Below are 54,254 nucleotides of genomic sequence, written 5' to 3'. Positions count from 1 at the left end.
CGGCCGACAGCAGGCCGAAGCCGTCCAGCCGCGGCATCATCACGTCGGCCAGCAGCAGGTCCGGCCTGCGCGCCCGCAGCGCGGCGATGGCCTCGGTCCCGTCGGCGACCTGCTCGACGCTGTAGTGCGGTTCGAGCAGGTCGCGCAGGTAGTCGCGCAGGTCGCGGTTGTCCTCGGCGATGAGCAGCCGGGGCCGGTCGGGCTCGGCCCCGGCCTCGGGTCTGTCCGCGCGCACCGACCAGGACAGCGCCTCCTCGACGTACGGGGTGAGGCTCTCGTGGTTGGGGCGCGCCTCGTGCGGCGCGGCGGCCGCCTTCGGCCGCCCGTAGGGCACCCGGACGGTGAAGGTCGTGCCCACCCCGACGGTCGACTCGACCTCGACGGTGCCGTCGAGCAGGCGCAGCAGCTCGGCCACCATCGCCAGCCCGATGCCGCTGCCCTCGTGGGTGCGCCCCTCGACCCCGCGCACGCGGTGGAACCGGTCGAACAGCCGCGGCAGCTCCTCCTCGGGGACGCCGACCCCGGTGTCGCGCACCCGCAGCTCCGCGGCCTCGCCCGCGTCCCGCAGCTCGACGCGGATCTCGCCGTCGATGGTGAACTTCACCGCGTTGGACAGCAGGTTGACCACGATCCGGTCCCACAGCTCCGGGTCGAGGTGGGCGGGCCGGGGCAGCTCGGGGATGTCGAGGACCAGGGCGAGCCCGGCGCGCTCGATGGCCGGGGTGAAGTTGTGGACCAGCTCGGCGGTGGCGCGGGCGAGGTCGACCGGGGCGGGCTCGGGCACCAGCCTGCCCGCCTCGATCCTGGCGAAGTCGAGCATGCCGTTGACCAGCTTGCGCAGCCTGCGCGCGTTGCGGGCGACCAGCTCGACCCGGGCCCGCTGGCGCGGCGGGAGTGGCTCGTCGCGGTCGTCGAGCGCGTCGGCGGCGGGGCCGAGGATCAGCGTCAGCGGGGTGCGCAGCTCGTGGCTCATGTTGGCGAAGAACGTGCTCTTGGCCGCGTCGAGCTCGGCGAGGGCCTGGGCGCGGCGCTGCTGGGCCAGCGCGGCCCGGGCGCCGCTGATGGCGGTGGCCAGGTGCCCGGCGCCGAGGTCGAGGAAGGAGCGGTAGCCCTCGTCGAACGGGCGGCGCTCGCTGAGCCCGAAGACCACCACGGCGCTGGGCTCGGCCGCCCCCGGCTCGACCACGGGCGCGGCGTAGAACCCGGGCGCGACGACCCGGCCGGTGCGGCCGACGGTGACGTCGAGGTCGTCGGTGTCGCGCCCGACGCCCGCCCTGAACCGCTGCTCACCCAGCCTGACCTCGGCGAAGGGCACGTCATCGGAGTTGGCGGCGAGCAGGTCGGCGGCCTTGGCGCACGCCTGCTCGGGGGTGGCGGCATCGACCAGCCCGGCGACCAGGCTGCCTAAAGTCGCCAGCCTGCGGGTGCCCACGATCTTGCCCGTGGTCTCGGTGACCGCGCAGAACACCCCGCCCGTCGCGCCGGACTCCTCCACGATGGGGCTGTAGGAGAAGGTGAAGTAGCACTCCTCCAGGTAGCCGTTGCGGTCCAGCAGCAGGAGCTGGTCGTCGGACCAGGTCGCGCCCCGACCGGCCATGACCCCGTTCAGCATCGGCCCGATGACGTCCCACACCTCCGGCCAGATGGTGCGCCCGGGCGCGCCGAGGCCGACGGGGTGCTTGGACGCGCCGAGGATGGGCCGGTAGGCGTCGTTGTAGATCATCACCAGGTCCGGGCCCCACCACAGCAGGATGGGGAACCGGGAGGTCAGGCACACGCTGACCGCGGTGCGCAGGCTCTGCGGCCAGTCGTCCATCGGCCCCAGCGGGGTGGCCGCCCAGTCGAAGGCGCCCACCAATGCGCCCATCTCGCCGCCCTGGTCCAGGACACCGGCTGCCCACCGTGCCGCAGTCATGCCCGCATTCTCGACCACGGCGGACCCGGATCGCCCCTCAGGCGGGAACCATCCCGCGGCGCGACCACCAGTTCCGGTAGGCGGGAATCCGGTCGACCATCGTCCGGTAGGACTCGACCACGACCCGGCGCAGGATCGGGACCGGCACCGGGCACTGGTCGGTCCACGCCAGGTCGATGCGCCCGCGCACCGGGTCGCCCACCAGCGGCCGGAAGACCACGCCCCGGTTCTCCACCGACAGCGGGTCGGCGATGGCGACGCACTTGCCCGTGCCGACGAACTCGCGCGCACCAGCCATGTGGGTGGACTGGTAGGCGATGCGCGGCTCGAACCCGAGGTCGCGGCAGGCGGCGCGCAGGGCGGCCAGCCAGCCGGGGTTCTCGTGCGGGTTGACGATCCACGACTCGGCGGCCAGGTCGGCCAGGTCGATGGCCTCCCGGTCGGCCAGCGGGTGGCGGTCCCAGATCGCGACGAAGGCGGGCTCCAGCGGCACGACCGTCTCCAGCCGCAGGTTGTGCACCTCGACGCTCTCGAAGCCGATCACATCGCTGATGAGCGCGGCGTCGAGCCTGCCCGAGCGCAGCATGCCGACCAGGGCGTCGGCGGCGGTGTCGATGTGGGCGCGGACGGTGTAGCCGCGGTCGGCGGCGTAGGCCTCCTCCAGCCGGGGCACGATCTCGGAGAGCATCAGGCCGACGTCGCCGAGGACGATCTCGCGGCGGGTGGTGCGGGTGGAGATGACCATCAGGTCGTCCATCTCGCGCAGCACGGCCCGCGCCCTGGCCAGCAGGCCGCGGCCGAACGACGTGGTCACCACACCGGTCCGGCCGCGTTCGAACACCTTCTCGCCGATCGCGCGCTCGATGCGCTGCACCTGCGCGGTCAGCGACGGCTGGGCGAGGCCGAGCACAGCAGCCGCCTTGGTGATGCTGCCCTCGTCGGCCACCGTCACCAGCGCGCGGAGGTGCCGCACCTCTAGTTCCACGCGCTCATGCTACGCACCCGGGCAAGCACCGCCGATCACCTCGGCGATCGAGAATCTCGACCGGTCCTCAAAGGACGCCCGCGCTACCCGGGCCACCACGGGAGGAACCTTCCCGTCCGGGTGATTGAGCGCGCTCCCGCCGGGGCACTCACCTGCTGCGGACTACGGCAAAGGAGTGGTTGTGACCCAGTTCCAATCGGAGAAAGCCCAGCTCGTCGTGGGTTCGTACAGCAACTACGCCGACGCGGAGCGGGCCGTGGACTACCTGTCCGACCACCGCTTCCCGGTCGAGCACGCCGCGATCGTCGGTCGCGGGCTCAGCTCCTTCGAGCAGGTCACCGGCCGGATGACGCTGTGGAAGTCGGCCGGGCAGTCGGCCATCTCCGGCGCCGTGCTCGGCGCGGTGTTCGGGTGGCTGTTCGGGCTGTTCAACTGGATCAACCCGCTGATCTCCGGGCTGCTGCTGGCCCTGTACGGGGCGATCCTCGGCGCGATCATCGGCGCGGCGTTCGGCCTGCTCGCGCACGCGATGACCGGCGGCAACCGGGACTTCTCGTCGGTGTCGGGCATGCGCGCGGACAGCTACGACGTCCTGGTCGACGCGCCCTACGCCGAGCAGGCGGGTCAGGTGCTGGCGGGCATGGGCCGATAGCCGCCCATGCCTGACGCGGTGGTGGTCGGCAGCGGGCCCAACGGGCTCGTCGCCGCGAACCTGCTGGCCGACGCCGGGTGGGACGTCCTGGTCCTGGAGGGCCAGGACGCGCCCGGCGGCGCCGTGCGCACGGCGGAGCTGACCGCCCCGGGCTTCCGGCACGACCTCTACAGCGCGTTCTACCCCCTCGGCGTGGCCTCGCCGGTGTTCGCGGACCTGCGGCTGGCCGAGCACGGGCTGCGGTGGCGGCACGCGCCCGCCGTGCTGGCCCACCTGTTCCCCGACGACCGGGTGGCCCTGCTCTCGCGCGACCTGGACGTCACCGCCGAGTCGCTGTCGGCCTTCGCCCGGTCGGACGGCGCGGCGTGGCGTCGGCAGTACGCGGTGTACCAGGAGATCCGCGAGGACCTGCTGGCCGCGCTGCTGCGCCCGTTCCCGCCGGTCCGCGCGGGCCTGCGGCTGCTGCGGCGCGCGGGCCTCGGCGACGCGCTGCGCGCCGCGCGGGTGGCGACCCAGCCGGTGCGCCGCTTCGGCGAGGAGCGCTTCGCTGGCGAGGGCGCGCGGGCGCTGCTGGCGGGCAACGCCCTGCACACCGACCTGGGGCCGGGCCAGGCGGGCAGCGCGGTGTTCGGGTGGCTGCTGGCGATGCTGGGGCAGGACGTCGGCTTCCCGGTGCCGGAGGGCGGGGCCGGGGCCATCACCGACGCGCTCGTGGCGCGGCTGCGGTCGCGTGGCGGGCGGGTGGAGTGCAACCGGCCGGTGTCGGAGATCGTGGTGCACGACGGGCGCGCGCTGGGCGTCATCGCGGGGGAACCGGTCCGCGCGACCCGCGCGGTGCTGGCGGACGTCCCGGCCCCGACGCTGTACCTGGATCTCGTCGGCGCGCACCACCTGCCCCCGCGGTTGCGCGACGACTTGCGCCGCTTCCACTGGGACGACGCCACGATCAAGATCGACTGGGCGCTGTCGGGCCCGATCCCGTGGAAGGCGGCGGAGGTGTCCCGGGCGGGCACCGTGCACCTCGGGGTGGACATGGACGGCTTCACCGCGGTCAACGCCGCCCTCGCCACCGGCCGCGTCCCGAGTGAGCCTTTCCTCCTGCTGGGGCAGATGACCACCGCCGACCCGACCCGCTCCCCCGCGGGCACGGAGTCGGCCTGGCTCTACAGCCACGTCCCCCGCGGCGACTCCTGGCCCACGTCCCGCCTCAACGCCTGGGCCGCGGATGTCGAGGCCACGCTGGAGCGCCACGCGCCCGGCTTCGCGGACCTGGTCGTGGGCCGGGTCATCGCGGGCCCGGCCGACCTGCAGCACGGCAACCCTTCCCTGGTGGAGGGTGCCATCAACGCGGGGACGGCGAGCATCCACCAGCAGTTGGTGTTCCGCCCAACCCCAGGCCTGAGCCGCGCCGACACGGTGATCGACGGTCTGTACCTGGCCAGCGCCTCGGCCCACCCCGGCGGCGGCGTCCACGGCGCCCCCGGCGCCAACGCCGCCCGAGCCGCCCTGACGGCCAACTCCTGGTACGGTCCCACCTACCGAACCCTGATCCGCCGAGCGCACCGAGCCTTGACCTGAGTCCGCACCGCCCCCTGACCCGTGCTGGCTCAGCGCCCATCCACGGCAGGGTTGGCCTCACCCGCCTCCCGCTCTCACCTCCCGGCTGCCCGGGTTCCCTCCGACCGCGCTCTGCCGTTGGCTAGGCGGTGCCGGGCTTGGAGAGGCGGCTGTGGACGGCGGCGAGCACGCGGTCGGGGAGGAGGCGGCTGCCTGCGGTCATGAGGCGGTTGGCGATGGAGCCGGGGATGACGCTGCTGCGGCCCTTCATCATCGCCGCGTAGCCGTCGTGGGCGACGGTGGCGGCGGAGTCCTTGCGGGGGTTGGCGCCGAGCTTGGTGTCGAGCATCCCGGCGCGCTCGAAGAAGCGGGTCTCGGTGGGGCCGGGCATCAGGGTCGTCACGGTGACGCCGGTGCTCTTCAGCTCCTCCCGCAGCCCCTGCGCAAACGACCGCAGGAACGCATTGGAGGCGTTGTAGACGGCCTGGTAGGGGCCGGGCATCGCCGAGGCGACCGACGAGGTGAACATGACCCGGCCGCTCCTGCGGTCGACCATGCCGGGCAGGACGCGCTTGGCCAGGTGGACGGCCGACCGGACGTTGAGGTCGACGGTGGCCAGCTGCTCCTCCAGCGTCGTCTCGTGGATGAAGGCGCCAGCGGGACCGATGCCCGCGTTGATGGCCACCGCTTCGGGGACGCCGATCTGGTCGACCAGCTCCTCCACCGCCTGCGGGTCGATCAGGTCGAGCTGGAGCGCGCGGGCCAGCGGCCCGACCTCCGCCGCGGCGGCGTGGATGCGGTCCTCCTCGGCGACCATCACCACCTCGAAGCCGTGCTCGGCGAACTCCCGGGCCAGCGCGCGGCCGATCCCGGAGGACGCGCCCGTCACCAGTGCCGAAGGCATGATCCTCCCTCACGCGGTCGCTCGGGTGGCCAAGGCGCTCAGCCGCTCCAGCGACTCCTTGTTGCGGGGCACGAGCAGCAGGTCCTGCAGCTTGTCCGGCAGAGCCGCAGCAGGCCCGGTCCGCGCGTTCTCGCTCATCACGACTCGGGTGCCGGTCGCAGTGGGGAACAGCTCCAACCGCACGGTAGCCGTGCCGACGGGCCACAGCCGCGCGTCCAACTCCAGCATCTCCCCCACCCGCACGGCCCGCACCCGCGTGACATCGTTGATCACCAACGGCCACGCCCCGACGCTGTGGTGCACCGCGGCCCCCACCTCCGGCCACCCCGCATCCACCTGCCGAATGTGCGACGCCCCCACCACCCAGCTCGCATACGTCCACCCATCCGCCAACACGCCCCACACGCGCTCGACGGGCACCGGTATCTCCCTGCTCACAGCCGCCATGCCGGAGGAGTACCCCAACCGCGCCCACTTACCCCCGCCGCCTCCGAAGTCCAATGTAGACACCAGCGCCCGAGGGAGGCTTCCTCAGCCGGTGGACAACTCGGCAGGCACCATCTCGCCCGGTCGAGCGAAGAGGCGGGATTCGATGCGGTCGACGTCGTGGCGCTCCCCCGCGGGCAGCGGCGCGCCTGCCGAGGCGCGCAGGGTCGCGGCGTCGTCCAGCAGGCAAGCCGAACGGGTGAACTCGCCGATGAGGGCGTGGGCTCCCGCCAAACCCTCCAGCGCCAGCGCCATCGCCCGCGGGTCGCCTGCGGAACGCGCCGAGGCCAGGGCGGCCTCGTGCCAGCGGAACGCGGTCGCGGCGTCGCCGCGCTGCTCGGCGATGAAGCCGAGTTCGGAGTGCAGCAGCGACAGGCAGTAGTCCGAGCCGATCGCGCGGTTCCAGTCCAGCCAGCGGTTGAGGTGCCGCTCGGCGGCGTCGAGGTCGCCGGTGCGGCGGGCGATGATGGCCAGGCCGAGCTCGGCGAACTCCTCGCCGAAGGGGTTGGACTGCTCGGCGCTGAGCCGCAGCGCGCGGTGGTGGAGTTCGGCCGCCCGAGCGGGGTCGCCCGCCAGCAGCGCGACGCGCCCCTCCCCCGCCAGGTGGTGGGCGACGTCGTTCCACAGCCGCAGGTCTTCGGCGATCGCCGCCGCCTCCCGGTGGATCCGCGTCGCCTGCGCGTAGTCGCCGCGGATCTGGGCGAGGGCGGCCAGGCTCTCCATCGCCCGCAGCCGCCCCCAGCGGTCGCCGTGCGCGGCGAAGAGGTCGTGCGCGGCCGTCGCGTCGCGCTCGACGGCGGTCAGCTCGCTGCGCAGCAGGGCGACCGACGCCCTGGCCGACAGCAGGAACGCCCGGTTCCAGTCGTCGTCCGCGGTCACCTCCGCCAGCAGGCCCTCCCCGGTCGTCGCATCCCCCAGGAACAGGTGCACGTACGCCAGGAACAGCGCGATCTCGCCGCGGTCGGCCGGGCCGAGGTCGGCCAGCGCCCCGGGGACGTCGCGGTCGGCGCCGATCAGCAGCGCGAAGCCCGTCAGCCACCCGCGGACCCTGGCCCGGGCGCGCGGCGACCCGCCGGGTCGGGCCAACGCCGCGGAGAGGAAGCGGTGCGCGAGCCGGTGGCGGCCCCGCAGGAACCACGACCACGCCAGCGCGTCGGCCATGCCCAACGCCGTGTCGGTGTCGGCGGCGTCGAAGGCGCGGGCGAGGTTGGCCGACTCGGCCTCCAGGCGCAGCAGCCACTCGCGCTGCTGCGGGCCGCAGACCTCGGCGGTCCTGGCCAGCTCCGCGTAGTGCGCGACGTGCCGGGCGCGCACCTCGTCCTCCTCGCCCGCCGCGCGCAGCCGCTCGACCCCGTAGGCCGCGACCGACTCCAGCAGCCGGTAGCGGGTGCCCTCCGGGTCGTCCACGACGACCAGGAAGGACCGGTCGACCAGCCGCACGATGACGTCGAGCACGTCCGGCACCCCGGTGACGGCCGCCGCGCTGGCCAGCGTGCAGCCGTCGGCGTGCCAGGCGATGCGGCGCAGCACGACGCGCTCGACCTCGGTGAGCAGGTCCCAGCTCCAGTCGATCACCGCGCGCAGCGTCCGCTGCCGGGCGGGGGCGTCGCGGCCGCCGCCGACGAGCACCGCGAACCGGTCGCCGAGCGCGCGGGCCAGGCCGTGCACGCCGAACGCCCGGACCCGGGCCGCGGCCAGCTCGATGGCCAGCGGGATGCCGTCGAGGCCGCGGCAGATCGCGGCGATGGCCGCGGCGTTGCCCTCGTCCCGCCGCAGCCCGGACCGGGCGAGGAACAGCTGCACCGCGTCGTCGTCGACCGACAGCGGGGCCACGGCGTAGGCCAGCTCGCCGGACACCGCGAGCGGCTCGCGGCTCGTGGCGAGCACGCGCAGGCCGGGCACCTCGCGCAGCAGCACCGCGGCCAGCTTGGCCACCGCGTCGACGACGTGCTCGCAGTTGTCCAGCACCAGCAGCAGGTCCCGGCCGCGCAGCGCCTCGACCAGGTGCTCGACGGGATCGCGCGCCTGCCGGGTCTCGTCGCGCACGCCGAACACCGCGGCGACGGCCTCCTCGGGCGCGTCGGTCGGCCGCAGCCCGGCCAGCTCGACCAGCCACACGCCATCGGGGTGGGTCTGGGCGTGGGCGACGGCGAGCGCGAGCCGGGTCTTGCCGACGCCGCCGGGGCCGGTGAGGGTGACCAGCCGGTCCCTGGCCAGCGCCGCCTGCACCGCACGCACATCCCCGTCGCGGCCGATCAGCCCGCCGACGGGCGCGGGCAGGTTCGGCCGCTGGCGCGGGGCCAGCGCGGGGTCGTGGGTGAGGATGGCCCGGTGCACGGCGACCAGCTCCGGCCCCGGGTCGGCGCCCAGCTCGTCGGCCAGGCGCCTGCGGAGGTCTTCGTAGCTGTCGAGCGCCTCGCCCTGCCTGCCGCAGCGGTACAGCGCCCGCAGGTGGGCGGCGCGCAGGCGTTCCCGCAGCGGATGGCGGGTGACCAGGTCGGCCAGCTCGGCGGCGACCTCGGCGTGCTCGCCCAGCTCGATGCGGGCCAGCGCGCGCTCCTCCAGCGCGCTGAGCCGGGCCTCGGTGAGCCTTGTGATGTCGGCGCGGGCGAACTCGGCGTCGGCGACGTCGGCGTAGGCCGGGCCGCGCCACAGCGCCAGGGCCGCGTCGAGCTGGGCGACCCGCTCCCTGAGATCGCCGCCTGCCTGAGCGACCAGCTCGGTGAAGCGGGTCGCGTCGAGGTCGTCGGCGGCCAGCCGGTAGCCGGCGGGACCGTGGGTCAGCAGGGCGCGCGACCCCGGTTCGGCCCGTTCCAGCGTGCGGCGCAGCTGCGACACCTTCGTCTGGAGGGCGTTGACGGGGTTGCCCGGGGGCGCGCCGCCCCACAGGTCTTCGACCAGCCGGTCCACGGAGACGGCCGCGCCCGCGCGGGCGAGCAGGGCGCCCAGCAGCAGGCGCACCTTCGCCTCGGGGATCGGCACGGCCCGCCCGTCGGCGGTCCAGACGGCCAGCGGGCCGAGCACCCCGAAACGCATGCCCCCACGGTAGCCGCGACCACCGACACCCTAGGGCTCGGCGGGCGCCTCGGGCTCGGCAGGCGGCTGGACGCGCGCGTCGATCTGCTCGTTGAGGTAGCGCAGGACCACCGCAGCGGTCGCCGCGACCGGCACCGCGAGGAAGGCCCCGGCGATGCCGAAGATGCTCCCGCCAACGGTCACCGCGAGCAGGACGACGGCCGCGTGCAGCCGCAGGCTGCGCGATTGCAGCACCGGTTGCAGCACGTTGCCCTCGATCTGCTGCACGGCCACGACGATGCCCAGCACGATCAGCGCCACCGTCAGCCCGTTGCTGACCAGGGCGACCAGCACCGCGAGCGCGCCCGCGACGAACGCGCCGACGATCGGGATGAAGCCGCCGAGGAAGGTCAGGGCGGCCAGCGGCACGGCCAGCGGGATGCCCAGGACCAGCAGACCGAGGCCGATGAACACCGCGTCGATGAGGCTGACGATCGCCTGCGTGCGGATGAAGCCGCCCAGGGTCTCCCAGATGCGGCCGAGCACGACGGCCAGGTGGTCGCCCGCCCGGTCCCCGGACACGCCGCGCAGCCAGGGCAGGAACCGCGGCCCGTCCTTGACGAACAGGAACGCCAGGACGAGCGCGAGCACCGCGGTGACGACGCCGGAGGTGACCGTGCCCAGGCCGGTGATCAGGCCGTCGGCGATCGCGCCGAAGCTGCGCTGCACCTGCTGGACGCCCTTCTGGATCCACCGGTCGAGCTCGCTGTCGGCGAGGTTGAACGGCGGGCCAGCCAGCCAGTCGCGCATGTCCGCGATCGCCTCGCCTGCGCTGTCGGCGATCTCCGGCGCGCCGGAGGCGATGGAGACCGCGATCAGGGTGATGAAGCCGCCCAGCGTGGCCAGGCCCGCCAGCAGCGCGATCGAGGCCGCCAGCCCGGCCTTGACCCCCTTGGACCGCAGCCACCGCACCGGCGGCCACAGGACGGTGGCGATGACCAGCGCCAGCAGGACGGGGAACACGGCGACCCAGAGCCGGGCGACCAGCATCCAGAGCAGGACGCAGCCCGCCGCGATGAGGACCAGCCGCAGGCTCCACCGGGCCAGCCAGGCGACCCCGTGGCCGATGACGTGGGCGCGGTCGGGCATGGCAGCACCTCCTGGGGGATCATGCTGCCGCCAATCCGGCGATCCCGCCGGACGTCCTACCCGGCGATCCCGCGCAGGACCGCGGTGACGATCTGGTCCACGGGCACCTCGGCCGCGCTGGCGTGCGGGAACATCGCCGAGAGCACGGCCTCGTGGCAGACGCCGACCAGCAGCGCGGCCGCGGCGTCCACAGTGGCGGGTCCGGGCAGCCTGCCCAGCTCCCGCTCCGCGCGCAGGTAGTCCACCAGCCGGGTCCGCCAGTCCGCGCCCTGCCCGCCGTCGGCGGCGAAGCGGGCGACGACGGCGGGCTGGTTGAGCAGGCCGGTGAAGGCGGGCAGGATCGCCCGGTGCAGCGCGAGGCCGTGCTCCAGGTGCGCGCGCAGGTTGGCCTCGACGTCGTCGGTGCCCGGCTCCGGCAGCGGCGGCAAATTGGCCTCGACGCTGCCCACGTGCGCGCGCAGCGCGGCGGCCAGCAGCTCTTCCTTGTCGGCGAAGTGGTTGTAGAGCAGCCCGTCGGCCACGCCCGCCGCCTTGGCGATGGCCCGCACGGTGAGCCCGGAGCCGCCCTGCTCGGCGATCATCCGCTCGGCGGTGGCGATCAGGTGCTCGCGCAGGCTCCGCTCGTCGTGGCGCAGGGCGGCGGCTTTTCTGGGTGCCATCGCGGCTGATGCTATCGCTTCGCGGTCACCAGCCACGCCGTTCCGCGCGTGCGCACGCCGTCGGGCGTCGTGAAGGCGGTCAGCGCGTCGGCCAGCGCGGCCCGGGCGCGGGCCGCCGCCTCGGGTCCGGCGAGGTCCATGTGGTGCTTGACCGGCCCCCAGCCAGCCAGGAACTCCGCCGCGTCGGGCACGTCGGCTCCCCAGAGCTGGTCGGCCTCGACGCGCTGGCAGGTGATCTCGGAGAAGCCCGCCGCGGTGAGCACCGCGCGGACGTGGTCGGGGTCGGCGAAGGAGGTCGGGCCGGTCCCGTCCGCGCCGGTCGGGGGCGGCAGGTGCGGGGCGAGCGCGGCGAACACCGCGCCCAGGTCGGTGCCCGCGAGCGCGGTCATGCACAGGAACGCCAGCCTGCCGCCGTCGGCCAGCGCCCGCCGGACGTTGGCGAAGGCCGCGACGGGATCGGCGTAGAACATCACGCCGAACCGGCTGACGGCCAGGTCGAAGCCGCCCTCGGCGAAGGGGTGGACCTGGACGTCGCCCTGGATGAACCCGGCGTCCGACGGCACCGACCTGGCCGTGGCCAGCATCGGCTCGGACAGGTCGACGCCGACGGCGTGCGCGGCCTTCTCGGCGGCCAAGCGGGTGAGCTGGCCGGTGCCGCAGCCGAGGTCGAGCACGCGGTCCCCGGCGCCGATCTCGTCGAGCAGGTAGCGGTTGAAGCCGCTGTTCACGGCGTTGTAGCGGTCGGCGTGCTCGGCCCAATGCCTGCCTTCGTACCCGTTCCACGCCTGCGCCTGCGCGGTGTTGACGACCGGTGAACGCTCGTTCATGAACATGCGTTCATGATGGCGGCGGGCGGGTGGGCCGTCAAGGCCAGGTGGAGGGGCGCAGCGGCGGGCTGGCGGGCACGCCCTCGCCGTCGGCCAGGCCGGCGAGCAGGTCCCCGAGGGTCTCGGTCGCGTTCCACCGGGGCGCCCACCCCAGCTCGGTCCGCGCGCGCTCGGCGGACATGATCGGCACCTCCAGCGCCAGGTCGAGCCAGGATTCGGGCATCGGCAGCAGGCGGGCGCGCCACGCACCGGCCATCAGCGCCCGCACCACGCGAGGCGGCACGGACAGCGGTCGCGCGCCGACGGCCGCGGCCAGGGCGCCGAGGTCCATGATCGGGTCGGCCGCCAGGTTCAGCGCGCCCCGGTGCTGCCGGTCGATGGCGGCGAGCGCGGCGGTGGCCACGTCCGCGGCGTGCACGAACTGCAGGGCCAGCCCGGACGGCAGCGGCAGCGCGGGCAGCCTGCCCGAGCGCACCAGCTTCCACATCGCGCGCGGGATCAGCCTGCCGGTGAAGTAGCGGCGGACCTCCGACGCCGAGCGCCGCTGGAGCACCAGCGCGGGCCGCAGCCGGGTCACCGCGATGCCCGGCCGGGCGGCCTCGAAGCGGTCCAGCATGGCTTCGACGTCGGCCTTGTCCCGGCTGTAGTCGGAGGTGGGGACGCCGGTGGTGGGCCAGGACTCGCTGACCGGACCACCGCGATCCTTGGGCGCGTACGTCCCGACCGAGGACAGGTAGACCAGGTGCGGCACGCCCGCGACGGCGAGCGCGTCCAGCAGCACCGCCGTGCCCTCGACGTTGACCTTGCGCAGGTTCATCCGGTCCCGGCTCGGCTGGATCAGCCACGCGGCGTGCACCACCGCGTCGGCGCCGTCGAACACCTCCACCAGCCGGGTGAACGCCGAACGCTCGGCGATGTCGATGGCGTGCCACTCCACGTCGGCGTAGGGCGGCCCGGGGGCGGGCTCGCGCCGGGACACCCCCACCAGCTTGTGCCCGCGCACGGCCGCGACGTCCAGCAGCGCGGTGCCGATGCTCCCCGTCCCACCCACCACCACGATCCGCATGGCAGCGCGATACCCGCGCCCGGGTCGGGCGAAACGCGGGTTCACCCGGCCAGCCCCGGGTACCCACGCCGGACCCGACCGCGAAGGAGGACGGCCACATGGCCCCCAACCCGATCCAGATGCAGAAGTACCTCTCCGGGGTGGACTACCCGTGCTCGAAGTCCGACCTGGTGGAGCACGCCCGGTCCAGCGGCGCCGACGACGAGGTCGTCAAGGGCCTGGAAGCCATGCCCGACCGCGAGTACGACGGGCCGAACGCGGTCAGCGAGGCGTTCACCTCGGCGACGCGGTAGCCGGGCATGCGCGTGCTGACCCGCGTGCTCGGGGCGGCGACCACCGCCTACGGCGCCGCCCTCATCGCCAAGCCCGCGCTGCTGGCCGGGCCCGCCGGGCTGGCCAACGCCACCGGCGAGGTGCCCGGCGGCAGCCGGATCCTGGTCCGCGCGATCGGCGCCCGCGACGCGGCCATCGGCGTGGGCATGCTCTGCGCCCCACCGGGTGCGGCGCTGCGCACGGCGGTGGCCGCCAGGGTCGCCTCCGACCTGGCCGACGCGGCCGTCTTCAGCGCTCTGCCCGAACCGGACAAACGACGCAAGGTCGTGGGGTTCGCGCTCGCGTTCGGCGTGCTGTGCGCGGTCGCGGGCTTCTCCGCAGCGTAGTTTGCCCTACGTCAAGTGGGGGAATGTGTCCGCCAGTCCCGGCGAAAGGCGGACACATGAGGCACCACGACACCGATGACCTCGCCCGGGTCGGCAAACCCGGCCAGGGGGTCGAGCCCTTCGGCAAGCCCCGGTTCGCCAAGGCGTACTCCTTCGCCCTGGTGACCGGGGTCTTCTTCCTGCTGTCCTGGATCGGCCAGTTCATCTTCCAGTACATGGCCTTCCGCCAGGAGCAGCAGACCCACGGGGAGGAGGCGGCGTTCTCCGACTACTTCCCGCAGTTCGCCGCCTCCACCCTGGAGAACTGGCAGTCCGAGTTCCTGCAGCTGATCTGGCAGGCCGCCGGGCTGGCGCTGTTCTACTACTGGGGGTCCAGCCAGTCGCGGGAGTCCGACGAGCGCATGGAGGCCAAGCTGGACGCCCTGCTGGCCGAGCGCGGGATCGACCCGGGCGGCTCACCGAAGGGATGACCGCCCGGCCGTCCACGCCGACATCAGGTGCTCGCCCATCATGGCGTCCATCAGCCCGGTGGCCTGGATGCCGAGCACGACGTTGGCGGCCTGGTCCGGCTCGGTGGCGACCAGGTCGCCGACGACGTCGTGGCGCATGATCTGCTCGTGCACGGCGTCGGCCTCGACGTGCTCGGCGAAGAACCGCCGCGCCGCCGGTCCGGCACCGAGCCGGTCGAGCGCCACGAGCACCCGGGCCGCGCTGGGCGGGGTGCCGATCTCGGCGGCGGCGAAGTGCCCGCAGAGCGCCGCGCGCAGCGACCGGTGCAGCCCGAACAGCGACATCATGTTGACCTTGGCGATGGCCGGGGCTGGCACGTCGTCGAGGTAGTGCAGGTACTCAGTGGACAGTCCGCACTCGGCGAGCAGGTCGGCGTAGAGGCGCGAGTGCATGTCCTCGGCCCGGCCGCCGCCGTACTCGTCGAACTCCACGGCGACCAGCGCGGCCTTGGCCTTGCCGCGCAGGCGCGGGATCACCCAGGCGTGCGGGTCGGCTTCCTTGAGGTGGTAGATCGAGCGGTGGATGAAGTACTCGCGGATGTGGTCCCAGGTGCCCTGCTCGGCGAGGAAGTGCGAGACGCCGCGGCCGGGGACCTCCTCGACCAGCAGCTCGGCCAGCACCTCCTCGACGTCGCCGCCGTCGGTGCGCTGCTTGAGCGCGTCGAGGAAGACCGCCTCCATCGCCCCGCGCAGCCGCAGCAGGTCCGGCTGCCACTCCCACTCGGGGGCGACGCCGGGGAAGCCGCGGTAGTGCAGCTCGTAGCACAGGTGCAGGGCCAGGGACAGGTCCTCGCCGAAGGGGTCGGCGTCGACCGCGGGCGGGGTCAGGGCGCGCACGGGACCGGGGAGCACGTCGCAGACGTACTCCGACAGCGGACCACGGGGCGCTGGCAGGCCGGTGGCCACCGCGTTGGGCATGGGGGCTCCTCTCGTCGGCGGCGGAATACCCGATTGGGCGGTGCTCAACCGAGGTACTCCCGGGCATGGCTGAACGACCCACGCGCGTGCGGATCCTCCCGCGCGGTCCGATCCTGGTGGACGGCCCGGTCGAGGTGACCGGCGCCGACGGGACGACCGTGCGGTCGTCCCGCGTGGTCACCGCGCTGTGCGCGTGCCGCCGCAGCGCGCTGTACCCGTTGTGCGACACCAGCCACCGGCGCTGCAAGCGCACCTGACCTCCCCCGACTGGCGCGCCACCGCCCGGGCAAGTAGAGACGAGGTGGAGCGGTCGGGCGGAGGAGGCGTGGATGTGGGCTGGGGTGGCGGTGGCCGTCGTGGTCACCCTGGTCGGCTATCCGGACCCCCTTCCGGTGACGGGGGATGTGCGGGTGCACGACCCGACGATGGTGAAGACGGCCTCGGGGTACCTGATGGCGCACACGGGGCAGAACATCGCCCTGAAGACGTCCACTGATCGGGTCACGTTCACCAACGCGGGACAGGTGTTTCCGGATGGTGCGCCATGGACGTTGGAGTACACGGGTGGGGGCGCGACTCTGTGGGCGCCGCACCTGTCGTACCTGAATGATCGTTATTACCTGTACTACGCGGCGTCCACTCTGGGGTCGCGGAAGTCGGCGATCTTCCTGGCGACCAGCCCGACCGGCGCGGCGGGGAGCTGGACGAACGAGGGCCTGGTCGTGGCGACTTCGGCGGAGAACGACTACAACGCCATCGACCCTGATCTCTACGTGGAGGACGGCCGGTGGTGGCTCACGTTCGGCTCCTACTGGTCAGGGATCAAGCAGATCGAGATCGACCCTTTGACGGGCAAGCCGCTCGGCACGGCGATCGGGTCGCTGGCTGGCCGGGGCGGTGGCGCGATCGAGGCGGCGACGATCGCCAAGCACGGGGAGTACTACTACCTCTATGTGTCGTTCGACCGGTGCTGTCAGGGGGCGGATAGCACTTATCGGGTGATGGTGGGGCGGTCGACGGCGCTGGGCGGGCCTTATGTGGATCGGGCTGGGGTGGCGATGATGTCGGGGGGTGGGACGGAGATCCTTGCGGGGCACGGGGGTGTGCATGGGCCTGGGCATCAGGACGTGCTGAGTGATGCGGAGGGGGATGTGCTCGTGTATCACTACTACGCCGACAACGGGACTCCGCTACTGGGCCTCAACGATCTGACGTACGACTCGTCGGGGTGGCCTGCGCTGCGTACGTAGATTGACGTACGCGAAGATACGTCGCCCACCTGACGCCTTCGCCGCGCCGCTCGCGGATCGTTGGCCCCATGCCGACCACCCGCTTCCGCCTGACCGCCAACGCCCGCAAGACCTGGCTCCTCACCCACATCGTCTTCGCTGGCGTCTGGCTGGGCATCGATATCGTCCTGGCCATCCTCGTGCTGACCGCGGTGACGACGCCGAGCGCGGTGTCGGCCGAAACCGCCTTCCGCGCGTTGGCGATGTTCGCCATCGCGCCGCTGATCGTGACGTCGCTGGTCACCCTCGGGACGGGGGTGGTCTTAGGCCTGGGCACGAAGTACGGCTTGATCCGCTATTGGTGGGTGGCCACCAAACTGGCCCTCAACGCAATCCTCACCCTGCTCATCGTCTTCGCCCTCACCCCCACCCTCCGCGAAACCGCCACCCAAGCCCCCACCTACGCCACCACCGGCGTCCCAGACCTCTCCTCCCTCCTAATGCCCCCCATCGTCTCCACCACCGCCGTCCTCCTCGCCACCACCCTCTCCGTCTTCAAACCCTGGGGCCGAACCCGCAAACCGGCGTAACCAACCGGCCCACCGCCACCGGCCACACCCCACTCACCCACCTCCCTATCGCCCACCTCCCTCTCTCGCCCTCCTCCTCTCCCCGTCCCGGCGCTCCCCTCCCGCTCTCTCCTCCTCCCCACGCTCCCCTCTCACTCCCTCCCCTCCTCCCCACGCTCCCCTCCCGCTCCCACTGCCCTCCTCCCGGCGCTCCCTTCCCACTCCCACTAGCCCTCTGTCGACGCACCCCTCCCACTCCCACCGCCCTCCTCTGCCCTTCCCTCTGCCTTCTCTCGTCTCTTCCCAACTCCACCCGCCTTTCCCGCTCCACCCACTCTTTCCCTGTCCACTCCGCTTCTCCCCTTCTCGCGCTCTCCCCCGTTCTCCCGCCTCCCGTCCGCCGTCTCCCCCTCCTGCCTCCCAGCCCGTTGTCTCCCCTACCTGCCACTCTCACTCCCGCTCCCTTCCTCGTGCCCCTCTCCTACCCCACTACTTTCTCGTGCTCCTCTCCTGCCCCCGCTCCATTCCTCGTGCTCCTCTCCTGTCCCTGCTTCCCTCCACATCCAGCTTCCACCCGCTTCTCCCACTCCTCCCACCATCCGTCCTGCCTCCCGCTCACTGCTCTTGCCCTCGATCCCACCCCTCCAGCACCCCTCGCTCCGTCCACCCCCTCTCCTCCGCGCTCCCACTCATCTCCTCCCGTTCAGCTCCCCCACTTCCTTCCCTCCGCACTCCCCTCCCCACTCCGCCCTTTCACTCCCCCGATCCCGCTCTCCCCGCACCTCTCCCTTCCTGTCCTCTCCCCGGCCCATAGCCCCTCTACTCCGCTGCCCGCCCGGCCACTTGGCCCTCCACCTGGTCCCATCCGCACTTATCCACAGGCCCGAAGCAAGGGGTCGCCCGGTCTGGGGCTGGACCGGCAAGCTGGACAGCAGGAACCCCGATGCCCTCGAAAGGAGGCACCATGCGAACCCGAGTGGCTGACGCCCTGCTCGCGCTGCTGATGACCGCGATCGCGGTCGTTGGCACAGTGGGGGCTGGGGCGGTGTCCACGCTGGACCGGCCGGTGGACGGGCTTGCGCTCGGGCTGGCCGGGGGCGCTGGGCTCCTGCTCGCACTCCGGCGGGCAGCTCCCGTGGTGACGGTGCTCGCGTCCGCCGTGGTGACCTCCGTCTACCTCAGTCTCGGCTACCCCTACGGCCCAATCCTCATCGCCTTCCTGATCGCCGTCTACACGATGGCGCGGCATGTGCGGGTCAAGGTCGCGGTGCCGGTCGGGGTGGTTGCGTTGGGCATCCTCGTGGTCCACGTCTTCATCGGGCCTGCGCCGCTGCAGGGGTTGGTGCCGGCGTCGGCGTGGGTGGTGGTGCCGTTCGCGGTGGGGGTGAGTGTTCGGCAGTACCGGGAGGGGGTCGAGCGGGCTCGGGCGGAGGCTGTGCGGCAGCGGGTGGATGCCGAGCGGTTGCGGCTGGCTCAGGAGGTGCACGACGTGGTCGGGCACGGGTTGGCGGCGATCAAGATGCAGGCGGAGGTGGCCCTGCACGTGCTCGGCAGCAAGCCCGCTCAAGCCGAGATCGCGCTCACCGCCATCAGTCGCACCGCCACCGAAGCCCTCGATGAGGTGCGGGCGATGGTGCGGTCGAGCGGTGAGGCCGAGCGCGGGCCGGTGGCGGGCCTGGCCAGGCTCGGCGATCTGCGGGACCGGATGGTCGACGCCGGGATGCAGGTCGACCTCGATGTCGAGCCGGTGCCGGGTGGGGTGTCGGCGGCGGCTGATCTGGCCGGGTATCGGGTCGTGCAGGAGTCGTTGACCAATGCCTTGCGGCACGGGGTGGCGAAGCAGGCCAGTGTGCAGGTGCGGTTCGAGGTGGATGTCGTGGTCATCAACGTCCGCAGTCCGATCGACCGAAGACCGGGGCCTGATGGGATGGGCATCCCCGGCATGCGGGAGCGGGTCACCGCGTTGGGTGGGGAGTTCTCCGCAGGGCCCGAGGACGGCAGTTTCCACGTGCACGCGCGCATACCCCGGGAAGGCGTCTCATGATCAGCGTCGTGGTGGTCGACGACCAGGACCTCGTGCGGATCGGGCTGCGCACCCTCATCGAGAGCGAGGATGGGATGGCGGTGGTCGGCGAGGCGGGTGACGGGCTGTCGGCGGTGCAGGCCGTTCGGGCGGCGCGGCCGGATGTGGTGCTGATGGACATCCGGATGCCCGGGGTCGACGGGCTGGAGGCGACCCGGCGGATCACCACCGACCCCGGGCTGGCCGACGTCCGCGTCATCGTCCTGACCACCTTCGAGCTGGACGAGTACGTCTTCGACGCGCTGCGGCACGGGGCGAGCGGGTTCCTGCTCAAGGACACCCTGCCCGCCGAGATCCTGCGGGCGATCCGGGTGGTGGCCAGCGGGGAGGCATTACTCTCCCCGTCGGTCACCCGCCGCGTAATCAGGATGTTCGCCGACGGGGGCAGACGCCGAGCCGACCCGCACCCGCGGCTCGGCGACCTGACCGAGCGCGAGCGGGAGGTCGTCGGGCTGGTCGGGCAGGGGTTGACCAACGACGAGATCGCCAGCCAGCTCGTGGTCAGCCCGGCGACCGTCCGCACGCACGTCGGCCGGTCGATGTCCAAGGTCGGGGCTCGGGACCGCGCCCAGCTCGTCGTGTTCGCCTTCCAGTCCGGCTTAGCCGGCTAAGGGCGGACCTCGAAGGTGAAGCAGCCCGCGGTGGCGCTGCGCACGTGCAGGTGCGACACCTCGGGCTGGGCGAGCACGATGCGCACGGCGGCGAGGTGGTCGTCCTCCGGCTGAAGGAAGGTGATGTGGTCGTAGGCCCGCTCGCCGTCGTGGCGGAACGGGTTGAGCATGCTCGCGCTGGCCAGGAACTCCGACGGGTAGTCCGCGGGTGTGCGGTAGCCCGCGCACTGGTCGAAGTGGACGTAGACCGGGCCGGTCTCCGCCCACGGGCTCGGCTCGGTCCACGGGGTGTAGCTGATCAGCGCAATGGCCTCGCCGGGGGTGGCGCGGCCGAGGCAGCAGCGCAGCGGCTCGCCGCCGCCTGCGGGGCGCAGCGTCCACGGGTTGCCGGACTCGTCCGCGCCCTGGTCGCGCATGCTCTGGAGGCGGGCGGGGTCGATTGCGAGGTACTGGGTCACGGGTACGACTCTGCCGGGGTCCGGACGTCGGTTCTGGCGGGAATCGGCCGTGTCGCTCGCGCGGCAGAGTCCGAAGTGGAGCGCGGGGACAAGCGCACGGCCAGTCCGACCGCGAGGCCCAGCGCCGCAGCCGCCGTCCGGTCGAGGGTGACCTGGACGAGCTGCTCCCCGCACTCAACCTCAACCCGCACCTCAAACCCAACCCGACTCACCCGCACCACCCGCCCCGGAACACCCGCGGGATCGAGGGGCGAGGACGAAGAGGACGAAGGCGAGGAGGAAGGAGGCGAGGAGGCGGCGGAGGTGGGAGAAGGAAAAGTGGAAGCGGCGGCGGAGGAAGAAGGAGAGGTGGAGGCGACGGGGGTGGGTGGGCGGCGGTTGGTGGGGGTTTCAGGGATGGGTGGGTGGGTGGTGGGGATTGGAGGGGTGGCGGGGTGAGGGGAGGAGGGGGTGGGTGGGGGTTGGGGGTCTAGGTGGATTTGGATGTCGTGGGGGCGGATCAGGGTGGGGCCTAGGTGGGTGGTGGGGCCTAGGAAGTGCATGACGAAGTCGGTGGCTGGGTGGTCGTAGAGGTCTTCGGGGTGGCCGGTTTGTTCTACGCGGCCCTGGTTGACTACGACGATTTCGTCGGCGACTTCCATTGCCTCCTCGCGGTCGTGGGTGACGAAGACGGTGGTTACGCGGACTTCGTCGTGGAGGCGGCGGAGCCAGTCGCGGAGTTCGGTGCGGACTTGGGCGTCGAGGGCGCCGAAGGGTTCGTCCAGGAGGAGGACTCGGGGTTCTACGGCCAGGGCTCGGGCCAGGGCCATGCGTTGGCGTTGGCCGCCGGAGAGCTGGGCGGGCAGGCGGTCGGCGAACTGCTCCAGGCGGACCAGGCGGAGGAGTTCGTGGACGCGGTCGCGGACCTCGGCGGCCGGGCGGCGGCGGATCTCCAGGCCGAAGGCGATGTTGCGGAACACCGTGAGGTGCTTGAACGCCGCGTAGTGCTGGAAGACGAAGCCGACGTCGCGCTTGCGCACCGGTAGGTGCGTGGCTGGCTCGCCGTCGATGAGGACTTCGCCGCTGTCGGGGGTCTCCAGGCCCGCGATGACGCGCAGCAGGGTCGACTTGCCGCCGCCGCTGGGGCCGAGGAGGGCGGTCAGGCCGCCGGTGGGCACCTCGACCGACACGTCGTCCAAGGCGGTGAAGGTGCCGAAGCGCTTGTGGACGTTGCGGACCTGGATGCTCACTTGCCCTCCTTCGGGCGGATGACGGACACCACGACCAGGCACAGCACCGCGGCGAAGGCGAGCAGGAACGCCGTGGCGTAGGCGGTGCTCTGCTCGAAGTCCTGGTACTTCTGCTCGACCACGAGGGTCGCGGTCTGGGTGCGGTTGATGAGGTTGCCGGAGACGATCTTGACCGCGCCGAACTCGCCCAGCGAGCGGGCCAGGCTCAGCACGACGCCGTAGACGACGGCCCAGCGGATGGCGGGCAGGGTGATGCGGGCGAAGACCTGCCAGCCGGTCGCGCCGAGGGTGCGGGCGGCCTGCTCCTGCTCGTCGCCGATCTCCCGCAGCACCGGCACGACCTCGCGGATGACCAGCGGCAGGGCGACGAACACCGTGGCCATCACCATGCCGGGCATGGCGAAGACCACCTGGAACCCGGCCGACTCCAGCGCGGGCCCGAACCAGCCGTCGACCCCGCCGTAGACGAGCACGATGGCCAGGCCGACCACGACCGGGGACACCGACAGCGGCAGGTCGAGCAGCACCGACAGCAACCGCCGCCCGGGGAAGTGGTAGCGCACCAGCAGGATGGCGATGCCCACCCCGAAGACGGTGTTGATGACCACCGACACGACCGCCACCTGCACGGTCAGCCACAGCGCGTTGACCACGACCGGGTCGGACAGCGCGGTGGTCAGCGCCCCGGTCCCGTCGGCGAAGGTGTTCACCGCCACCAGGCCCACCGGCCAGAGCACCAGCATCCCCAGGTACACCACGACGATCGCGCGCTTAACCACGGCGGCCCACCAGCTCCAGCGCGGAGACGACGACCAGCGCCACCACCAGCAGCACGGCGGCGACCGCCGAGGCCGCGGCGAGGTCGCCGTTCTCGATGTGGCTGAGGATGCGCACCGACGCCACCTCCGTGCGCAGCGGCAGGTTGCCCGACAGCAGCACCAGCGAGCCGTACTCGCTGATGCCCCGGGCGAAGGACATGGCCGCGCCCGCGGCGATGGCCGGGGTGAGGGCGGGCAGCACGATCCGGCGGAAGGTGGTGCCCCGGCTCGCGCCGAGGGTGGCGGCGGCCTCCTCCACCTCCCGGTCGAGCTCGGCCAGCACCGGCTGCACGGTCCGCACGACGAAGGGCAGGGTGACGAACAGCAGCGCCAGGAACACCGCGGTCTCGGTGTTGGCGATGTCGACGCCGATCGGGCTGCGCGGGCCGTAGAGGGCCAGCAGCACCAGCCCGGCGACGATCGTGGGCAGCGCGAACGGCACGTCGATCACCACGTCGAGCACCCGCTTGCCCGGGAAGTCGTCGCGCACGAGGACCCAGGCGATGAGCGTGCCCGCGACGGCGTTGACCAGCGTGACCAGCACCGACTGGACGACGGTCAGCCGGATGGCGGCGAAGGTCTGCTCGTCGGTGACCGCCCGCCAGAACGCGCCCCAGCCGCCCGCCGCGGTCTCCACCAGCACCGCGGTCAGCGGGATCAGCACCAGCAGGCTGAACCAGATGGTGGCCAGGCCGAGCCCCAGGGCGGGGGCCCGACCGAGCACGCGGGTGGTCATGACTTGCCGGTTTCCCGCTGGATCTTGGTGATCACGCCGGTCTCGGCGTCGAAGAACTCCTTGTTCGCCGCGGGCCAGCCGCCGAAGTCGGTGGCGATGGTCTGCAGCTTCTTGGGCGCGGGGAAGGGGTTGGCCGGGTCGTTGGCGCCGGGCACCTCGACGCTGATGCCGTCGATGACCGGCCGGAAGCCCGCGCGGGCGAACTCGGTCTGCCCTGTCGGCCCCAGGACGAACTCCAGCCACTTGGCTGCCTTGGGGTTGGCATTCTTGAGCACCGCGCCCGGGTTCTCGATCAGCAGCGTGGTGTCGGGGACGATGTAGTCGAAGTCGGTGCCGTTCTGCCGGGCGAGGATGGCCTCGTTCTCGTAGGTGAGCAGGACGTCGCCGGTGCCGCCGGTGAAGGCGGTGGTCGCGTCGCGGCCGCTGCCGGGCAGGGCGACGACGTTGCGGAAGAACCGGGTGGTGAACTCCTCGGCGTCCAGGCCTGCGGCCTCGGCGTGGCCGTAGGCGGCGAGGATGTTCCAGCGGGCGGAACCGGAGGAGCCGGGGTTCGGGGTGACGATGCCGATGCCCGGCTTGACGATGTCGTCCCAGCCGGTGATGCCCTTCGGGTTGCCCTTGCGCACCGCGATGACCACGACCGAGGTGGACACGATGCCCTTGGTCGGCCCGGCGTTCCACTCGGGCGCGACCAGCCCGGCGTCGACCAGCCGGGTGACGTCGCCCTCCAGGGAGAAGTGCACGTAGTCGGCGGGCAGGCCGCCCGCGACGGCGCGGCTCTGGTCGCCGGAGGCGCCGTAGGACTCCTGCCAGGTGACGCCCGCCCCGTCCGGGGTCTTGGCGAACTCGCGCTGGATGGCGTTGTTGGCCGCCTTGGGGACGGCGAAGCCGACCAGCGACAGCGTGGTGCCGGTCCCGTCGCCGGTCCCGGTGCCGCAGGCGGATAAGGCGGTCAGGGCCAGCGCGACCGCTGCTGCCGTTCTCTTGCGCACGTTGTGCCTCCCGTGTCTCGGTGTCGGGAGGGGAACGTAGTGATCGTCGAACCACTTTGGGAAGCTATCCCACATAGTGGATGTGTCAGGATGCCAGCGTGTCTGACGTGCGGGAATCCCGATCCGGAGCGCAAGCGATCGAGCGGGCGCTGGCGGTGCTGCGCTGCTTCGAGAGCGGCGAGCGCACCCACGGGGTCAGCGAGCTGGCCCGGCGCACGGGGCTGACGGTGAGCACCACTCACCGCGTGACCAGGGCATTGGCCGACGGCGGCCTGCTCATGCAGGTCCCCCGGGGCGACCGGTACCAGCTGGGCCCCACGCTGGCGGTGCTCGGCGCGCGGGCGGCCGACCAGCTGGGCTACGACCAGGCGCTGCCGCTGCTGGCCGAGCTGGCCGAGGTGACCGGCGAGTCGGTCAACCTGGGCATCCGCACCGGCAGCGACGTGCAGGTCGTGCTCGACGTGCCGTCCAGCCAGCCGCTGCGGTTCGACCAGGTGGCGGGCACCCGGGTGCCGCTGTACGCCTCGGCGATGGGCAAGTGCCTGCTGGCCGCGGCCGACGACCTGGAGGCCGAGGCGGCCGCGCTGGGCGAGCTGACCGCGCACACGGACCAGACGCTCACCGACGCCGACGCCCTGCTGGCCGACCTGCGCGCCGTGCGCGAGCGCGGCTGGGCGCTCAACGACGAGGAGCGCAACCCCGGGGTGCGCGCCGTGGCCGTGGGGGTCCGCACCGAGGCGGGCACGGTCGCCGCGATCGCCGTGCAGGGGCCCGCGGTCCGCATCACCGAGGACCGCTACCCCACCCTGGCCAACGAGCTGCTGCACACCGCCCGCCGCATCGCCCCGCTGCTGGTCGCCGCCGCCCGGTGACCCGGGCAGGCGGCTAGGTGACGGCGGGCGAGCCACCGTCGACCACCGGCAGGCCCTCCGCCTCCCAGGCGCGGAACCCGCCGATCAGGTCGGTCGCCTTGCGCAGCCCGATGCGCCGCAGGTCGCGGGCGGCGAGGCTGGAGGCGTAGCCCTCGTTGCAGAACACGATCACCGTGCGGTCGGCGGTGACGTCCGGGAGCCGGTGGGAGCCCGCCGGGTCCAGCCGCCACTCCAGCACGATCCGCTCGATCGGCACCGCGCCGGGGATCTCCCCCTCGGCCAGGCGGTTGTAGTAGGGGCGGATGTCGACCAGCAGCGCGCCCTCGCGGACCAGCGCGTGGGCCTTGAGCGGGTCGACCCGCTCGATCTCGCCCCTGGCCTGGGCCAGGTACGCCTCGACGCTCACGGCACCTCCACCACGACGGAGCCGCGGGCCGCGGGCAGCGCCACCCGCCGCGGCGGGAGGTCGGCGAGGCTGGGGTACTCGCGGGTCGGCACGAGCGGCGGGGAGTAGGCGTGCACGCTGAGGGCGGGCTCAGCGGCGGTGTTGGCCACGATGTGGGCCCGGCCCGCGCCGAAGGCGACGGTGTCGCCGGTGCGGCGCAGCCCGTGCTGCTCGGGTGAGCCGGGGTAGCGGTAGCGCTCGCTCAGCACGCCCCGGACCACGGTGAACGAGCCCGCTGCCCCGCCGTGGTCGTGCGGCGGGGTGGCCTGGCCGGGCAGCCAGGACAGCAGCCACAGCTCGACGCCCTCGGTCAGGGCCAGCCGGGTCCACCACCGCGATTGGGGGTCGTACCTGGCGATCTCGGCGAGCTCGGGGCCGAACGCGGCGCCGATCTGCTGGGTCAGGGATCGCAGCTGGCGCACCGACCAGACGACGCGGGTCGGGTGCAGCAATGCCTCGGAAACCTTCATACCGAGAGGTTCGCACCGCCGGTTGAAGTTGGCATGGCTTTCCACTATGCGGAACAGTCACCGCCAGCCGACGTCGATGCGCCCCCCGCGCCGCTCGAAGAAGTGCAGCAGGTCCATCCGGAGGCCGATGGTGACGTTCTCCCCCGCCGCCGCGCGGACGCGGGGCGGCAGGCGCACGGTCAGCTCGGCCGGGCGCAGCTGGTGGCGCCCGCCCTGCCCGGTGTCGGACTCGGCGGCCACCTGGCCGCGCTCGGTGCGGGTGACCTTGTCCAGGAACCGGTTGAAGAGCGACTCCGGCTTGCGGGCGTGTCTTCGCGCCGCTGCCGCCGCCGCCCGCGGCCGCACGCCCTCGGGGTCGATGTCGATCTCGGTCGCGCCGATGTCGATGAAGGCCAGCGACTCGTGGCCGTGGTGCTCCAGGTGCCGGATGCTGCCGCGCAGCGACTGCCCGCGCCGGGGCTCGGCGATCGGGGTCACCGCCTCGGCGCGCACGCCCACCACGATCGGCTCGCCGTGGTAGTGCGCCAGCTCCCGCGCCCGCGGGTCGCTCCAGGGCAGGTAGAGCTGCTGGTCGCCGATGCGCAGCGCGATATGGCTGTTGAGGTAGACGTAGACGTACGCCTCCAGCAGCGTGATCCGCGGGGTGCCGAGGAAGGCGGCGACGAACATCGTCGCGGGCTTGTCGTAGACCCGGCCCGGAGTGCCGACGTCCTGCAGGACGCCCTGGTTGAGCACGGCGATGCGGTCGGCCAGCGTCAGCGCCTCGGTCTGGTCGTGGGTGACGTAGACGGTGGTGACGCCCAGCGAGCGGACCATGCCGGAGATCTCGGCGCGCAGCTCCGAGCGCAAACCGCTGTCGAGATTGGACAGTGGTTCGTCGAGGAGGAACAGCCGCGGCTGGCGCACCAGCGCCCGGCCCATCGCCACGCGCTGCCGCTGGCCGCCGGAGAGCTGGTGCGGCCAGCGGTTGAGCAGCTCGCGCACACCGAGGGCGTTGGCCGACTCGGCGATGCGCTCGCCCTGGGCGGCCGGGTCCATTCCGGAGATCCGCAGCGGGAAGGCGATGTTCTCCCCGGCGCGCATGTGCGGGTAGAGCGCGAAGTTCTGGAACACCATCGCCACCTGCCGCTCCTTGGGCGCGAGGTGGCCCGCGTCCATCCCGTCGAGCTGCACCTCCCCCGAGGTGGGCGTCTCCAGCCCGGCGATGATCCGCAGCAGGGTCGACTTGCCGCAGCCGGACGGGCCGATCAGCACCATCAGCTCCCCGTCGGCGATGTCCAGGTCGACCCCGTCCAGGGCCACCGCACCGCCGGGGAACACCTTGGTGATGTCCCGAAGCCCGATTCTGGCCACGTCGCCCCCCAACTGCCTAGGGTCTGAATCGAAGCACTCTCGCCAATCAACCGTATTGCCGCAATCACCCGAATGCGCTAAGCACCCTGGGTGTCCCCGCTGGTACGGTGCGCGACCGGGCGTCGAGAGCACTGTGGACAGTCAGTCGCGCCGCACGGCCAGCACGAACCCGGTGATCGCGGAGATGAACGACAGCACCAGGGCCACGGCCACCGCGGGGTAGCCGAACTCGGGCAGTTCGGGGTCGGTGCCGATGAAGGCGATCAACGCGATCCCCGCGCCGAGCGAGCCCGCTCCGACCCCCGCGCACACCCACCGCTGGCGGGTGCTGCGGCCGGGAGCGGGGGCGCAGTGCTCCATGACGGTCTCCAGCAGGCGGTCGTAGCCGTCGATCAGCCCGTTGAAGCGGATCGCCCGGCGGGTGCCGCGCAGGGTCAGCTTCACCCACACCTGCGAGCCGAAGTAGTGCGCGACGGGGCTGCGGACCTGCCCGAACTGCACCCGCGCGTGGACCACCGCGTCCCACGGCACGATGATCTCGCGGCGGTCGGTGGCGTGCACGAGGCCGCGTTCGTGGACGACGATCCGCTCGCCGGGCATGAGCGCGGCCCTGGCCAGGTGCCAGGAGCCGATCCACAGCGCCGCCAGGGCCAGGCCGATCGCGCCGCCGAAGGCCTGCCTGCCCGCCGACGTGCCGTCGCCGCCGTCGAGCGCCACCGCGATGACCACGCCGAGCGCGGTGAAGGCGAATCCCCAGCCGCCGATCGCCCTGCGGCGGTCGTTGTCGAAGGCATGCGTGCGCACTTCCTGGCCGAGTTCGTGCATCCGAGCCGCCTCCCTCGGGAAGAATGGCGTTGATCACCGGTCTACCACGGAGGTGCCGCGTGGCCGTCGTCCGCGGGTTGGTCGCCGTGGCGCTGCTGGTGGGGTTCTACCTGCTGGTGGCCGTGGTGGTGCTGCTCTACGCGGCGCTGGTGGTCGCGGTGCTGGCGACCGGGCAGGCGGCGTTCCAGCCGACGGTGCTGCTGGCCATGATCGGGCTCGGCGTGGTGGTCGTCGTCCTGGTGCGCGCGGTGGCCAGGGTCAGCGGGGCCGCCCCGGAGCTGGCGGGGGTCGAGGTGGCCCGGCCCGCGCCGCTGTGGGACGTGGTCGACGAGCTGGCCGAGCGGGTGGGCACCCGGGCGCCGGACGTCATCCGGCTGACCTCGGACGCCAACGCGATGGTGGTCGAGGAGGCGCGGCTGCTCGGCTTGGTCGGCGGGGTGCGGGCGCTGGCGGTCGGCAGGCCGCTGCTGGCCGCCCTCACCGCGGGCGAGCTGCGCGCGGTCATCGCCCACGAGCTGGGCCACTACGCCCGCGGCCACACCCGCCTGGCCCCCATCACCTACCGCGGCGCGGTGGCCATGACCCGGGCCCGGCTGGCCATCGCCGAGGCCGCCGACACCGACGGGATCACCCGGTTGTACGCCGGTCTGCCGCTGCGGCTGTTCTCGGCCTACGCCTGGGTGTACGACCGGATCACGCTGGGCGCCCGCCGCCGCCAGGAGCTGGCCGCCGACGCCGCCGCGGCCCGGGCGACCAGCCCGCAGACCACCGCCGACGGGCTGCGGGCGGCCGTGCGCTGCGCGGTGGCGTGGGCGGACTTCGAGTCCCGGTTCCTCGCCCCGGCGCCCACCCGCCCGGACGACCCGGTGGCCGCGTTCGCCGCCATGCTCGCCGATCCGGGCTACCGCGCCCAGCTGGCCGCCGCCGACCTGCCCGACCCGGAGCCGACCTGGCGGGACTCGCACCCGAGCCTGCGCACCCGGCTGGCCGCGCTGGCGCGGATGCCCGCGGGCGTGGGCAGCGCCGACGACCGCCCGGCGACCGACCTCGTCGCGCTGCCCGCGGCATCGCGCACGGGCACGCCGTGGCGGGAGTGGGTCGCCGAGGCGTCCGCCCGGCAGGCCGACGCGCTGGCCGCGCCGCTGCTGGCCGCCCTGGGCCCGCGGCCGACGCTTTCGGCGGTGCTGGACCTGCTGGCGTCGGGCAGGCGGGACCGGATCGCCACCCGCGCCGCCGTCACCGCGGTCATCGGGCGGGCGCTGGTCGACGCCGGGCGGGCGACGTGGTCGCCGCCGTGGACACAGCTGCGGCTCATCGCGCCGGACGACATCGCCGAGCGGATCGCCGCGGCCATCGACCACCCCGCGGAAGTGCCGCCGCTGCGAGCAGAACTGTCCTCTGTGGATTTGGATGCGGCGCTGCCCGTCCCCCGACAGGCAGCGCCGCCGCGGCCGTCGCTGTTCCCCGATGCGCCGAGGAGCGCGTTCACCCCGGTCGCCTGGTTCGTGGCGCTCGTGGCGGTCGTCGCTGTGCTGATCTCGTTGTCGCAGGAGGACGAGGAACCGGTGCGGCCGCCGTACCGGCCCCCGTACCCCACTACGAACTACCTGCCGCCTGCGCCGACCTTCCAGCCGACGCTGCCCGGCTTCCCGACCGCCGACATCACGCTGCCGACGTTCTGGGACGTGACCCGCTGAGGGCCGAGGCGGCCCCCAGCGGGATCAGCTCAGCAGGCGCCCAGGTCGGTCCAGGTCGTCCCGGTGCCGGGCTCCTGGCCGAAGGAGAACAGCGACCGCAGCTGCCAGGTGTGGCCCTTGTGGCTCACCTGCGCCCCGAGGAAGTAGAACGAGGTCGCGCTCCACGCCGGGGCGGTGCAGGGCTCCGGCTCCGGGTCGGGGTCGGGGTCCGGGTCGGTGCCGTCGCCGACGAAGAGCAGGTTGTTCGGCGAGCCCGCGCCCGGGCTGGTGATGGTGTTCTTCGTCGCGCCGTCCTTCAGCGCGGTCTGCACCTGCGCGGGCGTGGCGCCCGCGTGCCCGGCCAGGTAGACGGCCGCCGCGCCAGCGACGTGCGGGGACGCCATCGACGTGCCGCTGATGGTGTTGGTCGCGGTGTCGCTGGTGTTCCACGGCGCGGTGATGTCCTGCCCCGGCGCGAAGATGTCGGTGCAGGTGCCGTAGTTGGAGAACGACGCCCGCGCGTCCCCGTTGGTGCTGGCGTTGACCGTGATGGCCTCCGGCGTGCGGGCCGGGGTGAAGTTGCAGGCGTCGGCGTTGGAGTTGCCCGACGCCAGCGCGTACACCACGCCCGACGCGATGGAGTTGCGGACGGCGTTCTCCAGCGTCGCGTTGGTGCCGGACGCGCCCAGGCTCATGTTCGCCACGGCGGGCTTGACGGCGTTGGCGGTGACCCAGTCGACGCCGGCGGTGACGCCCGCGAGCGTGCCGGAGCCCTGGCAGTTGAGGACCTTCACCGCGACCAGCGCCACGCCCTTGGCCACGCCGTGGGCGTTGCCGCCGACGGTGCCCGCGACGTGCGTGCCGTGGCCGTTGCAGTCGGTGTTGTTGCTGTCGACGGTGTTGGTGCCCCAGCTCGCCCGGCCGCCGAAGTCGCTGTGCGTGGTGCGGATGCCGGTGTCGATGATGTAGGCGGTCACCCCAGAACCGTCGTTGGGGTAGGTGTAGCTGCTGTTCAGCGGCAGGTCGCGCTGGTCGATGCGGTCCAGGCCCCACGACGGCGGGTTCGGCTGGGTGCCGACGGCCCGCACGACGCGGTCCTGCTCGACGTAGGCCACGCGCGGGTCGGCCGCGGCCCGGCGGGCGTCGGCCTCGGACATCTTGGCGGCGAACCCGGTCAGCACGCGGCTGTAGTCGTGGGTCACGCGCGCCCGGTGCCGGTCGATCACGGACTGCTTGCCCGACGTGCCCTTGAGCACGACGAGGTAGCTGCCCTCGATCGCGTCCGGCGCACCGGCGCCCAGGATCTGGCCCTGGGCGCTGGCGGACGGCACGACGGCTGCGGTTAACGCGCCTGCGGCCAGCGCGGCCACGAGGCCGCGCAGGATCGAGCGGTGCAAGGGAGCCTCCTTCACAGAGCAGGGGACGCCCCGGTGCCCGCCCTCACCAGGGCACCGAAGCGCGGAACGAGGTCCTCCGCAGTCAAGTCGATGCGAGAAGCGTTCACTAGTGGTTGCGTAGAAAATCCGTCCAATCGGACCAGCCGCGCGAAAACTTGTGGACAACCCGTCACGTTCGCTCGTAGGTTTGAGCGGGTGGGCGCGGATGCGGGGGCGCGGCGCTGGCGTGCACCCGGAAGGACTAGCGGCGCTGGCGGCGGATGCCCCCGCGCGCGGCGGGATTTCGGCGCAGCCGCAGCAGGTCCGGTGGTCGGCGCGCGTTCACCCGTTGGGCGCGCTCGCGGTCCAGACTGTCCATAGACGACTGTCGCAGATGGACTCCGGTCAGGAGTCTGACCTCGGTGATTGTTTGTAGGCCAAGCCCCCGGTCGGGTCGACCATGGTGCGCAGCAGCTCCACGACGGCCTGGCGCTGCACCTCGGTCACCATGTCGAGCAGTTCGTGCACCTCGGCGGTCGAGGCGACCGGGCGACCGGCCCGGGACGGGTCGTAGGCGGTGGGGTCGAGCCCGGCCAGTTCGAGCACCCGCCGCGGGTCGAGGTCCAGCGACCGGGCGACGAGGGTCAGCGAGACCGGTTTGGGGCGCAGAGGTCTGCCGTCCGGGCGCTCCCCGGATTCCAGCTGCTGCCACAGCGCGCGTGAGACGCCCGCCCGCCGTGCCGCCTTCGCCTGGGAGAGCCCGGCGGCGTTGCGGGCCCGCCGCAGAGCCGGGCCCAGCGGCCAGTGCGTGTCGTCCTCGCGCCCGTCCATGGGATTGATGATCTCGCAGTGGGGGGCGGGCGCGAATGCCGAAACGCTTGCGGCCTCGATGTTGCTGTTTGTGGCGAAGAAGTTAGTCCGCCTGCGGTTGCTCCAACCGGGTAGGGGTGGCCCGCACCAACTGGAGGAACAGATGGCGCAGTACGCCGTTCTGCTCTACAGCCCGGCCCCCGGCGATGCCGCCGATGTGCCGGAAGCGGAACTGGCCGCGCACCACGCTTACGGCGACCGGGTGAACGAGTTGGGCGGCGGCATCGTCACCGCAGCGGCCTTGCAGGCCAGCACAACCGCCGTCTCGGTGAAAGGCGAATTGGTGACCGACGGGCCGTTCGCGGAGACCAAGGAGGTGCTGGCGGGCTTCTTGAGTGCGCGCAGGACGCCTGCGTCGCGGCGCTGGCGGCGTAGGAGCGCGACGGCGTGCCCGCGACCCCGCAGGCGTGGTTGACGACCGCGGCCAAGCGCAAGGCGCTGGACCGGATGCGGCGCGAGCAGACCTTGCGGGCGAAGCTGCCCCTGCTCGTGGTTCCGGGCGACGACGAACCGGCCAAAGCGCCGGAGTTCCCGGACGACGGGCTGCGGGCGTGCGCTGCGCCGAGCCGCCTGCCGCGGAGCTGCCCGACCGGCTCGACGGTGCTGACCGTAGGTGCACCTGCTTGTTCACCACCGGCCGCACCGCGCCCTCGGGGGCGGAGCTGGAGCGCGCCGAGCCGGTGGACCGCGCGCTCGATCTGGCCCGCGTGCTGCGGTCGCTGATGCCCGACGAGCCGGAGGTGGCCGGTCTGCTGGCCCTGCTGCTGGTGACCGACGCCCGCCGCGCGACGCGGGAGTCGGCCTCCGGGTGACCCTGCTGGCCGACCAGGACCGGTCGCGGTGGGACCACGCCGCCGTCGCCGAGGGCGACGAGCTGATCGTGTGGGCACCGCGGGGCGCGGGGTCGGTTCACCCTGCACGCGGCCATCGCCGCCCTGCACGCGGTGCGCGCCGACCTGCTACGCGGACTAGGCCGGACGTACGAAGGGCGTGCCGCCTACGGCGCAGCGCTGGCGCTGGCGGGCAACGAAGCTGAGCGCGCGTTCCGGCGCGCCCGGCTCGCGGAGGTGTGATCAGTCGCGGCGGCGCTCGGCGGCCACTTGGCGGGCCGGGCGCGGGCGGGACTCCGGTCGGGGCTTGGGCCGGTCGAGGTCCAAGGCGACGGCGATGGCGGCCCAGACCAGCCTGCCGACGAACCGGAGCAGGCGGCGCATCAGCTCTCGCGGGCCTCGGCGTCCAGCCAGCCGTGCGCCCTGGCGATGCCGACGACCGTCTGGCGGACCCGCACCACCTGCTCGGCGGTCAGCGTCGGCACCCCGGCCAGCAGCGCCTCGGTCACCTCGTCGCGGAACTCGCGGACCGAGAGCAGGTCGGCGAAGTCGCCGTCGTCGGCGAAGGCCGGGTCGCTGGTGTACTCGGTCGTGCGGCCGGAGACGAGGCTGACGTCGGACGCCTTGAGGCCGCGCTCGCCCTCCTCGACCACGAACTCGACCACCGCGCCGGGCACGAGCTTGCGCTTGTCGAAGTTGATGTCGTTGACGTGCAGGAACACGTCCTCGCCCCCGGTCTCGGGCAGCACGAACCCGTACCCGCGGACGTCGTCGAACCGGATGACCTTGCCCCGGACCACAGCCACACCCCACACCCATCAGCCATTCCCAACGCGCCCATCCTACCGCTGTCACCTGTGGACGGTGTTCCGCGGTCGCCCAGCGGCCGGTTGTGGCAGCCGGGCGGTCGGGCCGCGGGCGTGGAGGACCCACCGGCCGGTGATCCGATCTTGAAACTGCCCGACCGCCGTGCCCTAATGGGCTGAGTCGATTCCGAAGGGGGACGACCGTGAGCACCGCCCGCACCGCGCTCGTGACGGGGGCGAACCGGGGGATCGGGTACGAGGTGGCGCGCAGGCTGGCCGAGACCGGCCTGAACGTGCTGCTCGGCGCCCGTGATCTCGACCGGGGACACGTCGCGGCGGCCGCGATCGGCCGAACGGGGCACAGCGTGCGGGCGGTGGGGCTGGACGTGGCCGACGCCGCCAGCGTGCGGCGGCTGGTCGACCGGCTCGCCGCCGAGGGCACCGCCGTCGACGTGCTGGTCAACAACGCAGGCGTCTACCCGACGCACCCGCTGTTCGCCATCCCCGACGACGTGTTCGAGGAGACGCTGCGGGTGACGCTGCTGGGGGCCTACCGGCTCTGCCGCGACCTGATCCCGGGCATGGTCGAACGCGGCTGGGGGCGGGTCGTCAACGTCTCCTCCGGCGCGGGGGCGGTCACCGACAACGTGCCCTCCCCGCCCGCCTACGGCGTCGCCAAGGCCGCGCTCAACGCGCTGACCATCGCGCTGGCCGCCGCGGTCCCCAGCACGGTCAAGGTCAACGCCGTCTGCCCCGGCTGGGTGCGCACCGACATGGGCGGCCCGGGCGCGCCCCTGTCCCCCGCCCAGGGCGCCGACACCGTCGTCTGGGCGGCCCTCCTGCCGCCCAGCGGCCCGTCGGGGGGCTTCTTCCGCGACCGAAAGCGCATCCCGTGGTGATTACGATCTGAGCCGTGGAGACCAGGACCATCCAGCGGCTGGGCCGCACCGCGGGCGTGATCGGGCTCGGCTGCTGGCAGCTGGGGGCCGACTGGGGCCACGTCGAGGACGCCGAGGCCGTGCTGCACGCGGCCGCCGACGGCGGGGTCACCTTCTTCGACACCGCCGACGTCTACGGCGACGGCCGCAGCGAGAGCGCCGTCGGCCGCTTCCGCAGGGGCCGCGAGGGCATCACCGTCGCCACCAAGATGGGCCGCCGCGTCGAGCAGGTCCCGGAGAACTACACCGCGGCCAACTTCGCCGCCTGGGTCGACCGGTCGCGCCGCAACCTCGGCATGGACACCCTCGACCTGGTGCAGCTGCACTGCCCGCCGAGCCCGGTCTACGCCGACGACGCCGTCTTCGACGCGCTGGACGACCTGGTCGCGCGGCAGGCGATCGCGGCGTACGGGGTGAGCGTGGAGACCTGCGAGCAGGCGCTGACCGCCATCGCCCGCCCCGGCGTGGCGACGGTGCAGATCATCCTGAACTGCCTGCGCCGCAAGCCGCTGGAGCAGGTGCTGCCCGCCGCGGCGGCCGCGGGCGTGGGCATCATCGCGCGCGTCCCGCTGGCCTCGGGCCTGCTGTCGGGCCGCTACACCGCCGGGACGACCTTCGCCGCGGACGACCACCGCACCTTCAACCGCCACGGCGAGGCGTTCGACGTCGGCGAGACGTTCTCCGGCGTCCCCTACGAGGTCGGCCTGGAAGCGGTGTCGCGGCTGCGCGCCGCGGTGCCCGAGGGGTGGACGATGGCCCAGTTCGCCCTGCGCTGGGTCGCCGACCAGCCCGGTGTGAGCGTGGTGATCCCCGGCGCCCGCAGTCCTGAGCAGGCCCGCGCGAACACCTCGGTCGCCGACCTGCCGCCGCTGCCCGCCGAGGCCCACGCGACCGTCCGCGAGGTCTACGACGACCTGATCCGCCCCCTGGTGCACGACCGCTGGTGATGCCCGCGACAGGGCGTGGCACTGCCGCGTGTGCCACAATTTGGTCAGGTGCCCAAATAAGGAGGTGGCCATGCGCGCGCTCATCTGCGGCGCCGGGATCGCGGGGCTGACGCTGGCCTGGTGGCTGCGCCGGGCCGACTGGGACGTCACGGTCGTCGAACGGTCGCCCGGGCCTCGGCCGGACGGCTACATGATGGATTTCTTCGGCTCCGGCTACGACATCGCCGAGCGGATGGGCCTCATCGACCAGATCAGGGCGGCCGACGCGGGCATCACCGCCCTGCGCTACAGCTCCCCCGGCGGCGACCCGCGCGGCGGCGTCGGCTACGCCTCGATGCGCGCGGCCCTACACGGGCGCCTGGTCAGCCTCATGCGCGGCGACCTCGACCGCATCCTGCGCGAGGCGGTCCCCGACCTCGACATCCGCTACGGCACCTCGCTGCGCGACGAGGGCACGCTCACCGACGGCACCCCGGTCGAGGCGGACCTGCTCGTCGGGGCGGACGGCATCCACTCCCGCGTCCGCGAGCTGGTCTTCGGGCCGGAGCGCGCGTTCCTGCGCCCGCTGGGCTACCAGACCGCGTCCTACCTGCTCACCGACCCGGAGCTGGCGCGCGCGGTCGGCGACCGGTTCGTGGTGGTCGCCGAGCCCGGCCGCCAGGCGGGCATCTACCCGGCGGGCGGGCGGCTGGCGACGATGTTCGTCCTCGCCGCGGACGGGCCGCTGGCCGAGGACCCGCGCGGCCTGCTGGTGTCGCGGTTCGCGGGCTTGGGCGAGCTGGTGGACCGGGCGCTGGAGCACTGCCCCGACGACCCGTACTACGACACGGTGGCCCAGGTCGAGCTGCCGGTCTGGCACCGCGGGCGGACCGCGCTCATCGGCGACGCCGCGCACGCCGTGTCGCTGATGGCCGGGCAGGGCGCGTCGCTGGCGATGGCGGCGGCGTGGGTGCTGGCAGGCGAGCTGGCGAAGGCGGACGTGCCCGCCGCGCTGCCCGCCTACGAGGCCCGGATGCGGCCGTTCGCCGAGGCCAAGCAGCGCTCGGGCAGGCGGGCGGCCCGGTGGATGCTGCCCGCCAGCCGGTGGCGGATCGCCCTGCGCAACCGGCTGCTCGGGGTCGCCGACCTGCCGGGCGGGCCTGCGGTCGTGCGCACGGCGATGGCGGGGACCGCCTCAAGCATCGTCGGGTAGGCCGTCGCGGTCGGCCCACTCCAGCAGCGGCTCGATGGAGAAGGCGGTGTCGTCGATGGTGGCGTGCAGGTCGCCCAGCTCGGCGAAGCGGGCGGGCACGGTGGCGATGGTGAAGTCCCGCGGATCGATGTCGGGGATCTCGTCCCAGGTGACCGGCGTGGACACGGTCGCGTCGGGGACGCCGCGCACGGAGTAGGCGCTGGCGATGGTGTGGTCGCGGGCGTTCTGGTTGTAGTCGACGAACAGGGCGGCGGGGTCGCGGTCCTTGCGCCACCAGGTGGTCGTCACCTCGTCGGGGGCGCGGCGCTCCACCTCGCGGGCGAAGGCCAGCGCGGCCCGGCGGACCTGCCCGAAACCCCAGGTGGGCGCGATCCGCACGTAGACGTGCAGACCGCGCCCACCTGAGGTCTTGGGGTAGCCGGTGATGCCCAGCTCGTCCAACACCTCGCGGACCACGCCCGCGACCCGCTGGACGGTCGGGAAAGGACACTCGGGCATCGGGTCGAGGTCGATGCGCCACTCGTCGGGGCGCTCGGTGTCGGCGCGGCGGGAGTTCCACGGGTGGAATTCCACAGTCGACATCTGCACGGCCCAGATGACGTCGGCCAGCTTCGTCACGCACAGCTCGTCGGCGTGGCGGTTGTAGCGGGGGAAGTGCAGCCGCACGGTCTCCAGCCACGGGGGCGCGCCGTGCGGGACGCGCTTCTGGTGGACCTTCTCCCCCGCGATCCCCTCGGGGAACCGGTGCAGCATGCACGGGCGCTCGCGCAGCGCCCGCACGATGCCGTCACCTACGGCGAGGTAGTACTCGACCAGGTCGAGCTTGGTCGCACCGCTGGCGGGGAAGTACACCCGGTCGGGGTTGGTGACCCGCACGGTGTGCGGGCCGACCTCCACCTCCGCAGCCTTGGCCATGCCCCGACCCTAGCGGTCAGGCGTTCTTGATCGCCGAGATCTCGAACTCCAGGGTGACCTTCTCGCTGACCAGCACGCCGCCCGCCTCCAAGGCCACGTTCCAGGTCACGCCGTAGTCCTTGCGGTTGATGACGACCGAGCCCTCGAAGCCGACGCGGGCGTTGCCGAAGGGGTCGGTGGCGCTGCCGGTGAACTCCAGCGGGAAGGTGACCTCGCGGGTGGTGCCCTTGACGGTCAGGTCGCCGGTGACCTCGAAGTCGGCGCCGCCGAGGTGCTTGACGGCGGTCGAGGCGAAGGTGATGGTCGGGTGCTCGGCGACGTCGAGGAAGTCGTTGTTGCGCAGGTGGTCGTCGCGCTGGGAGTTGCGGGTGTCGATGCTGGCGACCTGGATCGTCAGGGCGACGGTGGACTTCTCGGGCGCGGCGCCGTCGATGGTGGCGGTGCCCTCGAACTCGTTGAACGCGCCGCGGACCTTGGTCACCATCGCGTGCCGGGCGACGAAGCCGACGCGGCTGTGGGCCGGGTCGATCGTGTAGGTGCCGGTCAGCGCGGTGAAGTCGGTGCTTGCGGTGGTCATCTCGGTTCCTCCGGGTGGGTTGACTGCGTTCAGTGGAATACTGCACCCAACATAGATGACGAGTCAACTATTCCGGGTAGACTGTTCCCCATGACACGGTGGCTGGACGACGACGAGCAACGGGCGTGGCGCGGGTACCTGCACATGCAGGCCCGGCTCAGCGCCCGCCTCAACCGGCAGCTCCAGGACGACTCGGGCCTGTCGCTGGCCGACTTCGCCGTGCTCGTCGAGCTGAGCGAGGTCGCGGGCGGGCGCACCCGGGTGCTGGCCCTGGCCGAGCAGCTCCAGTGGGAGAAGAGCAGGCTGTCCCACCAGCTCAACCGCATGCGCGCCCGCGGGCTGGTCGACCGCCAGGAGTGCCCCAACGACCGCCGCGGCGCCTTCGTCGCGCTGACCCCGCAGGGCCGGGCCACCATCGAGGCCGCCGCCCCCCGGCACGTGGAGACCGTCCGGGAGTTCCTGTTCGACCGGCTGACCCCCGAGCTGGTCGCCGCGCTGGGCGAGATCGCCGACCGGGTCGCCGCCGGGCTCGCCGAGGACGAGGGCTGACACTCAGCAGAGCACGATTGCGAATGCGCTCCCTGTGACCCCGGTGCCAGCATCCCGGGGATGACGACCGACATCGCGCTGACCCCCGACGCCTTGCTCACCACGACCCGCACGGTCCGCAAGCGCCTCGACCTGTCCCGCGACGTCCCGCTCTCGGAGATCCACACCTGCCTGACGACGGCCAGCCAGGCCCCGCACGGCACCCGGCCCGTCCACTGGGTGGTCGTCACCGACCCGGGCCTGCGCGCGGCCATCGGCGGCCACTACCGTTCGGCGTTCACCGCCAAGCACGCCGGGGCGCCCCGCTCGCGCACCCTCGACAGCGCCGCCTACCTGGCGGCGAACCTGGCCAGGGTGCCGGTGCTGGTGCTGGCCTGCGTGGACGCGGGCGGCCCGCTGCCCAAGGGCAACCAGGCGTCGGTGTGGGGCGGGGTGCTGCCCGCGGTGTGGAGCTACATGCTCGCCGCCCGCAGCCGCGGCCTCGGCACCGCGTGGACCACCGCGCACCTGGCCCACGAGCGCGAGATCGCCGACCTGCTCGGCCTGCCCGCTGGCGTGCACCAGGGCGCGCTCATCCCGACGGCGTACTACCTGGGCGAGTCGTTCCGCCCGGCCGCCCGGCCCGCCCCGGCCGTGCACCGCGACCGCTGGTAGTCGGGCGGCCCCGGACGCGCCGGGGCCGCCCGCCCGGCTCAGTTCGCCCAGGGGGCGACGGGGTACCACGGGATGATCTCGCGCCGGGCCAGCAGGCGGATGTCCCAGTACATGACCGTGAACACCCCGGCGATGATCAGCGCGGACACGGTGAGCACGGCCAGGCGCCGGGGGTCGGCGGCCAGCCAGCGCTGGAGCCTGCCGCCGGTGCCGTAGGCGATGACCAGGAAGATCAGCGCCATGATGACCACGTTGCCCAGCGACTGGAGCACGAACGCCGCGGCGCCGTAGAGCGGGTCGTGGGCCTCGGCGGCGTCGCGGAACATCTGGCGGAACAGCGGGTAGGGCCTGCCGATGAGGAACCCGCCGACCAGCACGCCCATGAACACCAGGGGCGCGTTGGGGAAGCGGGCGGCAACTTTGGCGAACGGGTCGCGCACCTTGCCCGCCGCCGCGAGCCCGATGTAGATCATGACCAGGCCGATCACGCCGAAGACGACCATCGACTGGATGCTGCGCGCCGACAGCTCGCCCGGGACGGTGGGCGCGGTGTCGAACTGCGGCATGCTCGTGCCGATGATCCCCACCAGCGCGCCGTACGGGGCGGAGACGGCCACCATGCCCACCGCCAGCCAGCCGATCGGCCGCAGCGTGGCCCGGAACCGCGACCACCGGGTGCTCGAATCGCTGAGCATCGGGGCGACCGCGCCGAACGCGGCGATGTTGCAGGCGGTGAAGGTGCCCGCGATGCCGGTGACGAACGCGAAGGCGATGCCCGAGCCGATCCCGGCGATCGGGGTGGCCGCGGCGTCGTGGCCCAGCAGGGTGTTGGCGACGTTCGCCCCGATGGTGTGGTCGACGAACCGCGCCGACCACACCACGGTGAGCAGGAAGCCCGCCAACGCGCTCAGGCCGATGACCAAGCCCGGCCGACGGGGGAAGTGGCCGGAGACGAAGGCCGAGGTGGCCTTGGTCTCCACAGTGGATAACGTGCCCGGTGCTGCCATCCAGTGCTCCTTGTCGCAGGAGGAGTCCCTCAGCGGAGCGTTCCGGGTGGGGATCGGCGCGGGCAACCGCCGTTGTGCCTAATCCCGGAGGAAGAACTCCGACACGACCGGCGCCAGGACTTCGGCCTTGACCAGGTGCGTCTGGCCGGGCAAGGTGCGGTGCTCGGCGGACGGGAGGGTGTCGGCGAGCATCCGCATGGCGTTGCGCAGGTAGTCGGGGCTCTTGCCGCCGTCCAGGGCCAGGATGGGCTGCTTCGCCTCGGCCCAGCGGTCGGCGGGCAGGGGCCTGCCGAGGCCGGTGTCGCCGAGGACGCGGTAGTCGTAGCGCAGGGTGGGGGCGACCGCCTTGAGCTTCTTCCACATGGGCGTGAGCTTCATCATGGCGACGGCGAAGCCCGGGGTGCCGACCATCCGCATGAACGAGGTGACCGCCTCGCCGCGCTTGCCCTGCGCGATCAGGGAATCCATGTCCTCGATGAGGGTGGCCGGGCGCGGGGCGTGGGTGCCGTCGACGATGAACGGGCACTCGTAGACGGCCGCTTTGGTGATGGCCTTGAGCTGATTGGCCGCATCGAGGGCCAGCACGCCGCCGGAGGACAGGCCCAGCACGGCGGCATCCCCGCCCGCGGCGTCGATGACGGCGGCGATGTCGTCGATCTCCCTGTCCACCGAGTACGGCTCGGTGTCGCCGCTGCCGCCGCGTCCCCTGCGGTCGTAGGCGTAAACGGTGAAGCGGTCCTGGAACGCCTTGACCAGCTCGGGCGACGGGCCGAAGCCGCGGTGGCAGAGTGCGCCGTCGACGAGGACCAGGGCGGGGCCGGAACCGGTGGCGGCGTAGGCGATGCGGGTGCCGTCGGCTGAGGTCACGTGGGGCATGTCGATCCTTGTGCGGTGGTTCGGGTGGGCCAGTCCCGCCCGTCGGGGGCGAATTGGATGTGGCTGAGCATGACTGTCTTGTTCATGGCGCGGAGGTATCGGTAGAGCGCGTTGTCCGTGCGGATGCCGATGGTCTGCTCGTTGGCGTGGAAGACGACGCCGTCGCTGTCGATGAGCTCGGGCACGCGGTGCCAGTCGATCTCGACCCAGCGGTTGAGCGGGGTGCCGGTGCGGGGGGCGAAGTGCGTCAGGTACTCGCGCAGCGAGGCCGCGTAGAGCGCGCCGCCCTGGCGCATGGCCTCGTACTCCTCAGCCCAGTCGTCACCGGGGATGAACCCGCTGGTGACGACCCGCAGCACGGTGCTGGCGCGGTCCCTGCCCTCGATCAGGTACTCGTAGGCGATGAACCGGCCGTCGGGGGCGTCGGCGGTCCGGTGGGCGAAGCGCTTGCCGGGCTCGGCGGCGGTGACGGCGGATACGGGGTTGTACTCCCCCATGAACATCCGAACGGCCCCGTCCTCGATCTCCGTGCGCCCGAGAAACCACGACTGCACCCCGGGCCCAGTCGAAATCGCCTCCCAGACGTCTTCGACGGAGGCGGGCACGGTCATCTCGACGGTGTCGTGAAAGTGATGCCCCACGTCAGCCCACCTCACCCTGCTGCTCGCCACCCGCCCGCCTGCGCCCGGCCGACCGCTGCGCGTGCGCGCCACCAGCCTGCCCCCGCTGCTGCGGTTCGTCGGCGTCTGCCGACGGTCGCTGACCGGCCTCCCCACCCGCCACCGACCGCCGCTGCGATCCGGCGGCCTGCTGGTCGGTTTCGGCATCTGCCGATGGCCGCCGGATGGCTGCCGCGCCCGCCGCCGGGTCCTGTGGTCTGGCGGCGGGGTGCTGGTCGGTAGCGGGGGGTAGAGTGGGGGCTTCGGGGTGAACGGCGATGACGATGCGGTGCGTACGGCCGTGGTCGGAGTGGTATTTGGCGGCGAGGCGGGTTATGGCCTCGCTGAGGTCGGCGGCGAAGGCGGCGCGGTCGTCCTGGGTGGCGAAGCGGATCTGGCCGTCGAGGGCGTAGGTCGCCACCTTCTTGTTCGCCTTGGCGGAGTGGGTGAGCAGCGCGCCGACGTCGCGGACCAGGCGGGCGGCGAGGGCGAGCAGCCAGCGGGCGGAGAGGCGGTCGGCGGTCTTGGCCGGGTCAGGGGCCAGCTCGGGGGCCACGTCCGGGGAGATCACGTACGACCCGGCGGTCGCCTGGAGCACCCGCTCGGTCATGTTCCCCCGCCGCCGCTCCTCCACCAAGCGGACGAGGCCGTGCTTCTCCAACGTCCGCAGGTGGTAGTTGATCTTCTGCCGGGGGATGCCCAGCTGCCCGGCCAGCGAGCTGGCCGACCCCGGCTCCACCAGCCGCGCGAGCAGCCGCGCCCGGATCGGGTCCAGCCACGACTCGGCCGCAGCCCGGTCGTCGATCACCGCCACGTCATCCATGCCGCGAACGCTAGCTACCGACAACTTCTCTTGTCAAGACAAGTACTGCGGTCAAGACAAACAATATTGTCGGACACCCGGGCCAACCGGACTGATCGGATGGAGCGGGTAATGCGGGCGGGCCGGGCGGAGGGGACGGAGCGGGCGGACCGAGCGGGCGGACCGAGCGGACCGGTCCGAGCGGTCCGAGCGGTCCGAGCGGGTAATGCGAGCGGAGTGGGTAAGCGGGCGGGGCGGCTAAGCGAGCGGAGCGGTGGACCGGGTGCACGGGGCAGACCGGCAGACCGGCAGGTTGGCGGCTGACAGCGCAGACGCGCGGGGGCAGGCGTTGGGTTGGGACTACTACCCGTGGTTGAAAGCCTTGCCACAAAGCGATTTCCGGAAGATCGGTCGCTCGGATGTGTAGCGCGCGAGCGCCGGGGGTAACCATCCAACGAAGACAACGGAAGGAGTTCACGGTCGATGAGCACGATCACCGAATCTGTGGACGTCCACGTCGACGTGCGCACCGCGTACAACCAGTGGACGCAGTTCGAGACATTCCCCCAGTTCATGGAGGGTGTGGACGAGATCAGGCAGCTCGACGACCGCACCACGCACTGGAAGACCACCATCGGCGGCATCACCCGCGAGTTCGACGCGGTGATCGCCGAGCAGCGCCCGGACGAGCGGGTGGCGTGGAAGTCCGTTGACGGGCCCACGCATGCTGGTGTGGTCACCTTCCACCGCATTGATGGCGACACCACCCGGGTCACCGCCCAGATGGAGATCGATCCGGAGGGCTTCGTCGAGAACGTCGCCGACAAGCTCGGTGTGCTCGACCGCCGGGTGAAGGGCGACATGAAGCGGTTCAAGCAGTTCATCGAGAAGGATCGCGGGGGCATGGAGACCGGCGCCTGGCGCGGCGAGGTGGACCCGCCGCCGCAGGCCCCGACCACCAACCCCTTGTGATCGCCTAGACCGCGTGGCCCCCGGTGTTCCCCCCGCCGGGGGCCACGTTTGTGCCCGGCGGGGGCGGGGAACCTCCAGGCACATGGCTCACTTCGGATACACGCTCATGACCGAGCAGGCCGGGCCCGCCGAGCTGGTCGCCTACGCCGCGGCCGCCGAGCGCGCGGGCTTCGACTTCGAGGTCTCCAGCGACCACTACTTCCCCTGGCTCGACGCGCAGGGTCACGCGCCCAACGCTTGGAGCGTGCTGGGGGCGGTCACGCAGGTCACCGAGCGGGTCGAGCTGATGACGTACGTGACGTGCCCGATCATCCGCTACCACCCGGCGATCGTCGCCCAGCAGGCGGCGACCACGCAGATCCTGGCCAACGGCCGGTTCACGCTCGGCCTCGGCGCGGGCGAGAACCTCAACGAGCACGTGGTCGGCCGCGGCTGGCCCAGCGTCGACGTGCGGCACGACATGCTCGCCGAGGCCATCGAGATCATCTCCGCGCTGTTCGACGGCGGCTACGTCACCCGCGGGGGCAGCCACTTCCGGGTGGATTCGGCGAAGCTGTGGGACCTGCCGGACGACCGCGTGCCCATCGCCGTCGCCGTCTCGGGCAAGCAGTCGGTCAACCGCTTCGCCCCGATGGCCGACCACATGATCGCCGTCGAGCCGGACCCGGCGCTGGTGCGCGGGTGGGACGCGGCGAGCAGCGGCACCAGCCGCAAGATCGGCCAGCTCCCCATCTGCTGGGACCGCGACCGCGACGCCGCCATCGCCAGGGCGCACGACCAGTTCCGCTGGTTCGGCGGCGGCTGGAAGGTCAACGCCGAGCTGCCCGGCACCGCCGCCTTCGCCGCAGCCACCCAGTTCGTCCGCCCGGACGACGTCGCGGCGAGCATCCCTTGTGGACCGGACATCGACCCCATCCTCAAGTCCGTCTCCACCTACCTCGACGCTGGCTTCACCGACATCGCCCTCGTCCAAATCGGCGGCGACCACCAGAAGCACTTCTTCGACTTCGCCGAGAAGGACCTCCTCCCCGCCCTCCGCTCCCTCTGACGAGCCGGACAGCTCGCCGAGCCAGCCCAGAAGCACCGATCCAGCAGGCGCGAGCCGTCCCGAGACAAAATCGACCGTGACAACCACTCACCCTTGAGACGCCCCCAGCACAGCGCCTACCCCAATCGTCACCCCGCCCACCCAGGGGCGAACCGCCTTCGAGCCTATCGCGGCGGGGCGACAGAATTCGGGATACGGCGCTGAAGGTGGTTCTGAACTGGGGTTAGACGTCGTTTCTGATGTTGCGTTAGCTTGTTGAACCGCACATGCCGGAGCTGATCGAGCGGCTGGTGCCAGACGAGTTGTGGACGCTGTCCCGGCGGGTGGCACCGCCGACGGAGGTCCTAGCCCACAGGGCGGGGGCCGCCGACGAGTTGGGGACCGTGTTTGTCTGGCGGCGATCATCTTCGTGGCCACCTCAGGCGGGCTCCGCCCAGATTCCGACGGCCGTGCGTCCGTATCGACCGATAGCCTCCGGACGGTCTCCTGGATCTCCGGGAAAGGGCCGCGCCGACCGCGGAGATAACCGCCGGGGCGTCGGCGCGACCCTGTACGGTCGCGACCATGAAGAAGTGGGTGGTCCCTGAGAACTCGAACAAGCGCGTCCAACGCGCGAGCCGGATGATCGGTAAGGGGACGGGCACCCCCGAGGAGATCCGGGAGGCGCGGGAGGTCCTGAGCAACTACCGTCTCGCCCACGCATTTCCTCTGAACGCTGTGACTGTGACCGTGCGGCAGCGAGCGCTCGACGTGAATCCGAACGCCGTCGTGGCCGAGCGCCGGAAGCGCCTGCCCACGATCCTAGACAAGCTGAAGCGCCACCCCACGATGAGCGTGACAACCATGCAGGACTTGGGGGGCTGCCGGGTGGTATTCGACACCGTCGCAGAGGTGGACGAGTTGGTCAGCGTCCTGAGGGACTTGCCACGGAGCAAGAACCGCGTCAAGAAGGTCTACGACTACCTACGTGACGACCCGGGTCCACGCGACTCCGGCTACCGGGGTGTTCACCTAGTGTACGAGTACGGAGCCTCGAAAAGGAATACCACGGCCTGCGGATCGAGCTGCAGGTGCGCACGCTGCTCCAGCACGCTTGGGCGACCGCCGTCGAGACCATGGATTTGTTCTCGGGCAGTGAACTGAAGTACGGGAAGGGCGACAAGGACGTGCTCAGGTTCTTCGTCCTGGTCGGCTCGCTCATGGCGTACGAGGAAGACACAACCCCGGTGCCCGGCGCCCAGGGAACGCGGGAGGAGCTGGCGGCCGAGTTGTCGCGCCTGGAGGCGAACGTGGGCGTTCTGGAGCGGCTACGGGGCTACGCGGCGATCGTCGGCGAGCACGCCAAGACAGACCGCCGGAACACCCTGACCCTTGAGCTCTGGCGAACCGAGGGAAGGCTCACAGTGACGGTGCACGAGACGCTGGCCGCCGCAGAGGCGAGGATCACCGAGTTGGAGGCATTGGACAACGAGGACCTGGACGCGGTGCTCATCAACATCGCCCGGATCAGCCAACTGCGCGACGCGTACCCGAACTACTTCGCTGACACCGGCCGTTTCACCGAGTTCGTCGCGGCGTGCATATGACCTTAGGTCAGTTGGTGAGTCGGCGGTAGATAATGAGGGCTGCGGTTATGCCGACGAAGCCCAGGAAGTGCTCGGCCTTGCGCTCGTAGCGGCGGGGCAGGCGTCGGCATCCGGCCAGCCAAGAGACCGTTCTCTCGACGACCCAGCGGTGTCGGCCGAGCCGCGTGGAGGACTCGATACCTTCGCGGGCGATGCGGTGGCGGATGCGACGCTCGCGAAGCCATTTCCGCAGGTGGCGATAGTCGTAGCCCATGTTTGCGTGAAGCTTGGCTGGGCACCGGCGGCGCGGTCCGCAGCGGGAACGGATGGGCGGGATCCCGCGCACGAGCGGCTGCAGGCCCAGGCTGTCGTGCGTGTTGGCACCAGAGATGTCCAGCGACAGGGGCAGTCCGTTGCGGTCGGTGATCAGGTGGATTTCGACCCCGGCTTGCCGCGGTCGGTCGGATTCGGTCCGGTGAGCGGCCCCCTTTGCCGCCGGACGCTGACGGAGTCGATGGCGCATCGCGACCAGTCCAACTCGCCCCGAGTTGGTCGAAGAACACCCGGTGCGGCCTGGCCCACACCCGCTCTCGGCTCCACTGGGCGAAGCGCCGGTAGGCGGTGGGCCAGGCTGGTCTGAACACCGGAGGCAACTGTCGCTAAGTGCAGCTTGAGGTGGCCACGAAGATGATCGCCGCCAGACAAACACGGTCCCCAACTCGTCGGCGGCCCCCGCCCTGTGGGCTAGGACCTCCGTCGGCGGTGCCACCCGCCGGGACAGCGTCCACAACTCGTCTGGCACCAGCCGCTCGATCAGCTCCGGCATGTGCGGTTCAACAAGCTAACGCAACATCAGAAACGACGTCTTAGGCGCGAGCGCCGCGGCTTGGGTGGGGCAGGGAGCGGCAGGTGGGGACGGGCTCCGGTCGGTCAACGGGAGCGGGCTGCGGAATGGCCGGCCGCGGCGAGAATGGCTCGGGAATGGGCGGCGGCGCGAGTTGTCCACAGGCGGGGAGAAGGGGCGGCGGCGCGAATCGGGGCGGCTCTAGGATCGAACCCGTGCCTCCCGAGACCCAGACCGACGTCCGCGCCGCCGCCCAGGAAGTCCTGCGGCGGGTGTTCGGCTACGAGCAGTTCCGCGGTGAGCAGGCCGAGATCGTCACGCACGTGGCGGGCGGCGGCGACGCGCTGGTGCTCATGCCGACCGGTGGCGGGAAATCGCTGTGCTACCAGATCCCGGCGCTGGTGCGGCGGGGAACCGGCGTGGTCATCTCGCCGCTGATCGCGCTCATGCAGGACCAGGTCGACGCCCTGCGCGCGCTCGGCGTGCGGGCCGGGTTCCTGAACTCCACGCAGGGTTTCGCCGAGCGGCGCGACACCGAGCAGGCGTTCCTCGACGGCGAGCTGGATCTGCTCTACCTGGCGCCCGAGCGGCTCAAGGTGGAGTCGACGGTGCGGCTGCTCGACCAGGGCGAGGTGGCGCTGTTCGCCATCGACGAGGCGCACTGCGTGTCCCAGTGGGGCCACGACTTCCGGCCCGACTACCTGATGCTGTCCGAGCTGCACAAGCGCTGGCCGGACGTCCCCCGCATCGCGCTGACGGCCACGGCGACGGAGGCCACCCGCGAGGAGATCGCCACCCGGCTCGACCTCACCGACGCGCGCCACTTCGTCGCCAGCTTCGACCGGCCGAACATCCAGTACCGCATCGTCCCCAAGAACAACCCGCGTCGACAACTGCTCGACCTCATCCGCACCGAGCACGACGGCGACGCCGGGATCGTCTACTGCCTGTCGCGGAACTCGGTGGAGGACACCGCGCACTTCCTGGTGGACAACGGGATCCCGGCCGTCCCGTACCACGCGGGGCTGGACAACCGCACGCGCGCGGCCAACCAGGCGCGGTTCCTGCGCGAGGACGGGCTGGTCGTCGTCGCCACGATCGCCTTCGGCATGGGCATCGACAAGCCCGACGTGCGGTTCGTGGCGCACCTGGACCTGCCGAAGTCGGTGGAGGGGTACTACCAGGAGACCGGGCGCGCGGGGCGCGACGGGCTGCCGTCGACGGCTTGGCTGGCGTACGGGCTGCAGGACGTGGTGCAGCAGCGCAAGCTCATCGACATCTCCGAGGGCGACGAGGCGCACCGGCGCAGGCTGGGGCAGCACCTCAACGCGATGCTGGCGCTGTGCGAGACGGTCGAGTGCAGGCGCGGGCAGCTGCTGAACTACTTCGGCCAGAGCGCGCCGCCGTGCGGCAACTGCGACACCTGCCTGACGCCGCCGGAGTCGTGGGACGGCACGGTCGCCGCGCAGAAGCTGCTGTCCACGATCTTCCGGCTCGACCGCGAGCGCAACCGGCGCTACGGCGCGGGCCAGATCATCGACATCCTGCTGGGCAAGCAGACCGACAAGGTCATCCAGCAGCGGCACGACCAGCTCTCCACCTTCGGCATCGGCACCGAGCTGAAGGACGGCGAGTGGCGGGCGGTCATCCGGCAACTGCTGGCCCAGGGACTCCTCAAGGTCGAGGGCGACTACGGCACCCTGCACCTGACTGAGGCCAGCGCGGACGTCCTCGGCGGCCGCAGGCAGGTCATGCTCCGCCGCGACCCCGAACGAACCGCCCGCCTGACCCGCGCCGTCTCCACCAAGCGGCCTGCCAGCGGGGACATGCCCGCTGGCGCCCAGCCCCTCTTCGAGCGGCTCCGGGCGTGGCGCACGGCGTCGGCGAAGGAGCAGGGCCTCCCGGCCTACGTGATCTTCCACGACGCCACCCTGCGCGCCATCGCCGCGACCAACCCCAAGTCCCTGGCCGAACTGAGCACGATCAGCGGCGTCGGCGAGGCCAAACTGGCCAAATACGGCCAACAGGTCCTCGACACCCTCGCCGACTCCGACCCAGCCCCCACCCCTCCCCCACCCGCCACACGCACCCGCACCTCAACCTCCACCCCCCAACCACCCCTCACCCTCGCCTCCCACGACGACGAGGACATCCCCCTCCCGGAACCGCCGGAGGAGGACTACTAGCGGGAACACGACCCAAGGCCCTTAGCGGGCGCACGGTGCGGTGGCCTGGGACGGTCCGGACGCGGAGGGCCGCCCCTCCTCGGGGCGCGAGCCGCGTGGAGGGGCTCGGCGGGAAGGCAGGGATGCCGGCGAGGCGGGGCCGCACGAAGGCGGGCCGCCCGAATGCCGGGACGCGCGGGTGCCGCCCGAGGGAGCGGCCCGAGGTGACCGCGCGCGGGTGCGGCGCGGCCGAGGGGTGAGGCGCAGCCGAGGGTGAGGCGCGCGAGAGTGCGGGGTGGGGATGAGAAGGCGCAACGAGGTTGGGCGCGAGGGTGCAGTCTGGGTGGGGGTGCGAGGCTGGGGTGGGTGGCAGCACGAGGGTAGGCGGCGGGGTTAGGCGGTGCGGGCTAGCCAGACCGAGGGCTCGGGCCGAACCCCGCGGCGGCGCGAGGGTAAGCGGCCGGGGTCAGGCAGTGCGGGCTAACCAGGCGGGGGGCTCGGGCCGAACCCCGCGGCGGCGCGAGGGTAAGCGGCCGGGGTCAGGCAGTGCGGGCTAACCAGACGGAGTGCGCGGGCCGAACCCCGCGGCGGCGCGAGGATAGGCGGCCGGGGTTAGGCGGTGCGGGCTAGCCAGGCGGGGGGTGCGGTGTTGTGGGCTTCGCACCATTCGAGGGAGCCGACCGTCCAGAGGAGGGCTAGGACCAGGACGCTGAGGGGGTCGCCGCCTTCGTCGCGGAGGGATAGTTCCAGTTGGAGGTCCACGTCCTCCGGGCGGCCGTTGAGGTCGGCGAGGACGGCGCGGACCAGGGCTCGGACGGGTGGGGTGAGGGCGTCGATGGGGACCTCGTCGCCGTTGGCGTCGCGGAGGTCGAGGAGGTAGAGGTGGTCGGGGTTGTCGCCGCCGCGGTGCAGGAGCATGGTCGCGGTCGCGGCGACCAGTTCGCGGATCACGGCGCGGAGGCGGTCGCGCTCGTCCGGGCCGCCCAGCAGTTCTAAGGGGGCCTCGACGTCGGGGGCCGCGGCCCCGCGGGTCACGGCGACCAGCTTGCGGGCTATGCCGCGTGGGTGGTCGGTCATGCCACTCGCTCCTCAGGAGTTCGTCCGCGCTTGTTGTGGTCAGGTACCCCGCGAGCTCCGGGCGCATGCAACCCCGATCCACCCGCCGCACCCGGGGCTCGCACCCGCAGCCTGCCGCCTCGGGTGCAGGCCTCCGCCTCGGCAGCCGCACCCAGGGCTCGCACCCGCACCCGGCTACCACCGGTGCAGACGCCCGTACAGAGCAGCCGCACCCAGGGCTCGCACGCGCACCCCAGCTGCCACGGGTGCAGACGCCCGCCCCGAACAGCCGCACCCGGGACTCGCACCCGCACCCGGCTACCACGGGTGCAGACGTCCGTCCCGAACAGTCCGCACCCGAGGCTCGCACCCGCAGCCCGCTGCCACGGGTACAGACGTCCGCCTCGGGCAGCCGCACCCAGGGCTCGCACCCGCACCTAACTGCCACAGGTGCAGACGTCCGCCTCGGGCGGGCGCACCCGGGGCTCGCACCCGCACCTTCGCGCCGCACCTGAGGTGCCACCTCGGCCCGCACCGAGCGGCTCGGGCCTGCTGGCTGAGCGCAGGAGACGGACCTTGTCAGGGTGGTGACACGATTGGTTGAGGCTCGCTACTCAGCGTTGCACGCTTCTGGGCGGGGTCCATAGGGTGCGGGGCATCACATGGGACTCCATCCGGGTGAATCCCGGCGTCCAGAAAGGTGCGCATGTCGATCCCCACCAACCGGCGGCGCTTCATCGGCTACCTGGTCGCCGCGCCCACGCTGGTCGTGGCGGCCCGGTTGGGCGGTGACGAGGCCGCGGAGGCGCTGCCCGCCCCCGCCGACCTGGTCGACCTCGGCGACCTCCTCACCCTCGCCGCCGCCCCCACCGCGCACCTGATCACCCTGTCCGTCGGCGAGGACGGGATCACCACGCTCAACCTGCCCCGGGCGGAGGTCGGGCAGGGGCTCACGACCGCGACGGCCATGCTCGTCGCCGATGAGCTGGACCTCCCGCTGGAGCGGGTGCGGGTCGTGCTGGACGATGCGCGGCCGGAGCTGCTGTTCAACCAGCTCACCGGCGGGTCCAACGCCATCCGCTCGGTCTACCGGCCCATCCGCAGCGCCGCCGCGGCCGCCCGCGCCCGGCTGGTCGCGGCAGCGGCGGCCCGGTGGGGCGTCGCGGCGTCCACCCTGCGCACCGAGGACGGGGCCGTCGTGGGCGCGGGCCGCCGGGCCACCTACGCCGAGCTGACCCGCGACGCCGCCCGCGTCGACCTCGGCCCCACCACCGCCACCCCCAAGTTCGCGCAGGCGGTCTTCCAGACCACGATCAAGTCCCCGTACGACTTCGGGCTCACCACGCAGCTGCTCAACGAGATCCCGCTGCGCATGCACACCGGCTCCTGGCGCTCGGTCTACTCGGCCACGACCCGCGGCGCGGAGGAGGTGTTCGTCGACGAGCTGGCCCGGCGGCTGCGCACCGACCCCGTGGCCTTCCGCCGCCGCTTCCTCAAGACCGCCCGCCAGCGCGCCGTGCTGGACAAGGTCGCCGCCGAGGGCCAGTGGGGCAGGCCGCTGCCCGCGGGCGTCGCCCAGGGTGTCGGGTTCCACGACGAGTACCGCTCGTGCACGGCGTGCCTGGTCGAGATCGACACCCGCGACCGGCCGCGGGTGACCAAGGCGGTGATCGCCGGGGACTACGGCCTGCCGATCAACCCGCGCGGCCTGGAGGCCCAGCTGCTCGGCGGGCTCACCGACGCGATCGCCACGACGCTGACCGCGGGCCTGCACATCCACCGCGGCCTGCCGCTGGAGGGCAGCTACTCCCAGTTCCACTACGCCCGCCAGGCCGACACCCCCACCGACGTGCGGATCTTCATCATGCCGCCGTCCGGGGAGCCCGGCGGCGCAGGCGAGCTGGGCGTGCCCGCCGCGGTCGGCGCGGTCGCCAACGCCTACGCCCGCGCGACCGGGGCGGTCCCCCGGTCCTTCCCCATCGACTTCCCCGTCGACTTCGAGCCGTTCCCGCGCTGAGGAGCCCGCGTGCCGACCTACTCGTTCACCGTCAACGGCAAGCCCGTCACCGTGGACGCGCCCGCCGACCTGCCCGCGCTGTGGGCGCTGCGGGACAAGCTGGGCGTCACCGGGCCGAAGTACGGCTGCGGGGTCGACGTGTGCAAGGCGTGCACCAGCCACCTCGACGGCGAGGCGTTCAACCCCTGCGTGACCCCGGTCGCCGAGGTGGCGGGCCGCTCGGTGACCACGATCGAGGGCCTGGCCGACGGCGACGCGCTGCACCCGGTGCAGCAGGCGTGGCTGGAGCAGGACGTCGCCCAGTGCGGCTACTGCCAGCCGGGCCAGATCATGGCCGCGGTCGCGCTGCTGCGCCGCACCCCGGACCCGACCGACGCCGACATCGACGCCATCGAGAACGTCTGCCGGTGCGGGACGTACTTCCGGGTCCGGCAGGCGATCAAGCGGGCCGCCGAGCTGATGCGCAGCTGACTTCCCGCTGCCCGATCCCCGCCCGGGGTGACAGGATCAGGGGGTGGGCACCCTCCTGGCCGTCAGCGACCTGCACATCACCTACGACGAGAACCGCGAGATCACCCGGGGTCTGCGGCCGGAGTCGGCCGAGGACTGGCTGATCGTCGCCGGGGACATCGCCGAGCGGATCAGCGACGTGCGGTGGGCGCTGGAGCTGCTGGCGGGCCGCTTCGCCAAGGTCGTGTGGACCCCGGGCAACCACGAGCTGTGGACCACGCCCAACGACGAGGACCAGTCCCGCGGTGTCGAGCGCTACGAGCGGCTGGTCGCGGTGTGCCGGGAGCTGGGCGTGCTCACCCCGGAGGACCCGTACGCGGTGTGGGAGGGCGACGGCGGCCCGGTCCGGCTGGCGCCGCTGTTCATCGGCTACGACTACTCCTTCCACGCCCCCGGGGCCGCCGACAAGGACGAGTCCCTGGCGATCGCCCACGCCGCCGGGATCGTCTGCACCGACGAGTACTACCTGTTCCCCGACCCCTTCGAGTCCCGCGACGCCTGGTGCCGGGCCCGCGCCGCCGAGACCGAGGCGCGGCTGGCGGCCTGCGACCCGTCGGTGCCGCTGGTGCTGATCAACCACTACCCGACCGTGCGCGAGCCGACCCGCATCCTGCGGTACCCGGAGTTCGCCCAGTGGTGCGGCACGGCCCTGACCGCCGACTGGCACACCCGCTTCCGGACCGCGGCGATGATCTACGGCCACCTGCACGTCCCGCGGGTCACCCACCACGACGGCGTGCGCTTCCAGGAGGTCAGCCTCGGCTACCCGCGGGAGTGGAAGCGCCACGGCCTCCCGCACGGCATCCTGCGCAAGGTCTTCCCCACCGCCGCCCGGGTTTGACCACCGCACCCCGCGCCAACTGCGCGGATGGGTGATCGCACTACCAGCGGATGAACGGATCGACTACCTCCTGTGACCGTTATCACCGCGGGGTTATGGGGTACTGGGATGAGTCGCGGGAGCCGGGCCGGCCGATCCTTTAGATGAACGAGAGTCGACGCCCGGCGGTCCGCAATGGGGCGACGCGCAGGGGCGGCGACGTGGAGGGTGGCTCGCCATGACGGCGGCGAACATCGCGGCGTTGCACGCCGTGGACGGAAGACCGGAACCGGTCGGGTTCGAGGTGGCCGAGTACCGCTCGGTGCTGCGCTGGCCGGTGGACGGCGACAACCGCGGCGCCTACCTGGAGCTCGGCCCCGAGGTCGGCGCCCTGCGCATGCGCGCGGGACTCGGCGCCGAGGTCCAGTGGTGGCTGCGGCTGCGCATGCTGGCCGGGCCGGTCCTGGCGGTGCCGGGCAAGCGCACCGAGTGGACCTTCCTCACCCAGCCCGCGACCGACGAGCAGCGCAAGCGGCCGCTGCCGCCGGGCGTGGAGCCGGTCGCGGCGCGGGTGCTGCTGCCCACGCCGGAC

At 72.5% G+C, this 54,254-nt stretch carries 58 protein-coding genes and 2 pseudogenes (2 of these 60 running past the window's edge); 29 read left to right on the top strand and 31 right to left on the bottom strand.

The features are described 5' to 3' along the window. Nucleotides 1–1,915 carry the 5' portion of an ATP-binding protein gene (locus ACWEPX_RS04235; RefSeq protein ID WP_451895623.1) on the bottom strand. The gene continues 1,148 nt to the left of window position 1, outside the view, so the window shows 1,915 of its 3,063 coding nt (coding positions 1–1,915); its start codon is at nucleotides 1,913–1,915; the stop codon falls past the left edge of the window. 37 nt (nucleotides 1,916–1,952) lie between these two features. Then, nucleotides 1,953–2,900, bottom strand: a complete 948-nt coding sequence (locus ACWEPX_RS04230) for a LysR family transcriptional regulator (RefSeq protein ID WP_451895622.1) — start codon at nucleotides 2,898–2,900, stop codon at nucleotides 1,953–1,955. A gap of 181 nt (nucleotides 2,901–3,081) precedes the next feature. On the opposite strand from ACWEPX_RS04230, the gene ACWEPX_RS04225 reads away from it, so the two are divergent. Together ACWEPX_RS04225 and ACWEPX_RS04220 are read left to right on the top strand one after the other, a co-directional pair. Further along, entirely contained in the window at nucleotides 3,082–3,552 is a 471-nt protein-coding gene (locus ACWEPX_RS04225) for a general stress protein (protein WP_451895621.1), read from the top strand. Nucleotides 3,553–3,558: 6 nt separating this feature from the next. Further along, a complete protein-coding gene (locus ACWEPX_RS04220; RefSeq protein WP_451895620.1) occupies nucleotides 3,559–5,130 on the top strand; it encodes a phytoene desaturase family protein in 1,572 nt (523 codons plus the stop codon). 121 nt (nucleotides 5,131–5,251) lie between these two features. Here ACWEPX_RS04220 and ACWEPX_RS04215 read toward each other — a convergent pair whose 3' ends face one another. The 7 genes from ACWEPX_RS04215 to ACWEPX_RS04185 all read right to left on the bottom strand — a co-directional run bounded on the left by ACWEPX_RS04215 (nucleotide 5,252) and on the right by ACWEPX_RS04185 (nucleotide 13,215). After that, a complete protein-coding gene (locus tag ACWEPX_RS04215; RefSeq protein ID WP_451895619.1) occupies nucleotides 5,252–6,013 on the bottom strand; it encodes an SDR family NAD(P)-dependent oxidoreductase in 762 nt (253 codons plus the stop codon). Between the two features lie 9 nt (nucleotides 6,014–6,022). Beyond that, entirely contained in the window at nucleotides 6,023–6,460 is a 438-nt protein-coding gene (locus ACWEPX_RS04210) for an SRPBCC family protein (RefSeq protein ID WP_451895618.1), read from the bottom strand. Nucleotides 6,461–6,544: 84 nt separating this feature from the next. Beyond that, the gene (locus tag ACWEPX_RS04205) at nucleotides 6,545–9,535 is read right to left on the bottom strand and encodes a BTAD domain-containing putative transcriptional regulator (RefSeq protein WP_451895617.1); all 2,991 of its coding nucleotides are present in this window, start codon (nucleotides 9,533–9,535) and stop codon (nucleotides 6,545–6,547) included. A 30-nt stretch (nucleotides 9,536–9,565) separates the two neighbouring features. Beyond that, a complete protein-coding gene (locus ACWEPX_RS04200; RefSeq protein ID WP_451895616.1) occupies nucleotides 9,566–10,663 on the bottom strand; it encodes an AI-2E family transporter in 1,098 nt (365 codons plus the stop codon). A 56-nt stretch (nucleotides 10,664–10,719) separates the two neighbouring features. Beyond that, entirely contained in the window at nucleotides 10,720–11,322 is a 603-nt protein-coding gene (locus ACWEPX_RS04195) for a TetR/AcrR family transcriptional regulator (protein WP_451895615.1), read from the bottom strand. 11 nt (nucleotides 11,323–11,333) lie between these two features. Then, nucleotides 11,334–12,155 (bottom strand): class I SAM-dependent methyltransferase, encoded by an 822-nt coding sequence (locus ACWEPX_RS04190; protein WP_451895614.1) that lies wholly within the window; start codon nucleotides 12,153–12,155, stop codon nucleotides 11,334–11,336. A 31-nt stretch (nucleotides 12,156–12,186) separates the two neighbouring features. Continuing rightward, on the bottom strand, nucleotides 12,187–13,215 hold the full coding sequence (locus ACWEPX_RS04185; protein WP_451895613.1) for an NAD-dependent epimerase/dehydratase family protein: 1,029 nt from the start codon (nucleotides 13,213–13,215) through the stop codon (nucleotides 12,187–12,189). A 98-nt stretch (nucleotides 13,216–13,313) separates the two neighbouring features. Between ACWEPX_RS04185 and ACWEPX_RS04180 the strand changes: the two genes are divergently transcribed. The 3 genes from ACWEPX_RS04180 to ACWEPX_RS04170 are packed head-to-tail and all read left to right on the top strand — an operon-like array spanning nucleotide 13,314 to nucleotide 14,344. Beyond that, a complete protein-coding gene (locus ACWEPX_RS04180; RefSeq protein ID WP_451895612.1) occupies nucleotides 13,314–13,508 on the top strand; it encodes a DUF2795 domain-containing protein in 195 nt (64 codons plus the stop codon). Between the two features lie 6 nt (nucleotides 13,509–13,514). Next, a complete protein-coding gene (locus tag ACWEPX_RS04175) occupies nucleotides 13,515–13,874 on the top strand; it encodes a hypothetical protein (RefSeq protein WP_451895611.1) in 360 nt (119 codons plus the stop codon). 56 nt (nucleotides 13,875–13,930) lie between these two features. After that, nucleotides 13,931–14,344, top strand: coding sequence for a DUF6766 family protein (locus ACWEPX_RS04170; protein WP_451895610.1), 414 nt, complete (start codon nucleotides 13,931–13,933; stop codon nucleotides 14,342–14,344). On the opposite strand, the gene ACWEPX_RS04165 is transcribed toward ACWEPX_RS04170, so the two are convergent. Beyond that, nucleotides 14,330–15,301 carry an iron-containing redox enzyme family protein gene (locus ACWEPX_RS04165; RefSeq protein WP_451895609.1) on the bottom strand — a complete coding sequence of 324 codons (972 nt, stop codon included), beginning with the start codon at nucleotides 15,299–15,301 and terminating at the stop codon, nucleotides 14,330–14,332. The two genes, ACWEPX_RS04170 and ACWEPX_RS04165, sit on opposite strands and share 15 nt — an antisense overlap. Before the next feature lie 65 nt (nucleotides 15,302–15,366). Here ACWEPX_RS04165 and ACWEPX_RS04160 point away from each other — a divergent pair, with 65 nt between their 5' ends. From ACWEPX_RS04160 to ACWEPX_RS04140, 5 genes are all read left to right on the top strand, one after another. Next, complete coding sequence (locus ACWEPX_RS04160) at nucleotides 15,367–15,558, top strand: CDGSH iron-sulfur domain-containing protein (protein ID WP_451895608.1); 192 nt, start codon at nucleotides 15,367–15,369, stop codon at nucleotides 15,556–15,558. Nucleotides 15,559–15,642: 84 nt separating this feature from the next. Continuing rightward, nucleotides 15,643–16,551, top strand: coding sequence for an arabinan endo-1,5-alpha-L-arabinosidase (locus tag ACWEPX_RS04155; protein WP_451895607.1), 909 nt, complete (start codon nucleotides 15,643–15,645; stop codon nucleotides 16,549–16,551). A 68-nt stretch (nucleotides 16,552–16,619) separates the two neighbouring features. After that, on the top strand, nucleotides 16,620–17,120 hold the full coding sequence (locus ACWEPX_RS04150) for a hypothetical protein (protein ID WP_451895606.1): 501 nt from the start codon (nucleotides 16,620–16,622) through the stop codon (nucleotides 17,118–17,120). Between the two features lie 943 nt (nucleotides 17,121–18,063). Then, nucleotides 18,064–19,143, top strand: coding sequence for a sensor histidine kinase (locus ACWEPX_RS04145; RefSeq protein ID WP_451895605.1), 1,080 nt, complete (start codon nucleotides 18,064–18,066; stop codon nucleotides 19,141–19,143). Further along, entirely contained in the window at nucleotides 19,140–19,793 is a 654-nt protein-coding gene (locus ACWEPX_RS04140; protein WP_451895604.1) for a response regulator, read from the top strand. The genes ACWEPX_RS04145 and ACWEPX_RS04140 overlap by 4 nt, the downstream gene beginning before the upstream one ends. On the opposite strand, the gene ACWEPX_RS04135 is transcribed toward ACWEPX_RS04140, so the two are convergent. The 5 genes from ACWEPX_RS04135 to ACWEPX_RS04115 are packed head-to-tail and all read right to left on the bottom strand — an operon-like array spanning nucleotide 19,790 to nucleotide 24,026. Continuing rightward, nucleotides 19,790–20,251, bottom strand: coding sequence for a DUF1203 domain-containing protein (locus tag ACWEPX_RS04135; RefSeq protein ID WP_451895603.1), 462 nt, complete (start codon nucleotides 20,249–20,251; stop codon nucleotides 19,790–19,792). The two genes, ACWEPX_RS04140 and ACWEPX_RS04135, sit on opposite strands and share 4 nt — an antisense overlap. Further along, nucleotides 20,248–21,480: a sulfate/molybdate ABC transporter ATP-binding protein gene (locus ACWEPX_RS04130; RefSeq protein ID WP_451895602.1), complete on the bottom strand. Its 1,233-nt coding sequence runs from the start codon at nucleotides 21,478–21,480 to the stop codon at nucleotides 20,248–20,250. The genes ACWEPX_RS04135 and ACWEPX_RS04130 overlap by 4 nt, the downstream gene beginning before the upstream one ends. Then, nucleotides 21,477–22,259 carry a sulfate ABC transporter permease subunit gene (locus ACWEPX_RS04125; protein ID WP_451895601.1) on the bottom strand — a complete coding sequence of 261 codons (783 nt, stop codon included), beginning with the start codon at nucleotides 22,257–22,259 and terminating at the stop codon, nucleotides 21,477–21,479. The genes ACWEPX_RS04130 and ACWEPX_RS04125 overlap by 4 nt, the downstream gene beginning before the upstream one ends. After that, nucleotides 22,252–23,034, bottom strand: coding sequence for a sulfate ABC transporter permease subunit CysT (gene cysT / locus ACWEPX_RS04120; protein ID WP_451895600.1), 783 nt, complete (start codon nucleotides 23,032–23,034; stop codon nucleotides 22,252–22,254). Before cysT ends, ACWEPX_RS04125 begins: the two co-directional genes overlap by 8 nt. After that, a complete protein-coding gene (locus ACWEPX_RS04115; RefSeq protein ID WP_451895599.1) occupies nucleotides 23,031–24,026 on the bottom strand; it encodes a sulfate ABC transporter substrate-binding protein in 996 nt (331 codons plus the stop codon). The genes cysT and ACWEPX_RS04115 overlap by 4 nt, the downstream gene beginning before the upstream one ends. A 98-nt stretch (nucleotides 24,027–24,124) precedes the next feature. Here ACWEPX_RS04115 and ACWEPX_RS04110 point away from each other — a divergent pair, with 98 nt between their 5' ends. After that, nucleotides 24,125–24,898 carry an IclR family transcriptional regulator gene (locus ACWEPX_RS04110; protein ID WP_451895598.1) on the top strand — a complete coding sequence of 258 codons (774 nt, stop codon included), beginning with the start codon at nucleotides 24,125–24,127 and terminating at the stop codon, nucleotides 24,896–24,898. Between the two features lie 13 nt (nucleotides 24,899–24,911). Here ACWEPX_RS04110 and ACWEPX_RS04105 read toward each other — a convergent pair whose 3' ends face one another. The 4 genes from ACWEPX_RS04105 to ACWEPX_RS04090 form a co-directional block, all read right to left on the bottom strand. Continuing rightward, nucleotides 24,912–25,304, bottom strand: a complete 393-nt coding sequence (locus ACWEPX_RS04105; RefSeq protein ID WP_451895597.1) for a rhodanese-like domain-containing protein — start codon at nucleotides 25,302–25,304, stop codon at nucleotides 24,912–24,914. Next, nucleotides 25,301–25,813 carry a cysteine dioxygenase gene (locus tag ACWEPX_RS04100; protein WP_451895596.1) on the bottom strand — a complete coding sequence of 171 codons (513 nt, stop codon included), beginning with the start codon at nucleotides 25,811–25,813 and terminating at the stop codon, nucleotides 25,301–25,303. The genes ACWEPX_RS04105 and ACWEPX_RS04100 overlap by 4 nt, the downstream gene beginning before the upstream one ends. 57 nt (nucleotides 25,814–25,870) lie before the next feature. Further along, the gene (locus ACWEPX_RS04095) at nucleotides 25,871–27,166 is read right to left on the bottom strand and encodes an ABC transporter ATP-binding protein (RefSeq protein WP_451895595.1); all 1,296 of its coding nucleotides are present in this window, start codon (nucleotides 27,164–27,166) and stop codon (nucleotides 25,871–25,873) included. A 141-nt stretch (nucleotides 27,167–27,307) separates the two neighbouring features. Beyond that, the gene (locus tag ACWEPX_RS04090) at nucleotides 27,308–27,991 is read right to left on the bottom strand and encodes a hypothetical protein (RefSeq protein ID WP_451895594.1); all 684 of its coding nucleotides are present in this window, start codon (nucleotides 27,989–27,991) and stop codon (nucleotides 27,308–27,310) included. 59 nt (nucleotides 27,992–28,050) lie between these two features. On the opposite strand from ACWEPX_RS04090, the gene ACWEPX_RS04085 reads away from it, so the two are divergent. Continuing rightward, nucleotides 28,051–29,688, top strand: a complete 1,638-nt coding sequence (locus tag ACWEPX_RS04085; RefSeq protein WP_451895593.1) for a M48 family metalloprotease — start codon at nucleotides 28,051–28,053, stop codon at nucleotides 29,686–29,688. A 29-nt stretch (nucleotides 29,689–29,717) separates the two neighbouring features. On the opposite strand, the gene ACWEPX_RS04080 is transcribed toward ACWEPX_RS04085, so the two are convergent. Then, entirely contained in the window at nucleotides 29,718–31,064 is a 1,347-nt protein-coding gene (locus tag ACWEPX_RS04080) for a S8 family serine peptidase (RefSeq protein WP_451895592.1), read from the bottom strand. Between the two features lie 384 nt (nucleotides 31,065–31,448). Then, nucleotides 31,449–31,874: a helix-turn-helix domain-containing protein gene (locus ACWEPX_RS04075; RefSeq protein WP_451895591.1), complete on the bottom strand. Its 426-nt coding sequence runs from the start codon at nucleotides 31,872–31,874 to the stop codon at nucleotides 31,449–31,451. 7 nt (nucleotides 31,875–31,881) lie between these two features. On the opposite strand from ACWEPX_RS04075, the gene ACWEPX_RS04070 reads away from it, so the two are divergent. Both ACWEPX_RS04070 and ACWEPX_RS04065 read left to right on the top strand, forming a co-directional pair. Then, complete coding sequence (locus ACWEPX_RS04070; RefSeq protein ID WP_451895590.1) at nucleotides 31,882–32,328, top strand: YciI family protein; 447 nt, start codon at nucleotides 31,882–31,884, stop codon at nucleotides 32,326–32,328. A gap of 208 nt (nucleotides 32,329–32,536) precedes the next feature. Next, entirely contained in the window at nucleotides 32,537–32,725 is a 189-nt protein-coding gene (locus ACWEPX_RS04065; RefSeq protein ID WP_451895589.1) for a DUF6596 domain-containing protein, read from the top strand. A 261-nt stretch (nucleotides 32,726–32,986) separates the two neighbouring features. Here ACWEPX_RS04065 and ACWEPX_RS04060 read toward each other — a convergent pair whose 3' ends face one another. Continuing rightward, nucleotides 32,987–33,127, bottom strand: coding sequence for a hypothetical protein (locus tag ACWEPX_RS04060; RefSeq protein ID WP_451895588.1), 141 nt, complete (start codon nucleotides 33,125–33,127; stop codon nucleotides 32,987–32,989). Next, complete coding sequence (locus tag ACWEPX_RS04055) at nucleotides 33,127–33,549, bottom strand: cold shock domain-containing protein (RefSeq protein WP_451895587.1); 423 nt, start codon at nucleotides 33,547–33,549, stop codon at nucleotides 33,127–33,129. The genes ACWEPX_RS04060 and ACWEPX_RS04055 overlap by 1 nt, the downstream gene beginning before the upstream one ends. 203 nt (nucleotides 33,550–33,752) lie before the next feature. On the opposite strand from ACWEPX_RS04055, the gene ACWEPX_RS04050 reads away from it, so the two are divergent. The 3 genes from ACWEPX_RS04050 (at nucleotide 33,753) to ACWEPX_RS04040 (ending at nucleotide 36,626) form a co-directional block, all read left to right on the top strand. Next, nucleotides 33,753–34,448, top strand: coding sequence for an SDR family NAD(P)-dependent oxidoreductase (locus tag ACWEPX_RS04050; protein WP_451895586.1), 696 nt, complete (start codon nucleotides 33,753–33,755; stop codon nucleotides 34,446–34,448). Between the two features lie 14 nt (nucleotides 34,449–34,462). Next, a complete protein-coding gene (locus ACWEPX_RS04045) occupies nucleotides 34,463–35,434 on the top strand; it encodes an aldo/keto reductase (protein WP_451895585.1) in 972 nt (323 codons plus the stop codon). A gap of 70 nt (nucleotides 35,435–35,504) precedes the next feature. Continuing rightward, nucleotides 35,505–36,626: an FAD-dependent oxidoreductase gene (locus ACWEPX_RS04040; RefSeq protein WP_451895584.1), complete on the top strand. Its 1,122-nt coding sequence runs from the start codon at nucleotides 35,505–35,507 to the stop codon at nucleotides 36,624–36,626. Here ACWEPX_RS04040 and ligD read toward each other — a convergent pair. Next, a complete protein-coding gene (gene ligD, locus ACWEPX_RS04035; RefSeq protein WP_451895583.1) occupies nucleotides 36,609–37,541 on the bottom strand; it encodes a non-homologous end-joining DNA ligase in 933 nt (310 codons plus the stop codon). The two genes, ACWEPX_RS04040 and ligD, sit on opposite strands and share 18 nt — an antisense overlap. Before the next feature lie 16 nt (nucleotides 37,542–37,557). Further along, nucleotides 37,558–38,118 (bottom strand): YceI family protein, encoded by a 561-nt coding sequence (locus ACWEPX_RS04030; protein ID WP_451895582.1) that lies wholly within the window; start codon nucleotides 38,116–38,118, stop codon nucleotides 37,558–37,560. Nucleotides 38,119–38,208: 90 nt separating this feature from the next. Between ACWEPX_RS04030 and ACWEPX_RS04025 the strand changes: the two genes are divergently transcribed. Beyond that, the gene (locus ACWEPX_RS04025) at nucleotides 38,209–38,667 is read left to right on the top strand and encodes a MarR family winged helix-turn-helix transcriptional regulator (protein ID WP_451895581.1); all 459 of its coding nucleotides are present in this window, start codon (nucleotides 38,209–38,211) and stop codon (nucleotides 38,665–38,667) included. 60 nt (nucleotides 38,668–38,727) lie between these two features. Then, complete coding sequence (locus ACWEPX_RS04020; protein ID WP_451895580.1) at nucleotides 38,728–39,321, top strand: nitroreductase family protein; 594 nt, start codon at nucleotides 38,728–38,730, stop codon at nucleotides 39,319–39,321. Nucleotides 39,322–39,359: 38 nt separating this feature from the next. Here the strand turns inward: ACWEPX_RS04020 and ACWEPX_RS04015 are convergent, their stop codons facing one another. The 4 genes and pseudogenes from ACWEPX_RS04015 to ACWEPX_RS04000 form a co-directional block, all read right to left on the bottom strand. After that, a complete protein-coding gene (locus tag ACWEPX_RS04015; RefSeq protein ID WP_451895579.1) occupies nucleotides 39,360–40,328 on the bottom strand; it encodes a hypothetical protein in 969 nt (322 codons plus the stop codon). Between the two features lie 78 nt (nucleotides 40,329–40,406). After that, nucleotides 40,407–41,204 (bottom strand): alpha/beta fold hydrolase, encoded by a 798-nt coding sequence (locus ACWEPX_RS04010; protein ID WP_451895578.1) that lies wholly within the window; start codon nucleotides 41,202–41,204, stop codon nucleotides 40,407–40,409. After that, nucleotides 41,192–41,845 carry an SRPBCC family protein gene (locus tag ACWEPX_RS04005; protein WP_451895577.1) on the bottom strand — a complete coding sequence of 218 codons (654 nt, stop codon included), beginning with the start codon at nucleotides 41,843–41,845 and terminating at the stop codon, nucleotides 41,192–41,194. The genes ACWEPX_RS04010 and ACWEPX_RS04005 overlap by 13 nt, the downstream gene beginning before the upstream one ends. 274 nt (nucleotides 41,846–42,119) lie before the next feature. Next, nucleotides 42,120–42,686: pseudogene (locus tag ACWEPX_RS04000) on the bottom strand (ArsR/SmtB family transcription factor); the annotation flags it as partial. A gap of 462 nt (nucleotides 42,687–43,148) precedes the next feature. Here ACWEPX_RS04000 and ACWEPX_RS03995 point away from each other — a divergent pair. From ACWEPX_RS03995 to ACWEPX_RS03975, 5 genes and pseudogenes are all read left to right on the top strand, one after another. Then, nucleotides 43,149–43,637 carry an SRPBCC family protein gene (locus ACWEPX_RS03995; RefSeq protein ID WP_451895576.1) on the top strand — a complete coding sequence of 163 codons (489 nt, stop codon included), beginning with the start codon at nucleotides 43,149–43,151 and terminating at the stop codon, nucleotides 43,635–43,637. 82 nt (nucleotides 43,638–43,719) lie between these two features. After that, entirely contained in the window at nucleotides 43,720–44,685 is a 966-nt protein-coding gene (locus tag ACWEPX_RS03990; protein WP_451895575.1) for a TIGR03557 family F420-dependent LLM class oxidoreductase, read from the top strand. Nucleotides 44,686–44,951: 266 nt separating this feature from the next. Further along, a pseudogene (locus tag ACWEPX_RS03985) lies at nucleotides 44,952–45,109 on the top strand (IS5/IS1182 family transposase); the annotation flags it as partial. A 140-nt stretch (nucleotides 45,110–45,249) separates the two neighbouring features. Beyond that, a complete protein-coding gene (locus tag ACWEPX_RS03980; RefSeq protein WP_451895574.1) occupies nucleotides 45,250–45,828 on the top strand; it encodes a hypothetical protein in 579 nt (192 codons plus the stop codon). Beyond that, the gene (locus ACWEPX_RS03975; protein WP_451895573.1) at nucleotides 45,756–46,271 is read left to right on the top strand and encodes a hypothetical protein; all 516 of its coding nucleotides are present in this window, start codon (nucleotides 45,756–45,758) and stop codon (nucleotides 46,269–46,271) included. The genes ACWEPX_RS03980 and ACWEPX_RS03975 overlap by 73 nt, the downstream gene beginning before the upstream one ends. Nucleotides 46,272–46,278: 7 nt before the next feature. Here the strand turns inward: ACWEPX_RS03975 and ACWEPX_RS03970 are convergent, their stop codons facing one another. Further along, nucleotides 46,279–46,773, bottom strand: a complete 495-nt coding sequence (locus ACWEPX_RS03970; protein ID WP_451895572.1) for an IS5 family transposase — start codon at nucleotides 46,771–46,773, stop codon at nucleotides 46,279–46,281. Nucleotides 46,774–47,309: 536 nt separating this feature from the next. On the opposite strand from ACWEPX_RS03970, the gene recQ reads away from it, so the two are divergent. Then, a complete protein-coding gene (gene recQ, locus ACWEPX_RS03965) occupies nucleotides 47,310–49,280 on the top strand; it encodes a DNA helicase RecQ (RefSeq protein WP_451895571.1) in 1,971 nt (656 codons plus the stop codon). A gap of 591 nt (nucleotides 49,281–49,871) precedes the next feature. Here the strand turns inward: recQ and ACWEPX_RS03960 are convergent. Next, on the bottom strand, nucleotides 49,872–50,336 hold the full coding sequence (locus ACWEPX_RS03960; RefSeq protein WP_451895570.1) for a hypothetical protein: 465 nt from the start codon (nucleotides 50,334–50,336) through the stop codon (nucleotides 49,872–49,874). 685 nt (nucleotides 50,337–51,021) lie between these two features. Between ACWEPX_RS03960 and ACWEPX_RS03955 the strand changes: the two genes are divergently transcribed. The 4 genes from ACWEPX_RS03955 to ACWEPX_RS03940 form a co-directional block, all read left to right on the top strand. After that, nucleotides 51,022–52,332 carry a molybdopterin cofactor-binding domain-containing protein gene (locus ACWEPX_RS03955; protein WP_451895569.1) on the top strand — a complete coding sequence of 437 codons (1,311 nt, stop codon included), beginning with the start codon at nucleotides 51,022–51,024 and terminating at the stop codon, nucleotides 52,330–52,332. Nucleotides 52,333–52,341: 9 nt separating this feature from the next. Then, nucleotides 52,342–52,803, top strand: coding sequence for a (2Fe-2S)-binding protein (locus ACWEPX_RS03950; RefSeq protein ID WP_451895568.1), 462 nt, complete (start codon nucleotides 52,342–52,344; stop codon nucleotides 52,801–52,803). A 43-nt stretch (nucleotides 52,804–52,846) separates the two neighbouring features. Next, the gene (locus ACWEPX_RS03945; protein ID WP_451895567.1) at nucleotides 52,847–53,683 is read left to right on the top strand and encodes a metallophosphoesterase family protein; all 837 of its coding nucleotides are present in this window, start codon (nucleotides 52,847–52,849) and stop codon (nucleotides 53,681–53,683) included. Nucleotides 53,684–53,900: 217 nt separating this feature from the next. Further along, nucleotides 53,901–54,254, top strand: partial view of a hypothetical protein gene (locus ACWEPX_RS03940; protein ID WP_451895566.1) — the 5' portion only. The gene runs 117 nt beyond the window's last position; only the first 354 of its 471 coding nucleotides appear in the window; it begins with the start codon at nucleotides 53,901–53,903; its stop codon lies beyond the right edge, outside the window.

Source organism: Actinokineospora sp. NPDC004072, from assembly GCF_053604195.1.
Note: the sequence above shows the minus strand (reverse complement) of the source record. Positions and strands in the feature narration are given on the sequence as shown.

What these genes read in the sequence shown, in the direction of transcription:
- ACWEPX_RS04220 (WP_451895620.1), top strand. Translation starts at nt 3,559, where the DNA reads ATGCCTGACGCGGTGGTGGTCGGCAGCGGGCCCAACGGGCTCGTCGCC.
- ACWEPX_RS04215 (WP_451895619.1), bottom strand. Translation starts at nt 6,013, where the DNA reads ATGCCTTCGGCACTGGTGACGGGCGCGTCCTCCGGGATCGGCCGCGCG.
- ACWEPX_RS04210 (WP_451895618.1), bottom strand. Translation starts at nt 6,460, where the DNA reads ATGGCGGCTGTGAGCAGGGAGATACCGGTGCCCGTCGAGCGCGTGTGG.
- ACWEPX_RS04205 (WP_451895617.1), bottom strand. Translation starts at nt 9,535, where the DNA reads ATGCGTTTCGGGGTGCTCGGCCCGCTGGCCGTCTGGACCGCCGACGGG.
- ACWEPX_RS04200 (WP_451895616.1), bottom strand. Translation starts at nt 10,663, where the DNA reads ATGCCCGACCGCGCCCACGTCATCGGCCACGGGGTCGCCTGGCTGGCC.
- ACWEPX_RS04195 (WP_451895615.1), bottom strand. Translation starts at nt 11,322, where the DNA reads ATGGCACCCAGAAAAGCCGCCGCCCTGCGCCACGACGAGCGGAGCCTG.
- ACWEPX_RS04190 (WP_451895614.1), bottom strand. Translation starts at nt 12,155, where the DNA reads ATGTTCATGAACGAGCGTTCACCGGTCGTCAACACCGCGCAGGCGCAG.
- ACWEPX_RS04185 (WP_451895613.1), bottom strand. Translation starts at nt 13,215, where the DNA reads ATGCGGATCGTGGTGGTGGGTGGGACGGGGAGCATCGGCACCGCGCTG.
- ACWEPX_RS04180 (WP_451895612.1), top strand. Translation starts at nt 13,314, where the DNA reads ATGGCCCCCAACCCGATCCAGATGCAGAAGTACCTCTCCGGGGTGGAC.
- ACWEPX_RS04175 (WP_451895611.1), top strand. Translation starts at nt 13,515, where the DNA reads ATGCGCGTGCTGACCCGCGTGCTCGGGGCGGCGACCACCGCCTACGGC.
- ACWEPX_RS04170 (WP_451895610.1), top strand. Translation starts at nt 13,931, where the DNA reads ATGAGGCACCACGACACCGATGACCTCGCCCGGGTCGGCAAACCCGGC.
- ACWEPX_RS04165 (WP_451895609.1), bottom strand. Translation starts at nt 15,301, where the DNA reads ATGCCCAACGCGGTGGCCACCGGCCTGCCAGCGCCCCGTGGTCCGCTG.
- ACWEPX_RS04160 (WP_451895608.1), top strand. Translation starts at nt 15,367, where the DNA reads ATGGCTGAACGACCCACGCGCGTGCGGATCCTCCCGCGCGGTCCGATC.
- ACWEPX_RS04150 (WP_451895606.1), top strand. Translation starts at nt 16,620, where the DNA reads ATGCCGACCACCCGCTTCCGCCTGACCGCCAACGCCCGCAAGACCTGG.
- ACWEPX_RS04145 (WP_451895605.1), top strand. Translation starts at nt 18,064, where the DNA reads ATGCGAACCCGAGTGGCTGACGCCCTGCTCGCGCTGCTGATGACCGCG.
- ACWEPX_RS04140 (WP_451895604.1), top strand. Translation starts at nt 19,140, where the DNA reads ATGATCAGCGTCGTGGTGGTCGACGACCAGGACCTCGTGCGGATCGGG.
- cysT (WP_451895600.1), bottom strand. Translation starts at nt 23,034, where the DNA reads ATGACCACCCGCGTGCTCGGTCGGGCCCCCGCCCTGGGGCTCGGCCTG.
- ACWEPX_RS04100 (WP_451895596.1), bottom strand. Translation starts at nt 25,813, where the DNA reads ATGAAGGTTTCCGAGGCATTGCTGCACCCGACCCGCGTCGTCTGGTCG.
- ACWEPX_RS04090 (WP_451895594.1), bottom strand. Translation starts at nt 27,991, where the DNA reads ATGCACGAACTCGGCCAGGAAGTGCGCACGCATGCCTTCGACAACGAC.
- ACWEPX_RS04075 (WP_451895591.1), bottom strand. Translation starts at nt 31,874, where the DNA reads ATGGACGGGCGCGAGGACGACACGCACTGGCCGCTGGGCCCGGCTCTG.
- ACWEPX_RS04070 (WP_451895590.1), top strand. Translation starts at nt 31,882, where the DNA reads ATGATCTCGCAGTGGGGGGCGGGCGCGAATGCCGAAACGCTTGCGGCC.
- ACWEPX_RS04060 (WP_451895588.1), bottom strand. Translation starts at nt 33,127, where the DNA reads ATGCGCCGCCTGCTCCGGTTCGTCGGCAGGCTGGTCTGGGCCGCCATC.
- ACWEPX_RS04040 (WP_451895584.1), top strand. Translation starts at nt 35,505, where the DNA reads ATGCGCGCGCTCATCTGCGGCGCCGGGATCGCGGGGCTGACGCTGGCC.
- ligD (WP_451895583.1), bottom strand. Translation starts at nt 37,541, where the DNA reads ATGGCCAAGGCTGCGGAGGTGGAGGTCGGCCCGCACACCGTGCGGGTC.
- ACWEPX_RS04030 (WP_451895582.1), bottom strand. Translation starts at nt 38,118, where the DNA reads ATGACCACCGCAAGCACCGACTTCACCGCGCTGACCGGCACCTACACG.
- ACWEPX_RS04025 (WP_451895581.1), top strand. Translation starts at nt 38,209, where the DNA reads ATGACACGGTGGCTGGACGACGACGAGCAACGGGCGTGGCGCGGGTAC.
- ACWEPX_RS04020 (WP_451895580.1), top strand. Translation starts at nt 38,728, where the DNA reads ATGACGACCGACATCGCGCTGACCCCCGACGCCTTGCTCACCACGACC.
- ACWEPX_RS04015 (WP_451895579.1), bottom strand. Translation starts at nt 40,328, where the DNA reads ATGGCAGCACCGGGCACGTTATCCACTGTGGAGACCAAGGCCACCTCG.
- ACWEPX_RS04010 (WP_451895578.1), bottom strand. Translation starts at nt 41,204, where the DNA reads ATGCCCCACGTGACCTCAGCCGACGGCACCCGCATCGCCTACGCCGCC.
- ACWEPX_RS03995 (WP_451895576.1), top strand. Translation starts at nt 43,149, where the DNA reads ATGAGCACGATCACCGAATCTGTGGACGTCCACGTCGACGTGCGCACC.
- ACWEPX_RS03990 (WP_451895575.1), top strand. Translation starts at nt 43,720, where the DNA reads ATGGCTCACTTCGGATACACGCTCATGACCGAGCAGGCCGGGCCCGCC.
- ACWEPX_RS03980 (WP_451895574.1), top strand. Translation starts at nt 45,250, where the DNA reads ATGAAGAAGTGGGTGGTCCCTGAGAACTCGAACAAGCGCGTCCAACGC.
- ACWEPX_RS03970 (WP_451895572.1), bottom strand. Translation starts at nt 46,773, where the DNA reads ATGCGCCATCGACTCCGTCAGCGTCCGGCGGCAAAGGGGGCCGCTCAC.
- ACWEPX_RS03960 (WP_451895570.1), bottom strand. Translation starts at nt 50,336, where the DNA reads ATGACCGACCACCCACGCGGCATAGCCCGCAAGCTGGTCGCCGTGACC.
- ACWEPX_RS03955 (WP_451895569.1), top strand. Translation starts at nt 51,022, where the DNA reads ATGTCGATCCCCACCAACCGGCGGCGCTTCATCGGCTACCTGGTCGCC.